Origin of the sequence: Pusillimonas sp. MFBS29, assembly GCF_020687695.1 — a bacterium.
In the GTDB taxonomy this organism is placed as follows: domain Bacteria; phylum Pseudomonadota; class Gammaproteobacteria; order Burkholderiales; family Burkholderiaceae_B; genus Pusillimonas_C.
The window spans coordinates 112336-169505 of the sequence record NZ_JAJEWL010000003.1 but is presented as its reverse complement, the minus strand read 5'-3'; the positions used below and the strand labels follow the sequence as shown (position 1 = coordinate 169505).

The window sequence follows — 57170 nt, the reverse complement described above, 5'->3', positions numbered from 1 at the left end:
CAGGATTCGTCGCCGTTCTGAATATTTTCCGCCGTCAGCGGACCATTTCCTTCCCATGCTCTTTGTGCACTGGCTTTCCTGCCTGCGTGTGCAATCTGCAAGGTGGGAACTGCTCCCTGCGATTTGATAAAGCCGGCTATGGGCTTGAGCGCTTCGGCATGTTCATCAGACCAGATTCCCAGGCAACCGTTCGTGATCCGGCCCACGCGTGTGACAGACGCCTGCTCTACGCACACAATGCCGGCGCCGCCTATCGCAAACTGGGCATAATGATGCGCGTGAAAATCCGTCGGAAATCCGTTTTCAGCACAATACATCGACATGGGGGCAATGACGATCCGGTTGCGTACCGTGGCCCCACGAATGTTCAGTGGCGCAAACAGCAACGGAATGTCTGTCGTAGGATGGCCGTCCATTTATGATTTCCCCATGAACTTCGCGCGGGCTGATGCGCCTTCGGTGCTGTCCCTGCAAACCAGTGCCTGATCTGCGTCCATGTATATGCCCAGTTTATGCAAGGCTGTCGCGTGTGCATTGACCGCTTCCTTGGTCATGCGCAAGATTGCGGCCGGTGTTTCACCGCTGCGCGCGGCCAGTTCCTGCGCAACTTCAACGGCGCCTTCGGGTTCAGCGATCGCGTCGATCAAGCCCCACTCCAGAGCGGTTGCTGCGGGCAGCCGTTCCGCGAGCAGAATGGCGCGTTTGGTACGTGCTGCACCGATCAGGGATGTCATGCGGGGAATGGCACCCCAGCCCATGTTCAGCCCCACCTTCGCCTCGGGAAGGTAGATGAAGCCATTGTTGGCCATCACGCGCCAGTCGCAGGCAAGTGCCAGGGCGGCCGATCCGCCTACCGCAGCGCCTTCGATGGCTGCAATGGTGATCTGCGGAAGTTCTTCCCAGAGGCGGCAAAGCCTGGCTCCGCGCTGGGCCACATTGCGGCGATCCAGAAGGGCGGTTTCCGCCTCTTCCCACTTTTTAGGGTCTTTCAGATCGATACCCGCTGAAAATATGTCCTTGGCCCCGGTCAGCACGACCGTTTGAATATCAAGGGCATCAGCAAGATCATGTGCCACACTGGTCAGGGCAAGAATGGTGTCCTGGTCCAGGGCATTGCGGTTGACCCCGCGATCGAATCGCACCAATGCGTGCTGACCACTCGTTTTTACCGTAACGGCTTTACCATATTTGCGTTTCATTGCTCTACCTTTGAACCGATGATTGTGTTGGAAGGGATTGGGGATCAGGTTGTGGGAAATGAGGTGGCCACATACCTGAAATCGTACGGAGGGTAATAGCTGACGGCTATTTCCATGATCTTGCTCGCTGCATTCCTGAATGTCCTTATCATCAGGAGCGCCGGATCCGACTCTTCGTAGCCCATCAGGCGCGCCACTTTGGTCGGGAAACGTGAGGCGGAAATCTCCATCTCAATACTCTCTACCGCCTCGTCAAAGCATTCAGTCAGCAAGCTGTATACGCCGCCTGATTGTGTGCCTATCTTTTCAACAATGCTTTCGTACTCGTTTCTCAGATAGATATCTGTCCACGAAATGGGGCGCTTGTTGCCGGGCAGGCTGCGGAAGGTTTCTACTTTTATCCAGGCTGCGGGTCCATCGGGCAGCTCCGTTTCGGGTGGCTGGCCAGGCAGATCAGGTGTGACGTGCGTGACATGCAGGTCGGTCAGCTCAAGATAGCGCTGCAACTGATCCGTAGTATTCAGTGCTACACCAAACTTTGCTTGCGGATGCTGGCGGATGATGGTTGTTCCGGCACGACGGCGCCGCTCGATAAGGCCCAGATCGCTCAGCCGGCGCAAGGCCTCGCGAGCAGTATGACGTCCTATCGCATACTGATCACATAATTCCCGCTCGGTTGGAAGCTTGCTGCCGACTGCAAAGTGACCGCTCTGGATCTGACTCAGCAAATGGTCGCTGACGCTTTGATATAACGTAGGGCCGTTATTCGCGTGCTGGCCGCGTCTCATGGTCTTATAGCCCCAGCCGTCTCATGGCGGCCAGCGTTTCAACGTTAAATGTTTCCGGACATTCTGATTGAGGAAAGTGTCCGACGCCTTCCCATTCCAGATACTCGACGGGCACGCTCCTTTGCCTCAACGCAGTCTCAACCGCGCGGGCGGATTCGGGCGGCACAGACCAGTCTTCGCTGCCCTCAACGATAACCACCGGGCAGTCGATGTCGTCAAGAATATGCTCCATGCGGAAACCGCCAAATGCAGAAATGTCGGCAAAGGCAACGGCCGGAATGCAACGGCGGGCGTCCGTCACGACTTCTTCAGCCCGTTCGGGTGAAGTCGTCGTGCCCATCAGGGTACGGAATGTCACCTCAAACCAGTCACCTGGATTGATGCTGGCCATTTCCAGTATCTTCGGGTTATAGCCCGAAGACTTGGTCACATTGACGGAGGCCCCGTCGACCAGAACCAGTCCTTGTACCCTGTCTTTTGCCAGGGTAGCCGCCCGCGCCACGATACCTCCACCCATGGAGTGGCCTATTAATGTGGCGCTTTCCAGTCCCAGGGCGTCGATGACGCTGATCAGGTAGTGCGCATTGGCATCGGAGTTGCGGTTTGGGCCTTGCGCGGGCATGCCGCTTTTGCCATGCCCTGGCAGATCGAGTGCGTAGACGCTGTAATGCTGGGCGAAGAAGTCGATGTTGTATTGCCACGAAAGGCTGTCCTGGCTGGCGCCATGCACCATGATCAAAGCGGGCCCGGATCCACCGAAATCATAATAGGCGCGTATATTGTCAGACGTTGTGATGTAAGGCATGTCAGTGCTCCAGTCCGGCGGCCAAACGGGTGACAGCGTAAATCAGCAGCCAGTTCTGCACGCAGCTGCGCATATCACCTTCAACGACCAGGCGATGCTGGCGTACCAGCCTGTTAAAGGGGAAACCGCGGTGCAGGTCGTTGAATGCGGCGGTGTCGCCCGCAAAGGTGAACGCGATGGCTGTTGTTGTATCGGTTCCCGCAGTCACTCTGCCTTCGTCGAAAGCGATCCAGGCGTTTTCCCCTGTTTCTGTGTTGCGAAAGCCCATATTGAATGTGGCCAGTGCACTGTGCTGCGCCACAAAGCTGTCGTGGTTGGCTGCCGAACCAAGTGCCTGCAACCAGCCTTGATGAAAGAAATTCGATACTTGCGCGGTCATGACGAGAATTCCTCTTTCAGACGAAACTTTTGTACCTTCCCCGATGAAGACTGGGGCAGGCTGTCGACGATAAAGATGCGCTTGGGGACCTTGAACGCTGATAACGCGTTACGACAATGCGCACGAAGATCTTCGACGTCGGGTGATTTCCCGTAAGCGGGCACAACGGCCGCAACCAGTTCCTCACCCCAATATTCGTGTGGCAGACCAAAGGCTGCTGCCTCGCGTACATCGGGATGGCCGGCCAGACAATTTTCCACTTCCAGCGCGGCCACGTTTTCACCACCGGTCTTGATCATGTCTTTGCTGCGGCCTTCAAAATACACAAAGCCATCGTCGTCGATGCGCAGGATGTCGCCGGTACGCAGCCATCCTTCCTTATCGAGAACCTCGGCGGTCAGTTCGGGCTGATTCCAATAGCCTTTGAAGACCGTCGGCCCTTTCACATGTAGTTCGCCGGGGCCGCGTTGGTCGGCCAGTATCTGGCCGGCTTCATCGACCAGGCGGTACTGGACGTGACGCCATATATAACCGATGGAGCCCGGGTGCTCCAGGATCTCGCGCGTATACCGGTTCTTGATGGTAGTGACGCAACTTTCCGTCATGCCGAAGCCCCAGCTGAACTCGGCATTCGGAAATACCTTTCGAATCAGCTGTTGCCGCCATTCTCCCAGCGGTGCTGCTGCGGTCTGCACAAAAGTGACGTAAGGCATGACAAGGTCGGCAAAGCGGGGATGGTCTGTGAGACCGACCCACATCGCCGACAACAGGAACAAATGGGTAGGACGATTGGTGTTCAGCACCTCGATGACTGCATCGGCATCAAAGCGCGGCACGATATGCAGGCTCCCGCCAGCGTACAGGATGGGACCGTTGACAACGCCGAAGCCTCCGATATGAAACAGCGGTGTGGCCAGCAGGGATCGGGCAGTCGAATCAATACCAAGCTCGACAATGTAATTGACGGCATTGGCTGCGAGGTTGCCTTGGGTGAGCATCGCTCCTTTGGGTGACGACGTTGTGCCTGACGTGTACATGATGATTGCCACGTCGTCATCTTCAACGGTGCCAAAGCGCCTTTCAACCGGAGACAGGGTGGATGCTTGCGGAAAATGCTCGGGCAGGGAATCGAGCCAGGTCATGCCAGCTTCATCCGCAATGGATTCTCGTGCCCGTGCAATGTTTTCCTGGAACTCGGCATCGTAAATGACAACTTTGGGACTGGAGTCGCTCAGCAGGAACGCGAGTTCCTTGGCGCCATAGCGTGTGTTGACAGGTACCACACAAAAACCTCCGACTGCCGTTGCGTGCAGAAGGGCGATGTAGTCAATGGAGTTATGCAGCAGCAGGCCGACCCGGTCGCCGCGCTCCACGCCCAAAGAAGAAAGATAGGCGGCAAGCTCTCTTGCTCGCGTGCAAAGCTGGGCGAAGGTCAGCTGGCGCTGTTCATCGGATAGCGCTACTTTGCCGGGGTGGCGTTCCGCGTTGTACATGGCAGCTTGGTAGATATTAGGCATTGTGGGGGTCACCAGTGCTACGTTGATGGAAATTCATAATGATCGAACATAATTCTAATATGTTCGGACAATTAATGCCGAAAGCAGGCTATGGCAGATGGTGTACGGGTGGGGCGACGTTTCCCGCCATGCGTTGACGTCGCCACCCGCTGCACGCTGATCAGCCTATGGACGCAGATTTTCCGAGGTAGGCGTTCTTGATCCGGTCATCATTCAGCAAGGTCTCGCTCGCCCCTTCGTAGACCAGGCGGCCCGTTTCAAGCACATAGCCATAACTGGACAGCCGCAAGGCGAGCCTGGCATTTTGTTCGACGATGATTACAGTGATGCCGGTGCTGTTGATACTGCGAACGATCTTTGCCACATCGACGATGATCTTGGGCGCCAGGCCAAGCGACGGCTCATCAAGCAGCAAAACGCGTGGCCGGCTCATCAGTGCCCGGCCAATCGCGACCATTTGCTGTTCGCCGCCCGACAGGCTGCCGGCAAGCTGGGACCGCCGCTCGTGTACGCGTGGAAAATAACTGTACACACGTTCAAGGTCTTCGGCCATGTCCTGGCGTGAACGCCCGGTATAGGCTCCCAGTCGCAGGTTCTCGTAGACCGTCAGTCCGGGAAACAGCCTGCGTCCTTCGGGAACCAGCGTCAGGCCCCGGCCGACCATGTCATGCGCTGCACTGCGCGTGACGTCCTTGCCATCGAACAGGATTTGCCCGCCATTGGGCGGCACCAGTCCGGCCAGGCATTTGAGCGTTGACGACTTGCCTGCGCCGTTGGCACCAAGTATGCAGGTAATCGCACCCTCTTTGAACGAAGCGTTCAGTTTTTTGACAGCAACGATCGGCCCGTAATGGACCGAGAGGTCTTTTAGTTCAATCAAACTCAAGGTCTACTCCCAGATACGCTTCGATCACCTCGGGATGGCGCTGGATTTCTTCCGGCGTACCAATAGTGATGATTTCTCCTCTGTTAATGACCACGATCCGGTCGCAGATGCTGGTGACCATGGCCATATCGTGCTCCACAAGCACCACGTCGATCTGGCGTTCCAACCGAATTTTCTGGATCAAGTGTCCCATGCTCTCGGTTTCGACGGGATTCAGACCGGCTGCCGGTTCGTCCATCAGCAATTGCTTGGGCTCAGTGGCCAGCGCCATGGCAACGCCCAGAATTTTTTGCGCCCCATAGGGAAGATCGCCGGCGGGTCGATCTGCATAGGCTTCCAGGCCGGCAAAGTCGAGAAGCTCTGTGGCCATGCGTCCTGCATCGCTGCGAAATTCTTTCACCCGCGCCCGATCAAGCAGTTGGAAGGGGCGCCCCAGGCGGTTGAACTGCATGCCTATCCGTAGATTGTCACGCACGGTCTTTTCTTTGAACACCGTGGCCGACTGGAAGGTGCGGATCAGCCCCCGCTGTGCAGCCTGTTCAGGCGTGCAACCAGTGATGTCCTCACCATAGAAGCTGACCCGTCCGGATGAGGGCTTGATGGTGCCGGTGATCAGATTGAACAGGGTGCTTTTGCCAGCGCCGTTTGGACCGATGACGCCGACGATCTCGCCGCGTTCTGTGGTGAAGCTGACATTGTTGGTTGCCAGCAGCCCACCAAAACGTTTGGATAATTCCTTTACCTCGAGAACTGCGCTCATGTTCGCTGCCTCCGTTCGCGATATTGCCGGTACGCGCCGATGAACCCGTTCGGCAGAAACAGCAGGAAGATAATCAGGACGACGCCGTAGGCCAGGTTCTGGTACTCCTTGGCGTCTCTGAGAATTTCAGGCAGAGGCACAATGAGCAGGGCGCCAAGAACAGAGCCTATGGGCAGGGCAATGCCACCCAGCACGTTCATGATGATGGCGTTCACTGCGGTCCAGAACGTGAATCCGTCGGGTGTCACGAATGTATAGTAGCTGGCATAGAATCCACCGGCGATGCCGGCCAGGAAGCCGCTAATCGTGAACACGACCAGACGGTAGCGCAGCGCATTCACGCCCAGCGACCGTGCAAGATCCTCGTCTGTGTCGAGTGCATCGATAACTGCCCCCACTTCACTCTTGTACAGCGCCCGGACCCCCAGATAAGCAAGCGCGGCAAGAACCAGGGCAAACAGATAGTAGGCCCAGCGTTCCTTCAGCGCGATGCCGAAAAACGAGGCGCGCGGTACGCCAAACAGGCCGTTATTTCCGCCGAATAAATCAACCCATTCGATGAAGGTAAGTATTACGATTTCGCCGAAGGCAAAGGTAAGCAGCACAAAATATACGCCCTTGATCTTGAGCATGATGGGCCCGGTGATCAGTGCGAACAGCGCACCAATCAGGCCTGAGGCCGGAAAGGCAAGAACGAAAGGTACATTAAGGCGCATCATCAGGAGTGCTGACCCGTAGGCACCCAGACCCATCAGCGCGCCGTGCGCAAGCGACAGTTGCCCCATCCTGAGCATAAGGTTCATGCTCAGGGCAAGCAGCGTGAACATCCAGAACAATACGCCGATATGAGTCAGAAATGGATTGTTGAGCACGAAAGGCCAGCCAATTGCAATGACGGCGCCGACAAGCAAGGCCAGGCCTTTCAGGGCCGGCGAGCCCTGGCTTCCCGGATTGCCCGACTGTGAGATATTGTGTTTGGTAATCATTGGCTGCGCCCCATAAGACCATTCGGCCTGAATAACAGGATCAGGATGACAAGGCCAAACGCGACCATCGTCGCAATGGTAGAGCTGTAGAACGAGGCGACGGTAGACTCAACCATCCCCAGCAACAGGCCACCAATGACGGCGCCAGGCAAACTGCCCAGGCCTCCCAGAATGACAACGATGAAGGCTTTCATCATCGGCACAGAGCCCATATAGGGGAAAATTGTGTATACAGGTGCCATAAGAGCCCCGGCCAGACCGGCCAGCAGGCTGCCCACACCAAATGCCAGGGCATAGATGAAGCCGGGCCGGATTCCCTGCAATGCAGCTGCGTCTGCGTCTTGCGCAACGGCTCGCATACCCAGGCCATAGCGGGTATAGCGAAGGAATATGTAGAACACGGCAAGTACCAGCAACGCGATTCCGCCGACCACGATGCGGTCGCGGGGCACGATGACGCCACCTATGTTGAAGATGCCGCTGACTGGCCGGGCAACCGATTGTTCCTGGGGACCGAAGAAGATGGCGGCCAGTGCCTGCAGCGTAATCGAGATCGCCAGGGCCATGATCATGCCATTGAGCTCTTTGCCGACAAAACGGCGCAGGAGAGTACGCTCAAGCACGACACCGATAAGTGCTGCGATGAACACCCCGGCCACAACCGCCACGTAATAGTTGATCTCGAAAGTGCCGAAAAGCATCAGAATAACGAATGCGCCGATCATGTACAGCTCACCGTGGGCGAAGTTAACCACCCGCATGATGCCGAAGATCAGCGTGAAACCGAGAGCCATAAGTATGTAGACCAGTCCGGTCATCAGACCGTTGGCTGCTACTTGGCTGAGTAGTTGAAGCATGTTATGCCCTCAGAGCTGGCAAAATTCACATTGAGGAATGTGGCCCGGCGGCGCGGCCGCCGGGCAGCATGGCTTATTTCACGTCGATTTTCTCGACAATGACTTCCTTGCCGTCTTTGATCACACCGACAAAGACGGGTGCCTGGATCTGATGGTTGTTGCCATACAGTTCCTTGCCACCCCACACCAGGGCGCCTTGCATGCCTTCGAAGGGGGTGACCTCGGCCAGTGCGTCACGTACCTTGTCGGTATCGGTGACAGTGCCGGCGTTTTGCATCGCCTTGAACAGCATGCGTGCACCGTCGTAGAAAAAGACGTTGAACGCATTCATGGGAGCAGGATAGAAATTGGTGTACTGCTGCTCCAGCCATTTGTACTTTTCGTTGGACATGTCGGCCGCCACATAGGTGATGGTGCCTTCTGCAAACTCCTTGCCTGCGGCCTTGACGATTTCAGGTACGCCGGGACCGCCAATCTTGGAAAACATGCCCTTGTAGCCGAGTTCACGGGCCTGACGGATGATCAGCCCTGCGGTGCTCGGCGGGGTGGTGTCGAGCTCGATGAGATCCGGCTGCTTGACCATGATGCGTGTGATGAATGACTGGAAGTCACGGGTCGAGCGTTCGAACAGTTCGGTGCCGACAATGTCGTATTCGAACTTCTCGTAGGCGGCAACCTGTGCTTTTTGGCTGTCCCAGCCAGTTTGGTCATTTGGCGAAAGCACGGCGACTTTCTTTATCTCGGGGTTGTGCTGCTTGATCCAGCTGACCATGGGCTCGACAATTTCAGAGGTTGTCGGCAGCACACGGAAGATGTACTCGACATCCTTGAGCATTTGCGGTGTGTAGGTGTTGACCAACCCAATAACTTTGTTCTGTTCATACATGGGCTTGACTGCCAGACCTGATGCTGAACCCAGTGGCCCCAGAATGAACTTCACCTGGTCCTGCTCAATCAGACGCGTAGCGGCGGAAACTCCCTGCGCTGCCTTGTAGGCGTCATCGTATGAAATGACCTCGATCTTGTAGGTTTTGTCACCCACTTTCAGGCCACCTGCGTCGTTGACTTCCTTGGCTGCAATCTTGGTGCCGCCGTCGACCCCGCGGCCCCATTCGGAGCCAGGACCGTCCAGCGCACTGACTACGCCAATTTTAAGTACTTCCTGGGCTGCAGCGCCCGTCATCAGGCCGATCCCGAACATCAGGGCGGCGGCTGTTTTCATTACCATACGCATATCAGTCTCCTGTATTGAAAATTAGTCTATATGTTAAGTAATATTTATAACTGCCTATCTACGCAGGCTGCAAGAGCCCTAGTTCTGCTGCCTTGATTTGCAAGGCAAGGTAGCGCGAGTAGATTCTGCATTGAGAGAATGAGCCGCCGGTAAACCAGAGTCCTGGTTGTCCGGTTGAGCGCCACATATTGCACAATTCCTGCGACTCATCCAAATTCCAGATTTGCCCGACTTTCTTTGCCACAGTGTCGCCAAACAGCGGTGGCACAAGGTGGTCTGGTCCTTTATAACCTGTAGCCAGTATTATCAGCTCGCTATTCACCATGCGCCCGTCCGCCAGCCGGACACCTTCCGGTTCGAAGGCAGCGATATCGTCATACTGTATCAGGTCTATCTTGCCGTCTGCTATCAAATCGGAGCAGCCGACATTGAAATAGTAGCCGCCTCCGCGGGTACGATATTTCAGGGGCCAGCCGGACAGGTCAAGGTTCAGTCGAAAACCTGCCTGCTTGAGCCTGTTGTGCAGCGGGGCATCGTATTCCTGTGCCTTGCGGGTCAGCAGCTTGTACGATTCCTTGACAACGCCCATGGGTATCGATGAGCTGATCAGGTCCCGGTCAGCAAAGGCAGGGCCCTCACCATAAAAAATGCCGTCATACAGCTGGGCGCTGGGCTCAATGTTGACGACTTCGGTGGGGCTGCGTTGCACCATGGTCACGCGGGCGCCATGACCATGCAGGTCCTGGGCAATGTCATGGCCGCTCGTACCCGTACCAAAGACCAGCACCTCTTTATCTTTCCATTGCGCACCGCCCGCATACTGGCTGGAGTGCAGTACAGGCCCCTGGAATTGATCCAGGGTCGGGATCTCCGGCAGATTAGGCGTTCCGCTGATGCTGGTTGCCATCACAATATGACGTGGATGCAGAATTTGCTCCGAGCCGTCTTCCAGTCTGAGTTTGGCGCTCCAGACGCCGGTGCTCTCGTCACGTGTGGCGCCTTCGAACGACGTGCTGGTCCAGAAATTGATTTCCATGGCCTCTACGTAGAACTCCAGCCAGTTGGCAATCTTGTCCTTGGGGATGTAGTTGGGCCAGGTCGAGGGGAACGGCAGGTAAGGAAGGTGATTGCTTGGCGTTTTGTTGTGCAGCTTGAGCGCGTGGTAGCGTTTGCGCCAGTTATCCCCCACGCGCGCCATACGGTCAACAACCAGGGCGTCGACACTCAGGGCGTTAAGCGTTGCGGCGATGCTCAGGCCTGCGTGCCCACCTCCCACGACAAGCACATCGGGGCTGCTGTCCTTGTACAGCTTGTGCTCTTGCCGCTTATCGAGCCAGTTTGGTCCGTGCCAGTCACGCTCGAAGGGATGTTCCTCGCGGCCAAGCCGCATCGTTTCTTCTTCATGGCCTGCCAGGTCTTGCAGGGCGGTCAGCAAGGTCCAGGCTTGAGGGGTGTCAGGATCCAGGTCTTGTTGCCGGAAACGAACCAGGCCGGTGCCAATGCCCGTAGCCGTTTTGAACCGGATGATAGCCTCAATGACCTTTTCACCGGCACGTTCAGCCTGGAATGGTTCGATGCGCTTGGGATCTATCTCGAAATTGCACGCGCCGGATCGCCTTGCGTGCTGCAACAGCTGGCCGGTAACTTCCGGATTGCCTGAAGTCGTGCCAAAGTCCCAGGTGAGGGCCAGCAGGTCACGCCAATGGCAATCGGCGCTGAATAGTGAACCGAGCTGGGCTGGATCTTTGCTGATTATGGCCTTGTTGAACAGTTCAAGCCAGGTCCCGGAAATCGCTGTTGCAGAGACTTCCTGTGCATCCTCAACCAATAATGAATTCACTCTTTTTTCCTTTTGCTCTGATTTAAACTTAAGCGCATCGCATAAAGATGGTTTGTCGCAATGCGGAAAGCCCGTGGGTGCTATAGCACTTCATGAATGTCATAGCCGGGGCCGGACGGGAGCCGCCATCCGTTGCCGATAGCCACTATGGTGTTGAGCCGGGCGTGCTTGATCGAGGCGGTTTCGAAACTGCACGCGACCCGGTAGTAATAGTCATCGGGGTCGACCTCTTCGCCCCGGCCTAGCCGTTCAAGGGTGTCTTTGGTGCCGCTGCGCCAGCCCTGGTAGGCTATCGTCAGGATCTCGCCATCCGACGTTTGCAATGGCAATCGCACGTCTATCCGGAACCAGGTGCCTGCCGGATCCACCGTAATCCAGTCGGTGCCGCCGGGCAGCACTATGCCCGATAGTTCCGGTCCTTCGAATACGCCGCCTGCAACCGGGGCAATGCGTCGGCTGCCGGCCGGTGTCGTGCCAACAACATGGTGTGGACCTACTTCAAGGCTCAGGCGGAACATGAATTTTGTCTGGATTTCGCTCACTTGGTGCTCCTTTGCTTGTGCCAGAGGTCATTGAATTACGATACGCTGCGTATCGTGTAAATAATATTGATATCCTTGACCTATGTCAATATTTACAGATACGATACGAACCGTATTTAATAGAAGCAGAAGTGTTCCCGGTTTCCCGGGTAACGCCACTCTGCGATTACCGAAAATGTCTGCCGCTGATCTGAACAACATCGAGTCAAAACCAGAAGTCCGCAGGCGTGGGCGTCCCCGCGCAGATGACACCCGTATCGCAATTCTTAAAGCCGCCTACGAGTTGCTGGATGAAGGCGGCATATCTTCATTTACGATTGAAGGTGTGGCAGCGCGCGCGGGCTCGGCAAAATCGACCATCTATCGCTGGTGGCCCAGTCGTCAATCTTTGGCGGTTGCGGCGTTTCTGACTGTTGCCTTGCCGAAAATATCGTTCCCGGACTCAGGGTGTGCGGCCAACGACATCAAGGCACAGATGCATAAGGTTGCACGCGTCTACCGGGGCAAGATCGGGCGGGTGGTGCGCGACCTTGTCGCTGCCGGGATCAGTGAGTCCGGCGCGGCAGAGGCATTTGTTGACGGCTATGTCTGGCAGCGCAGGGAAGCGGTCCGGGAAGTGTTAAGGCGTGGTATTCAAAGCGGTGAATTCGACGAAAACCTGGACATTGAATCCGCTATTGATGTGCTGTACGGGCCCATGTTCTACAGGCTGCTGGTTGGCCACGGAGCCATTGATAAAAAGTTTATAGACAGCACGGCGGATATCGTTCTGGCGGGCTTGGCGAAACGCCCCGCAGCGGTATCCAGGCGCGGGGCAGCCGCCTGACAGCAGCATTGCCCGCATATCTATTCAAAGCACGGAGGCAAGCGGCTCATGGCTGCAACTATTAATACCCACGAATGCGATGTCCTGGTAATCGGCTCGGGTGCCGGCGGCTTTGCGGCGGCAATTACGGCACGCAAGGCGGGGCTGGATGTTCTGCTGACCGAGAAAGCCCCTGTTTTCGGCGGCACAACCGCCACGTCAGGTGGATATATCTGGATCCCGTGCAATCACTTGATGGCAAACGAAGGCCTGGCAGACGATATCGACGAAGCGCGGCAGTACCTTCGCGCACATCTTGGTGATGAATACAACGAGAAGTTCATCGAGGCTTACTTGAAGAATGGGCCTGCCATGGTCCGTTTCTTCGTCGAAGACATGGGTGTTGCCTTTAATGTGTCGCACGCCATGCCCGACTATCATCAGGCTATGCCCGGGGCCAGGCTGGGACGCTCTTTGCACGCTGCTCCAACAGATGCAGACATCCTGGGCAAGGAGCTGCATCGCCTCAGGCCATTACCGCGAGAACTGTCGTTGTTTGGCATGGGCGTCAGTTCCGGCTCGGATCTGGGGCATTTTTACCGATTCGGGCGATCCGTGAAGTCCACTTTGCGGGTTTGTGCGCTGCTGGCCAAATACGGATGGGATAAAGCCCGGTACGGGCGGGGGCAGGCGCTGGTCAATGGCAATGCCCTGATCGCCCGGCTGGCACGAACGCTTCTGGATCTGGGTACGCCGATCTGGACGTTCTCACCCGCGGTCGAACTGCTGATCGATGACGGCAAGGTAGTGGGTGCCAGTGTGAATCGTAATGGCCGAGTGGTGCAGGTGCGTGCGCGTCGCGGGGTCATATTGGCCAGCGGTGGTTTTGCACACAACATTGAGCGTCGCTCGGCTATTTACACTCATTCGGCACTTGCCGACGAACACGTATCATTGACCGCGCCAGGCAATGTTGGCGATGGCGCCCGGATGGCTGAGCAGGCCGGTGGGTATGTAGACGCTAAAGTGAGCAATGCCGGCGCGTGGATGCCTATTTCGAAAGTCCCGCGCCCTGATGGCTCGTGGGGAGGCATTATTCATTCGGTGAACCAGGGCAAGCCGGGCATGATCGCGGTGCTGCGCAATGGCCTCCGCTTTGTGGACGAAAGCATCTCCTATCATGATTTTGTCGAGACGCTGATCAAGCATGAAGCTGCGGGCCGTCCGGCTGGCGCTTTCCTGATCTGTGATGCGCAAGCCTTCAGCACGTATGGTCTTGGGTATGCCAAGCCTTTCCTGCCGCTGCGCGATTTGCTGCGAAAAGGTTACTTGCTGCGCGCCGACAGCATTGAGGCACTGGCGGAAAAGATGGGGGCAGATCCTCAGGTGCTGAAGACCACGATATCAAATTACAACGAGCATGCCCGTCGCGGCGAGGATCCCGAGTTCGGCAAGGGCAAGGACGCCTACGGTCATTACCTGGGTGACGCGGGCAATAGCTATAACCCTAATGTGGCCCCGTTGGACAAAGCACCCTACTACGCCGTATGGATGTACGCCGGAGACATCGGCAATTTTGCCGGCATACGCACCGACGAACACGCGCGAGCCTTGCGGCCCGACGGCAGCGTGGTGACCGGGCTTTTTGCGGTAGGCAATGATATGGCCAGTGTATTCCGAGGCCGCTATCCCGGTGGTGGATCATTGATCGGGCCGGCGATGACATTCGGCTATACGGCTGCACGCTGTCTGATCGAGGGCTCAAAAGACTGAGCCCTCGATCATGCTTTATTTCAGTGTGCGCACTTCTTCAAGCACCGGCAACAGATAGCTTAAAAAGCGTTCCGGGTCTTCACTCATTGGAAAATGGCCCATGCCTTTCATGATCTGCCACTTCGAGCCTGGTATCGATTTTCCTAGAAACTCGGTGTCTTCAGGCGTGCACGAGTAATCATATTCTCCCGTCAGCAGCCATAACGGGCATTCCTGCGTATTGATGCGGCTTACGTCTTTTCGAATATCGCCGTCGGCGGTGTAAAAGTGAAGATCACCCTTAAAGACTCCAGGGCCGCCTTGCATGTAATGCCAAAGCGTCTCCCAACGATGCTCTTCTGGGCTTGCAGGGCCTACCAGACCTGACACGATGCCGGCGCATACCTCGCCTCCGTGTACGTCGGGGCGATGTAGCCAGCCCAGATCGTAATAGGGTTCCACATGCGCACCGGACTGCAGGCCGATCAGGCCGCGGAACTGGCTGGCATGATGCAGGGCAAGGTGCAGCACGATTCGTCCTCCGATCGAGCAACCCATGACCACAGGCCGATCAAGCCCCAGCGCTTTGCTGACGTCAAGAATAATATTTGCGTAGTCGGCAGAGGTCAGCTGATAGGTTTGTTCGTGCCAGCCGGCCGGTGGCGAAGATTTTCCATGCCAGGGAAGGTCAAAGCAAATTACCCTGAAATGATCCGTGACGGCAGGATCATTCATCAGGCCGCGATACTGGCGGGTGTCTGAGCCGGCCGTATGCAGGCAAAGTAACGGAATGCCGCTCCCGGCTTCTTCAAAGTAAATCCGGTGCTGCTTGCCCTGCAAGGGCATTCGAAGATAGCGGCCGGTGATGGGTTCAATTTCAACGGGGTTGTTCATCAGTGGGTCTCCCGGCTCCGGGCTGCCGAAAGCAGTTCCTTGAAGTAAAGAAGATTCGACATGAAAGGGTAGATGTTTCCCTGGATCGACAGTCTTTTGGCCTTGGATAAGGCCAGGAGGTCATGAAAGCCCGGCGGCGGCATGGGACGCCAGAATTTTTGCCAGGTGTCCTCATCAGCCTGCATCAGGAAGTCCCACTCACCCATGATGAACGGCCCGGGCTGAACGGCGCTGACCTTGCCGTTCGTAATTTCTATACGAAAGCTGGCAGTACCTGCGATCAGCAAGAATCGGGTATTCAATCGTCTGGCATACTCCACCAACCTGACCCGTTTGTTGAAACGTTCAGGCAACTGTTCAAGCGACTCTTGAACGCTAACCATGTTGCTCTCCTTTCAGGTCGGGTGTTTCATGCAGGCAATAGATGCCCTCATCTTTGCTTCCAAGGTACGGATACTGGTGTGCAACCTGAGGATCATGGCCTGGAATGATGTGTGAGTCCGACTCGACCAATGCTGAAATACGGCGGTAGCCGTCCAGCATCTTGTCAACGTGAACAATAGCTGGAAACGGGTTCTCGTTCTGATAATTGCGGTAGTAATGCATGGCATCCGAGGCCAGTACTATCCATCCGCGCCGGGTCATCACCCTGACAATCTGAAGCCCGGCAGTGTGGCCGCCAATTTTGTACAGCTCGATGCCCGGCGCAATTTGCGCGTCTCCGTCATGGAAGGTGACCTTGTCTTCGTAAACCCGCTTGAGCACTGTTGCGACATCGTCTACCGAGAAAAAGTGACGCAAGGCGCTATAGCACATGTAGCGCCCTGTTGCGTATTGCATCTCGGCATCCTGAATATGCACCTGCGCGTTCGGATAGGCATCTACGTTACCTGCATGGTCGTAGTGCAAATGCGTCAGGATAAGGGTATCGATGTCGCTGGTGCGCTGGCCCAGCTTGGCCAGCGCCGCTTCGGGGCTCTGCAGGAATGACCTGTTCCGCGCTGCTGCGGAACAGGCGCTGAAGCCCGTGTCGACCAGAATGTTCCGGTTTTCTCCCTGGATCAGCCAGAAATAAAAATCAAGATCCATTTGACCGTCATGCAGGTCATGAACCAGGAAGTTATCGGCTGCCCGGCGAGCTACGGATGCGTACTTGATCGCATAAACCTCGTACATGTAAGGTCCCGGTCAGTTTTTCAGCAGGGGGCACTTGCTTTCAGACAGTGGCATGAACCCTTGTTCACCAGGCACCGTCTTGACGATTTTGTAATAGTCCCACGGTTCCTTGGATTCTTCGGGTGACTTGACTGAAACCAGATAAAGGTCGTGCAGCAATTTGCCGTCTTTCCTGAGCTTGGCGTTTCGCGCAAAGGCATCGTGGATAGGCATGTTTTGCAATGTCTCAATGACATCGGTCACATTGTCACTGCCCGATTTCTCGACAGCACGCAGATAGTTCAGTACTGCTGAGTATTGGCCGGCCTGAAGGGCGGTCGGCATCTTGCCGAATTTTTCAAAGAACTTGCGCGAGAACTTCCTGGATTCGTCATCAAGATCCCAGTAGAAGGTTTCGGCAAAGTTCATGTTTTGGGCAGCTTGAAGTCCGACCCCGTGCACGTCGGTGATGCTCATCAGCATGGCAACAATCTTCTGGGTTGCCGTCAGACCGAACTCATTGGCCTGCTTGATTTCGTTCTGAAGGTCGGCGCCGGCGCTTGCCAATGCAACACCCTGGGCACCGCTGGACTGTGCGGAAAGCAGGAATGAGGCAAAGTCTGTGCCGGGGAACGCATACCTGGATGAACCCAGAACTTTTCCACCGGCTTCCTTGATGAAGCGCGATCCGTCATTCTCAAGGGAGTGGCCGAACGAGTAATCGGCCGTAATGAAGTACCAGGTCTTGGTTCCAGACTCAACCAGCGGCATGGTGCCAACCTTTGCCAAAGCATAGGTGTCGTATACCCAGTGCACGTTGGTGGCCTTGCACTCCTCGCTGGTAATGCGGGTTGCGCCTGCACCTGTCACCATGGTCATGCGTTGCTTTTCCTCGGCAATGTTCATGACTGACAGGGCGACCGCGCTATTGCCCAACTCGGTAATTACGTCGACTTTTTCCTGATCCAGCCATTCACGGGCCTTTGCTGCACCGACGTCTGCCTTGTTCAGATGGTCGGCGGTCAGGAGTTCGATGGGTTTGCCAAGCACCTTGCCGCCGAATTCCTCAACGGCCAGTTCAGAGGCCAGTACCGAGCCGGGACCCACGTTGCCGGAATAGGCGCCAGACAGGTCGGTAAGAACACCTATCCTGACCACGTCGTCAGAAATGGCTGCAGTGGCCAGAGTCGGGGCTGCCCATAGTGCCGCCAGCAGGCTGGCGACAGGCAGTAGTTTTTTTGCATGCATGAGTAGTCTCCTCGTTGGAATTGTGCAGCCCCGGTGCGAGGCATGCACTATGTAATAGCCAAGTGCCTTGTTATGGCAATGGTCTTTAGTTAAGCCTGGGCTTGGGGCAGTTATTGAGTTCGGCCCAGAAGTCCGTAATGCTGGAGGTGTCCTGGCCGGCCTTGCCCGACGCCAGAGCAAGCCTGAAGACATTTCTGGTTGTGTCGCAGACCGGTAGGGCAACCTGGCTTGATGCGCCCGCGTTGGACGCCAGGGAAATGTCTTTATAGCCAAGCGCCAGGTCAAAGCCCGGCGACAGATCGCCCTTCAGGACCTTGTTGGGCCATTTCTCTTTTAGCTGGCCGTTGCTGGCGGTCGTGCTGGTCAGCACGTTGAACGTATTGTTCAGATCCAGGCCCAAAGCCTGTGCCAGCACCAGTGCTTCGGAGTTTATCTGGCAGTAGGACAGGACCATCATGTTGTTGATGAGCTTGGTTCGCGTGCCATTGCCGGCCTTGCCGCAGTGGTAAACGGTAGTGCCCATTTTGTACAGAACAGGTTCTACCTTGGCTACGTACTGTTCATCGATACCCAGCATGAACAAAGACTCACCTCTGTCTGCGTGCATAGCCAAGCGGCCTACCGGCGCATCACCGAAAGCAATGCCTTTTTCGGAAAATGCCTGATGCAAGGCGTCTACAGTATCGACATCGATAGTGCTCATGTCGATATAGATGGAGCCGGGACGCAAGTTCTCGATAATGCCGTCTGCGCCAAGCGCTACCGCATTGACCTGTTTGGGGCCAGGCAGCATCGTGAAGACAATATCCGCGTTCCTGCACAGCTCGGCGACGTTCCGGGCGCCTTGCGCGCCTTCAGATTCAAGCGTGCTTACTGCTTCTGCATTCAGGTCGAAAACACAAACCGTTTCGCCCTTGCTGACCAATGAACGAGCCAGAGAAAGTCCCATTCTGCCTAATCCGATAAACCCGATATTCATGCTTTGCTCCTATGAGATAAGAAGAGTGTATCGGCGTTTGACTGGCACAGAGAGAGACATTTCTTCTGCTTGATATTCGTTTTACGCATGTTAGACAGAGAAAAAGTAGTCTCTGGCCGTGGTGTTTGATTGATAGACTGCAGCGGTTCTTTGCCGGAATAAAGCAGTGCGTCCCGGCATGCATATTAAATAATGACTCAGGAGATGTTTATGTCTATCAATCGTCGTTCCATGCTCGGACTTGCCGCAGCATGCATAGGTGCTGCGGCATTGGGTGTTTCGTCGTTCGCGCATGCGGCTGGCTATCCGGACAAGCCCGTGACCGTCTATATCGGTTTCTCGGCGGGTGGTCCTACTGACACGGTTGGTCGCCTGCTGGCAGACAAACTGAGCCAGAAACTCGGACAGACCTTTGTGGTTGAGAACAAAGTAGGTGCCAGTGGTGTCGTTGCGGCCAACCTTGTGCAGAAGGCCAAACCGGATGGCTATACCCTGATGCTCGGCAGCAGCAGCACGCTGTCGATTATTCCGCATGTACAGAAAAATATTCAGTACGATGCCATCAACGATTTCACGCCTGTGGCCCTGGTGGCCAGTTATCCGTACTACCTGGCAGTACCTGCAGATTCGCCATTCAAAACGCTCGACGATCTGATCGCCTATGGCCGCGACAAAAACAACGAGCTGAGCTATGCCTCGGCCGGCACGGGTGCCGTCAATCATCTGGCTGGCGAGTGGCTTAAAGAAGAAACGGGTATCAAAGCGCTGCACGTTCCTTACAAAGGTGACTCGGCCGCTATGCCTGATCTTATTGCAGGGCGCGTAGACTATGCGTTGCTGGCGGGCATTGTTGCGCTTCCACAGGTAGAAGCGGGCAAGCTGCGCGTGCTGGCGTCTGCCAGTTCTTCACCTGACAAGGGTGCGCCAAATATAGAGATCATTGGCCAGAAAACTGCGCCGGGTTTCGATGCTGAACCATGGAATGGCCTGATGGGACCAGCCGGCATGCCCGAAGACGTGGTCAGCACGCTGAATACCGCCGTTAACGAAGTGTTGTCCGATCCAGAAGTAAAAGCCCGGCTGCTGACGCTGGATCAGTATCCGTTCACAAGCACTCCTGCCCAGTTCAAGCAGCATATTAAGGACCAGTCGTCGCGCTGGGCGGGCATTATCAAGAGCGCGAATATCGTGATCGAATAAGGTTGGAGCCAGGAATATGAAGTACTCACAATACATTAATGGAAAGTTCTGCAGCGGCACCGGTGATGTCGAGCTGCCGGTTATTTCACCTGCTACCGGACAAGAGATCGGACGCTACCGAGCTGCTTCGCAGAGCGACGTTGAGCAAGCCATTGAATGCGCGAATCTTGCGTTTGCCTCATGGCGCAAAACCGGCCCGACGGTAAGGTCGGAGTTGCTGCGCAAAGTAGCGCAAGAGATGCGCCTTGATCGGGACCAGTTGGCCAGCCAGATTACCGCCGAGCTTGGCAAGCCTTTGTCTGAAGCCCAAAAAGAGGTTGATGTTGCGGCCGAGATGTTCGAGTGGGCGGCTGAAGAAGCCCGGCGCCTGTATGGTCGCGTTATTCCTGCGCGATCGGCCGGCATACAGCAGCTGGCGCAGCTGGAGCCCTACGGGGTTGTGGGCGGCTTTTCAGGGTGGAATGCGCCTGCCATCACCCCTTCGCGCAAGATCAGTGCCGCCCTTGCCGCGGGTTGCACCATTGTGCTTAAGCCGTCCGAGGAAACTATCGGTGTCGCACTGCTTATTGCCCAGGCGATAGAGCGTGCGGGTCTGCCTCAAGGCACTGTAAATATGGTGTTTGGTGACCCTGCTGCCATTGCAGATCAGCTCTGCACATCACCGCAGGTATCCATGATCACCTTCACGGGTGGAACCGATGTCGGCAAGCAGTTGGGTGCCAAGGCAGCCCTGCACATGAAAAAAGCCACGCTGGAGCTGGGCGGGCACGCACCGGTTGTCGTCTGGAACGATGTCGATATCGATAAGGTAGCGGCGGCATGTGTGGCGACCAAGTATCGCAATGCCGGCCAGGTATGTACATCGCCCACGCGCTTTCTTGTTCATAAAGACATTTTCGAAGCATTTTGTGAGCGGTTTGTGGAGCACGCCAATAATGTGCGCGTCATGGATCCGCTTGATGCAAAGGCCCAGATGGGCCCTCTGAAAAATCAGCGGCGCCTGAACGCAATCGATGGTCTGGTGCGCAATGCCGTTGAGTCGGGAGCCTCCCTGCTTGCAGGTGGCAGTCCAGTCGAAGGGCCGGGCTACTTTTATAAGCCGACCGTACTTGCCCTGCAAGACAAGGCTGCCGATGTTTGCCGTATAGAGCCTTTCGGCCCGGTCGCCTTGATGATACCCATAGAGACCGCTGATGAAGCGGTCTCCGAAGCGAATGCCCTGCCTTTCGGTCTGGCTGCGTATGCCTTCACCAACAATATGAAACTGGCTTACCGATTCGCCAATGAGATCCAGAGCGGCGTCGTTTGCATCAATGAGCTGCAGGCATCGCTGCCGGAAACGCCATTCGGTGGCTACAAGGATAGCGGTCTGGGCTCCGAGGGCGGTGTGGAAGGCCTGCGTGAATTTCTCCGTGTGAAGTGCGTTCGCCAGGGAGGGTTGGTATGAAGCCGACTTTGGGATTTATTGGCCTGGGCGCAATGGGCGCGGGCATGTGCAGGAACCTGGCCACGAAATCAGGCTGTGAGGTTCTGGCAACTGACCTTGACATGAATAATGTGTGCGCGCTGTCTTCCTTTGGTGTGATAGCCAGCAGCGTGTCTGAAATTGCCTTGCGGGCAGAAATCGTGTTCTTGTCACTGCCTTCGATCAACGAGGTGGAGCAGGTGTGTCTGGAACAGGGCTTGCTGGCGCAACCTGGTCCGCTGAAAACCATCGTCGACATGAGCACGAGCGATCTCGAGCGCACGCGCAAGCTTGCCGCCCGGCTTAAGGAGCAAGGAGTTCAGCTCATTGATGCACCGGTGGCCCGCAGCCGGGCCGCTGCCCAGAGCGGAACCTTGCTGATCACCGTCGGTGCCGAGCAGGATCAGTTCGACGGGCTGAAGCCGTATCTGGATTGCATGGGTAGTGATGTTGTGCTTTGTGGCCCGACCGGTGCCGGCCAGGTCGTCAAGTCCATGAACAATATGGTTCTGATCAATACCGTCCATGCGCTGGCCAATGCCTTTGCCATATCGGAAAAGGCGGGTGTCTCGAAAGATCAGCTGGCTTACGTACTGGGATTGGGTTCAGCTGCGTCGTTCGGTCTGAAGCTTACCGGTGCTGACTACCTCGCCAAGGATGTGTTCCCGGAAAAAATGTTTTCTGCCTCTTATGCACTGAAGGATTTGAACCTGGCACTGGCGCTTTCTGCTTCAGTGCGCGTCGACGACGACCTGACTGCAGTGACCGCGAAAAAGTTGAAAAAGGCGGTTGATGCCGGTTATGGCGACAACTACTACCCGGTAATGTACAAGGTGATTGCAAACGCTGTGTAGCAAGCCGATGGTGGCGTTCTGGTCTGGAGCGTCACCGAATCAAGTTTTTAAAAAGAGGAAAGTCATGTACGTTTGTGAAGCCTTTGCCAGTTACGGTGCGGGTTTGGCGCAGAAGAGCCTGCCGGATGAGGTGTTGCACCATGCCAGACGCGCGGTCATTGACTGGTACGCCGCGCTTATTCCTGGCTCGGTCATGCAAGTTACGACCAAGCTGCAGGCAGCGCTTTCCGATGAGCTTGATACGGGAAGCGCGCTGCTGGCCCTGGGGCAAAGTGCAAATGTACGGGCCGCAGCGCTGATCAATGGAACTGCATCGCATGCAGCTGAAGTTGACGATATCTATAAATACGCCATTTATCATCCCGGCGCGCCCACCATATCCGCCGCCCTTGCACTGGCGCAGCATCTGAAGGCCAACGGAGAAGATTTCCTCAGGGCAGTCATTGCGGGCTACGAGATCTCCACTCGCATTGGCAAGGCTTTGGGTCGTGACCACTATAAGTTCTGGCATAACACAGGCACCGTTGGTGTGTTCGGGTCAGCAGCGGCCGGCGCGCTTTTGCTCAAGCTGAATGCAGAAGAATTCGCCCATGCGCTGGCTACTGCGGCAACCTTTGCCGCAGGCCTGCAACAGGCGTTCAAGATGGACTCCATGTCCAAACCATTGCATTCGGGCCGGGCTGCAGAAGCAGGGTTGCTGGCGGCGATGGGTGCGGCACAGGGCATGACCGGCTCGCTTGATGTACTGGAAGGCGAGTTTGGCATGGGGCGGGCCATGAGCAATGACCCCGACTGGCAGGAAGTGCTTGCCGACATTCACGATACGTACAATATTTGCTCGGTCACGTTCAAGAACCATGCGTGCTGCGGCCATACTTTTGCGCCGATCGATGGTGCCATTGTCCTGAGGGGCCAGCACAATATTGAACCCGGGCAGGTACGGCGCGTCGTCGTATCTACGTATGGGCCGGCGCTTGATGTTGCCGGGAATCCTTCGCCGGCCACGGCTGCCGAGGCACGGTTCAGCATTCCTTTTGTCGTGGCCACAGCCTTGACGCATGGCAGTGTCCGGCTGGCTGCGTTCAGCGATGAGCGTCTGGCAGACCCTGGTTTGCGGTCGCTGATGTCCCGAATAGAACTGGCTGTCGATCCGGTATTTGATACCGCATTTCCGGGTCAGCGCGCGGCACGGGTTTTCCTTGAAACCGTTGACGGAAAAACTTTCGAGGCTGTGCAACCTACTCGCAAGGGCGATCCGGATATGCCCTTGTCTGATGCAGAGCTTCAGGAAAAATTCAACGAGCTTGTCGAGCCTGTGCTGGGCAATACCCGGACGGCGTTTGTCAGCCAGAAATTATGGAGCCTGAATCGCAGCGCAAGCCTGGACGACCTGTGCGGCAAGGTTTAGGCACGTGAGCCTGACAAGGTATGCATTTTTATTTCTGATATGTTTTTTTGGCATATTTGGAGCCGTTATTGGCAGAACTACCGGCACCTTACCAAGCCTAAGATAACCATATCAATGAACTAATTCTTTCTAGCGGATCATCATGGATTTCAATCTTTCGGAAGAGTATCAGGCATTTTCTGATAGCGTGGCGCGATTCGCGCAAGACAAGCTGGCCCCCGGCGCACTCGAGCGGGCTCATTCAGGCAGCTACCCATGGGAAACGGCTCAAATGCTGGCCGAGCAGGGCTTGCTGGGCATTGTGTTTCCAGAAGAAGACGGAGGCCAGGGTGGATCCTTGATGCATGCCGTGCTGGCGATACAGCAGATTGCGCTAGCATGCCCAAAGAGCGGCGACATCGTGCAAGCGGGTAACTTCGGGCCTATTCGTACGTTCGTCGAGTATGCCACCAAAGAGCAAAAGGAACGCTTTCTGCCTGATTTGCTGGCGGGCAGAAAACTGATCTCTCTGGGGATGACCGAGCCCGACGCGGGTTCCGCGGTGACCGACCTGAAGACGTCGGCTGTACTGGACGGTGATCATTACATCGTGAATGGCAGCAAGATTTTCTCCACGCACAGCCCCGAAGCTGAGTTATTCCTTATTTATGTCCGGTTCGGCCCGGGCGTAGGAGGCATAGGTTCCATACTGATCGAGCGCGGTACGCCGGGCTTTGAAGTGGGCACGCCGTCGAACTTCATGAACGGCGAACAGTGGTCTCAGCTGTACTTCGATAATTGTCGTGTTCCAAAAGAGAATCTGCTTTTAGGCCCGGGCGGGTTCAAGAAACAGATTTCCGGATTCAACGTCGAACGCCTCGGGAATGCTTCCCGTGCGCTGGCCTTGGGCCGCTACGCCTTCAACGCGGCCAGAGAGCATGCCATGGTCCGCAAGCAGTTTGGTCGTGAGCTTTGCGAGTTCCAGGGCCTGCAATGGAAGTTTGCGGAAATGTGGATGAAGCTCGAGCAGGCACAGTTGCTTTTGTATAAGGCCGCTCTTGAAGGTGAAGAGGGTTTGCCCTCGGCGCAAAGCACGGCCATGGCGAAGCTGGCCTGCAACCTGGCAGGATGGGAAGTTTCGAACGATGCAATGCAGGTCATGGGTGGTATGGGGTTCAGCCAGGAGGCTCTGGTGGAGTACTGTGTACGCCGCACTCGCGGCTGGATGATCGCGGGTGGCTCCATTGAAGTCCTGAAGAACAGAATTGCGGAAGGGGTTTTTGGTCGTTCGTTCTCACAGCGTGCTCCCAAAGCACCTGCGGCATGAGGATGAACATGTCTATCAATGAGCGTTTGGAGCAGGCTCTACTGTATCCACAAAGTATCGCTTTGCTGGGGGTGTCGGATGACCCGGGCAAGACAGGTGGGCGTCCCCTGCAGTTTTTGCGCAATTCGGGCTATGCCGGAAGAATCTATCCCATCAATCCTAACCGTAGCCAGGTGCAAGGCGAAAAAGCCTGGCCTAGCCTGAGCGCTTTACCCGAAGTGCCCGAGCATGTATTCATACTGTCGCCTACCGACACGGTCGTTCCCGCCGTCAGGGAGAGCGCGCAGCTTGGTGTGAAACTCGTCACGATTCTGGCTGCCGGGTTCTCGGAGTCGGGTGAAGAGGGCGTTCAGCGCGAGAATGAGCTTCGCGAGATCGCTGCAGCAACCGGCATACGGATACTGGGCCCTAGCAGCCTTGGTGTGGTGAATCCCGGCAATGGCCTGGTCCTGACCGCCAATGCAGCGTTCGCTGAACCCGGTGTGCCAAAAGGCAAAATCTTCGTTGCGTCGCATAGCGGCAGCATGATTGGGGCATTGGTGTCTCGCGGCAAGGCGCGCGGGGTGGGTTTTGCAGGGCTGGTGTCAGTTGGTAGCGAAGTTGATTTGTGCGTGGGTGATATCTGCATGTCCACGCTCGATGATCCGGCTATCGAGGGTTACGTGCTGTTTCTTGAAAGCTTGCGTCATGGCGACAAGCTCAAGGCGTTTGCGCTCGAGGCCGCGCGTCGGGGCAAGCCGGTTATTGCTTATAAGCTTGGCCGGTCAAGCGCCGCAGCTGAAATGGCTGCCACGCATACGGGCGCCCTGGCTGGTGAAGACGATATCGCCGATGCATTCCTGAAAGACCTGGGTATGGTGCGCGTCGAAATGCTCGAGACGCTGTTCGAGGTCATGCCTCTGGCGCAAGGTGTAGCCAAATCGCGGCCGTCGCAAAAGACTGTTGGCGTGGTGGCAACCACCGGTGGTGGTGCGGCCATGGTTGTCGATCAGCTCGGTATGCGCGATGTAACCGTGCAGTCAGTGTCTGAAGAAACGCAGCGCAAGCTGAAAGAGGCGCAGATTCCTGGATCAGCGGGCCGCATTCTTGACCTGACCCTGGCGGGTACCAAGTACGAGGTCATGAAGAAAGCATTGGAGATAATGCTGGAAGCGCCCGAGTTTGATATGGTTGTTGCCGTTGTGGGGTCGTCGGCACGGCTGCATCCGGAGCTGGCTGTGAAGCCCATCCTGGAGTTTACAAACTCGGCTAAACCGCTCGCAGTCATGCTGGTACCCGATGCGCCTGAAGCGCTGGGCACATTGACTCAGGCAGGCATTCCCTGCTTCCGTACGCCAGAAACCTGCGCGGATGCGATTGCCGCTGTTTGGGCGCGACGTGAACCGTCTGCGTCTGCCGATGCAAAGATTCCCGAAGGTGCCGATGCACATACCTTAAGCGAAGCACAGGCTTATGAAGTGCTGGACAGCTTGCAGGTGCCTCATGCTGATTACGTCACAGTTCCCTTGAGTGCAGATAGCGCGAGCCTGCCGTTCGATTATCCGGTGGTCGCAAAGATCTGCTCGGCCCAGATTCCGCACAAGACCGAGGTTGGCGGCGTTGTGCTGGGCATTAACGATTCAGCGCACTTGTCGCAAGCTTTCGGGACCTTGCGCTCGAACCTGCAGCAGAAAGCGCCCGACGCATTATGTGATCAGATTCTGGTACAACCCATGCTCAAGGGCATGACGGAAGTCCTGGTTGGCTACCGTATCGATCCGGATGCGGGTCCCATCATTATGCTGGCCGCCGGTGGCATCTGGGCGGAAGTCATGCGTGACAGAAGCATTCGCCTGGCACCTGTATCCGTAGAGACGGCCAGGGAAATGATTGCCGAGGTCAAGATGCTGAAAACCGTAACGGGTTTACGAGGCAAGCAGAAGGGAGACCTCGAGGCGCTGGCGCAAGCCATCTCGAATCTTTCGATGCTGGCACTGCGGCCGGAGCTGAAGATACAGGAAGCCGAGGTCAACCCGATGCTGGTGCTGGCAGAGGGTCAGGGCGTACTGGCGGTTGATGCGCTGGTCTTGAAGGCCGGCTGAACGCTGGCCGTGGCAGTCAGCAATCGGGCAAAAGAGGCCGGGTTGCTGCTGCCTGGGCCAGTATCCAGTCGCGAAACAGCACTACCTTCCTTGCTTCGCGACGGACCTTGGGTCGAAGCAGATAAAAAGAAAGGCCTGTTCTCACAGGCTGATTGAACGGGAACACCAGATTCCCTTCCTGGATGTCATCGGTCAGCAGTGCCGCTTGTCCTATGGCCACGCCCAGGCCGTCTGCAGCGGCTTGCCATGTAAGGACCGAGCTGCTGAAATTCATTTGCGGGGTATCGGCGATTTCTGCCAGATAATCGTGTGCCTTGGCCCACATGGCCCATTCGCCTTTGGGCCGATAATGCGAAACCAGTAAGCGCGTGCGCAAAAGTGCCTGGGGATACCGGGTTTCCGGAGCATGTTTCTGCAGAAAGGCCGCGCTGCATACCGGTTCGATGATGTCGTCGAACATCAGGTCTACTTCGGTGTCGGGCTGGTTTCCGCTACCTAACTGTATGCTGAAGTCGATACGGTCTTTTTCAAAGTCTACATGACTGACCGAGTTGATGATCAGTACGGTGAATTCCGGATATTGCTTGTGGAAGGTCTCCAGCCGGGGAATCAGCCATTTGGCAGCAAACGTCGTGTAGGTATGTACACGTATCTTGTTGTCATTCCCGCGTTCGATGATGCTTTGTGTGGCGTCGGCGATCTCGTCGAAGGCCGGCATGATGCGATCACCCAGTTCCTGTCCTATGTCTGTCAGGCTGATGCCTCGTTGTTCACGGCGAAACAGTTTCACTCCCAGGTATTTTTCCAGGACGTCCAGCTGTTTGCTGATTGCAGACTGACCCACATGGAGCTCTTTGGCTGCTTTGGTCAGGCTTTTGGTCCTTGCTACGACGTAGAACGCCCGCAAGGGGTTCATGGGAGGGATTTTTTTTGACATAGAAAAAATACTGCCTTGTTACCACTCATTATAGTCGTGGCAGACATGGTAATTTAGTTTCTTATGAGCACTCACTATCGTTTTTACCGGCCTGTTCGCCGTGCTGCTCGGGCACCGGTCGACAAGCCGCGGCTGCTGATGTTGAACAAGCCGTTCGATGTCCTGACCCAGTTCAGCGATGATCAAGGCCGTGCAACACTCAAAGACTTTGTTGATGTACCTGGCGTCTATCCTGCTGGACGTCTGGATCGAGACAGCGAAGGCCTGCTTTTGCTGTGCAACGACGGCCGCTTGCAGGCACGTATTGCGGATCCCCGGCACAAAATGGCCAAAACCTACTGGGTTCAGGTAGAAGGGGAACCAGGTCCGGACCAACTTCAGCAACTGCGTCAGGGCGTAGTTTTGAAAGACGGGCCGACGCTGCCGGCGCAGGTCGATGTAATGGCCGAGCCGCTGATCTGGCCGCGAATTCCACCCGTTCGATTTCGCAAAAGTGTGCCAACCACGTGGATAGAACTGACGATACAAGAAGGACGAAATCGTCAGGTGCGACGCATGACCGCCGCAGTGGGCCTGCCAACGTTGCGCCTGGTGCGCGTGCGGATAGGCCCATGGAGCCTGGACGGATTGCTGCCAGGCCAATGGCGCGAGCTGGATGCAGCCGCTGTATTTGAATAAGATCAGCGGCTGCCAGCCGGCTACTCTACCTTGCCGATATCCTGTACCGCTTTTCGCAATACGGCATCGTCTGCGTCCCAATATGCCTGGAACTCATCAGCGTCCATGTAGTCGATCGGGCTGCCTGCGGCCAGTACTTTTTTCTGAATCTCAGGATCGTTTGCCACCTTCCTGGCAGCATCGCGCAGGCGTTCTATAACGTCAGCCGGTACATCCTTAGGTGCGAAAATCCCCGACCATTGGACGAACTTCACATCGTAGCCCGCCTCGGACAGGCCGGGCACATCCGGAAGCGCATTCAGGGGTTTGTCACCCCAATGTGCCAGAGGACGGACTGTGCCCGCCTTGATGTGCTGAAGAATGCTGGAAGGACCGGTAGAGATTGCGTCGACCTGGCCGCCAAGCAACGCTGCAACCGCCGGCCCTGCACCGGTATAAGGAACGTGGGTCATCTTGATTTCGGCGTCCTTTTCCAGCATGGCCATGGGGACGTGCATGGATCCATAGATGCCTGAGCTGCCGTAGTTCAACTCACCCGGTGCCTTGCGGGCAGCTTCAACGAACTCATCGACTGTGGACCAGGGAGATTTTGCGGGCACCACCAGGACGGTAGGGTCTGCGGTGATGCGTGCGATGGGCTTGAAATCTGTGGTCTCATACGCTGCCTTGCGACCGAGGATCTTATCGGCTTCGGGCAGGATGGAAATGGATGACAGCATAAGCATGATGGTGTAGCCATCGGGCTTGGCACGGGCTGCCTCGCCGGTACCGATGGCACCGCCCGCACCGGCCTTGTTCTCGACTACCACGGATTGTCCCAGCTCTTTGCCCAGCGCGTCGGCGATGGGGCGCGCCACGGTATCCGTTACACCACCAGGCGGAAACGGAACGATCATGGTGATGGGCCGGTCGGGATACTGTGCCCAGGCGGTCGTGGCAGCCAGCATCGTGATCCCGGCTGCCAGACTCTTTAATGCAGTTGTCTTCATTGTTGTCTTCCTCGCTGAATAATGGGTCGGTGAGCGACCCTTTTCTATCTGACTGAAGGTGCTACATATAATGATTTAGCGAAAGGTGTTCTCAAGCGTGCCGATGCCGTCAATCTCGATTCGGACGCGGTCGCCGGATTTCAGGTAGCACGGCGGATTCAGTCCCATGCCTACGCCAGCAGGCGTGCCTGTGGCGATGATGTCGCCCGGATAAAGCGTGATGCCACGCGAGCAGGTTTCAATCAGGGTGGGTAAGTCAAAAATAAGGTCGGCAGTGTGTCCGTCCTGACGAGGCTCATCGTTGACCCAGCACTGTACTCGTGTGTTGGCACCGTCAAAGTCGTCGGCGGTGACCAGCCACGGCCCCATGGGGCAGAAGGTATCGAATGATTTGCCAAGATCCCATTGCTGGTGACGCATCTGAACGTCGCGTGCCGTTACATCGTTAACGATGGTGTAGCCCCACACGTGGTCCATGGCTTCTGCTTTGCTGATGTTTTTACCGCCTTTCCCTATGACGATGGCCAATTCTGCCTCGTAGTCGATCTGTTCGGTGATGCCGGCGGGAAGTATGACGTCATCGCCATGCGCGATAACCGTTTCGGGAACTTTGGTAAATACGATAGGCCATGCTGCAGGGTCAGCGTTATTGGCTTTGAAGACCGATCCCGACAGCTCCCTGGCATGCGCGTGATAATTGCGGCCAACGCAAAATATATTTCGGCGGGGGCGCGGCACAGGCGCAAGCAATTGCACCGAGCTTACCGGGACCGCGTCGCCCCGGCCCAGCTTGTTCAGCGCCGACGGATCTTCGTGCGCATCAATCAGGCCGAGTACGCCTTGTGCGGCCAATTCCGGTTCGACGTCAAGTGCCTGGACTGTCTGCCCGTCTTCGCTGACAACGCCCACATAGCGTTGATTACCTTGTATGTAGGTTGCAATACGCATATATTTCCTTCGATATTTTTGAACCACTTTAGTACCAATTCTCATTATTGGTATCGAACTGAAAGTATATGGGGGAGGCATCTAAGGTGCAAACACTATTTCAACAGTGAAGCCTTCTTTCTGGAATGTCGCCTGTTTATGACCAATTGGTACAAAAATGCTATCCTTGCGTTTTTACCCGACCCGGCATTCCCGAACCATGATTTCCGACATGCTTGAGCTGCGATTGCGCAGCGCCGGTGCGCAGTCGCTGGCCAACTATCTGCTGACCGAGATGCGCTCCGGGCGTATGCCAGTGGGGGTCAAGCTGCCGGGTGAGCGCGAACTGAGTGAACGTTTCGCCACTTCCCGCGGCTCAGTGCGCAGGGTTCTGGCTGCTTTGCGCAGCGCAGGCTGGATCACCCAGGCGGTTGGTAGCGGAACCTTTGTCGCGCGTCCGATAAACGCAGGTCTGGATAATGACGGACCATCTTCAGATCAGACCAGCCCGGCTGAGCTTATGGAGGCCCGTCTGTTAATCGAGCCTTTAATGCCGGCACTCATTGTGCGCCATGCGACACGGACCGATTTTGCCCGCATGCATGAGTGCCTGATAAAAGGTGAGCAGGCTGAATCGATAGAAGACTTTGAACGATGGGATGGCGAGCTGCACCAGGCGTTGGCACAAGCCACACACAATCATTTCTTTTTACAGGTATTGGCACTGACCAATCGCGTCCGCGAACAAGCGGATTGGGGTCGCTTGAAGCGCAACTCGCTGACACCGGCGCGTCGTGCGGAATACGAGCGCCAGCACCGTTCCATTGTTGCTGCGCTTGAAGATCGTGATGCAGAACAGGCGCGAAACGCGTTAAAGGCCCACCTGTTGCAGATTCAGCGCAACTTGTTCGACCCGCCTGCCGGCTAGCCTCAGTTGTAAAACGCATGACATGTCCGTTCCGTAGACTTGCGGTTTCTTCCGCTGGAGTCGCATGTGCACGGGCTTTCAAATCTCACAGTACGAACAAAAATTACGCTTGGATTTCTTATCGTTGCGACGATAGCCGCTATTATCGGCGCGGTGAGTATCTGGTCCACCCAGCAGGTTCGGCAAATGGCTTTGCTCATGTATCACCAGGAGGTGGCAGGATTGCGCCACGCTGCACAGGCGCAGAATAATGTAGTGGCGGCAGGGCGTGCGTTACGCAGTGCGTTGCTCGCGACGGATAAGGGTCAACGCATTGGCGATGTCTATTTCATGCGTGACTTTATACAGGCAGCGTCTGCTGAAATAGAAAAATTCCGTGTGCTCGTGACAACCGAGCAGGGTAAGGCCTCTGCCGAGGCGGCAGCCTCGGCAGTTGATGCATACGGGCAAGCGATCGAGGGGCTGGCTCAAGAGTTGGAACAGGCTGCAATGGAGACGGTTTCCCCGGCCGTTCTTGTGCGATTGCAGGCAGAAGCCAAGCCTCTGGGGGACACAGCCGAAATGATGCTCAGCTCACTTATGCTGGAAAAGCAGAACAGTTCGGGGGAGCTGGCTGCCCGCACTGACCATATCTACACCGATACATTGCGGCTCATGCTGGTGCTGACCTTGAGTGGTGCCTTGCTTGCCATTGCTTTGGGAATAATGCTTACCAGCGATCTGAGGCGGCAGTTGGGCGGCGAGCCGCGAGAGGTGGCACGCGTGGCCAATACGATCGCGGGCGGCGACCTGACGGCCGATATCAATGTTGATCGAGCCCATCAGCAGAGCGTTATCCGGGCAATGAGTCATATGCAGGACTCCCTCCGAAACATAGTGCAGGCAGTTCGTGAAAACAGCGAGCATGTCGCGGCGGGTTCCCACAATATTGTGGCGGCTAATGCAGACCTGTCTGTTCGTACGGACGAGCAGGCCGCTCAGTTGACCGAAACTGCAGCTGCCATGGAGCAATTGGCTGTAACGGTCAAAAATAATGCGGATGATGCCGTCCGTGCATCAAATCTGGCTCTGGCTGCCAGTGATGCGACCACGCGCGGTGGCGAGGCCGTGCAGCAGGTTGTTGCCACGATGAACGCCATCAATGCCTCGTCAGCGCGGATTAACGACATTACGTCCATCATCGACGGTATCTCATTTCAGACCAATATACTCGCGCTCAATGCCGCAGTTGAAGCTGCCTGCGCCGGGACGCATGGCCGGGGTTTCGCTGTGGTTGCCAGCGAGGTCCGCAGTCTTGCCCAAAAGAGTGCCCAGGCGGCCAAGGATATCAAGGCGCTTATAGAGGACAGTGACGAGACCGTGAAGCTCGGAACCAAGCTCGCCCAGGATACTGGCAGCGCCATGAGCGATATCGTCGCTCAGATCAAGGGCGTTACCGCGCTGATCAATGCAATCAGTGTGGCAACATTGGAGCAGCGGACTGGCATCGAGCAAGTCAACACAGCGGTTATGTCCTTGAGTATGGTTACCGGTGAGAACGCCGCCTCAGTTGATAGCGCGGCGAAAGCGGCGGCACAGTTAAACAGGCAGGCCGATCATCTGGTGGAGCTGGTGGGGGGATTCACGATTGGCGATAAAAATTCTTCTGCAGACATGGCATCAACGGGGGCTCAGCAATTGACGGCGACTGAAATACCTGCAGAGCTTTCGGACGAAATCCGGACTCCACTACTCGGACTGGCCGCTTGACTATCGTGGTTATCAGGTAGGTCAAGCCGAATTTGTGCCGGCTGTGGCCGCCGGGCTCCGCGTGCCTTTTGGTAACATAACAGCACCATAAGAAGTATCTTGTAATTATCTCCGGGTTCTTATAAAGTTCGCGCAGGCGAGGCAGGCAAAGCCAAAATCTCGTGCAACTGAACGCGCAGTAGCGCAATGAACTGGATTCGGGGTGACTCATGAGAAGCAAGTTGCGGATTTGTCTGCTGCCTTTGGTCGTATCGACATTGGCTGCATGTGGTGGTTCGGGTTCTGATGACATCGCCACTTGTACTGAAGTTGGCGAATACGCCTGCCGAACGGGCGAAACCGAGCCTTTGTATACGTTTCAGTGGGCCTTGAATTACGCCTCCAGCTACTTTACGGATTTTCCCGAGACAGCGAGTGGCGGGCTTGATCTGAATATCGAGCCGCTGCATCGTCAAGGTATCAAAGGCCAGGGAGTTAATGTGCTGGTACTTGATTCGGGCACAGACCTGGCTAATGAAGATCTGGCTCCCAATGCCGATCCGTCCATGTCCTGGAATTACCTGACCCAAACCAGCAACCCTTTCCCTGTACATCTTGACCCCAGCAATGCACCTCATGGCACCGTTGTGGCCGGCATCATCGGTGCCGCCCAGAACGGTAAAGGTGTCATGGGAATTGCGCCGCTGGTCAACCTGGGGGCGGCAAACCTTCTGGAAGGACAGCAAGAAGAAAACGTCTATACGCAAGCTTATGGTGGCGCCTCATGGTCAAGCAAGGCCCACGTATTCAATGCGTCGTACGGCGGCGATGACGAAACCCTGCCCTATGAATCTGATGTGGGCGGCGGTGAGCAGATCGCCATCAGGGGACTCAAGAATCTGCGCGATGGCAAGGGAGCCGTCTTCCTGAAGGCCGCAGGTAATTCCTTTGATTCCAACAGCTGCGGCGGGTTGCCGTATTATTTTGATTGCACCAATCCGGCCAATGACCCGGAAGCTTTGGAGCCCAATATCGTCGTGGTTGCGGCCTTGAACGCCAAAGGCAGCGCCAGCAGCTACAGCAGCGCGGGACCGGTTGTCTGGGTTACCGGACTAGGCGGTGAATACGGTAGTTCAGGGAATTACGGTGAAAGTGTCGGCAGCGATGTTGACGGACCCACCATATTCAGTACCGACATACGCGGATGCATAGAAGGTTATAGCCGCACTAATGCAAGAACACCCTTCCTGCGAGGACAAACCGTTCGCGAAGGTGTGCCGGATAACCCCGAATGCGACTATACCTATATGAATGGCACATCGGCGGCGACGCCCACCATTTCGGGCGTCGCCGCTTTGATACTTAGCGCTAATCCTGACCTTACCTGGCGTGACGTACGCGATATTCTGCGACTCTCGGCACGCAAAGTGGATGCTGATTACATTCATAACATACCGCGGGGCGGCGATAAGCGCTTTGGCTCACTGATGAACCTTGCCACCAATCAGCTCATGGACCAGATGGGAAGCGCAGCCGATATCTATGATGGTGCGACGTCTTTTCCCGTGAATCTGGGATGGCAAACCAATGCGGCGGGATACGAACACTCCGACTGGTATGGTTTTGGTGTGCCCGATGCCGTGCGGGCCGTAGAGCTGGCACAGGAATATGCCAGAAATCCGGGTATGAGCCGCGCAGACGATGTGCAGATCCCGGACTTCACGCCAGTGTTGTATTGGTACCAGAGCGAGCCCGATCCGGATTTGGAAAATGCGCCCACTCGCCTGGGTTCGTTTTCATACCAAAGGGTTACAACGCTGGGTACGCTTAAGGCCGATGCACTGGTCGTGGATCAGTTTCAGGTACGCCTGTCGGGCGATAATGTGTGTCTGGGCTCAGTTGGTATAGCAGTCAAATCACCGACCGGCACCGTATCGGTCCTTAAGCACCCGAACGATCATTTCAAAGCCGACGGGCAGGATGAGTTCGAGGATTATGCGCTCGGCAGCTATAGCTTTTATGGCGAACCGGCTCTGGGTGAGTGGGAGATTTTCAGTATCGCCTCGAACCCGTCCGTGCCAGGCAAGGTTATCGAGGTTGTAGACGGCCAGCGGATCCTTCGTGAGTCAGAGCCCTGCGAGATCACAGACGAAGACGGGGATCCCGTTGAGTTTGGTCTATATGTTGAGGCGCGGGTCATCGCGCAATAGCGCTCTCGTTACACTAAAAGGTCTTGTCATGAATAAAAGTTTTCGCGGTTTTCTCGGGCTGCTTGGTGTGTCGATGGCGTTGGCCGCCCAGCCGGTGTTTGCACTGAGTCCAGGGCAGAAACTATCCGATGCTCAAATCGCACAGCTTGGCGAAATGCCGGTCTACAAGATCGGGCGGATCGAGCTAAGGCGTATTCCGTCACAGGGTGCCGATGATGGCGTTACGCTGTTGCTTGATCGGCAAGGTGGCGTCGGCCTGAGCAGGAATGAACTAACTGTTGCCGGCGTCACGGAGTCGGACCTGCAGGCGCGTATTGCGCAGGTGTTCCCGCAACCAAGCGCTGTACAGCATTTTGAATCCACAGGCATTACGGTTGTGCGCTATGCTGACTTCGCGCAGGCGGTTGATGGATTACGCGCATTGAAAAAGGCCCTGCCAGAAGCCACCGTACGCCTGAACGTCCAGTTCAACACGAAGGTGCCTTATTAAGCGACGGGGTCTTGCCGGCAACGCTTACCGGGTGGCGCAGGTCGCTAAAAAGGCCAGAAAACCGGAATGAAGATCACGCCCAGCACCCAGAAGATCAGGTTAAGCGGCAGGCCCACCTTTACGAAGTCACTGAATCGATAGCCGCCGGCGCCATATACCATGGTGTTGGTCTGATAACCCACGGGGGTGGTGAAACTGGTCGAGGCGGCAAAGGTTACCGCTATCAAAAAAGGCGTGGCGTCTACATCCAGCATTCTGGCCGTAGACATGCCGATAGGCGTGAGCAGCACTGCGGCGGCTGCATTGCTCATGAACTCCGTCAGCAGCAAGGCCATGAGGTACAGCACGGCCAGCACGACGCCGGGCCCGAAGGCGCTCACCAGGCCGATGGTGTTCTCGACAAGAAACTGGGCCGCCCCGCTCTGGCTCATGGCAATCCCCAGCGGCAGCAGGCCACCCATCAGGATGATGATGCGCCAGTCTATGGCATCGTAGACATCTTCGGCATCGAGGCAGCCGGCCAGCGTCATGGCAACGGCTCCTGCCAGCGAAGTTACCGCAATAGGCGCCCAACCCACGGCGGACACGCCTATCACCAATGCCATGGTGATCAAGGCAAACGGCGCACGCCAGCCACCGGCTTTATCCGGTTGCCTCTCGGAGATCACAATCACGTTGGTGTCTTTGCGCAGGCCGGCCATACCGGACTCGGGCAGCAGCATCAGCAAGATATCACCGACCTGCAGGCGTACGTTGCGCAGTTCGTCCCGCAGTACCTGGCCGCGGCGGTGTATGCCCAGGGAGGTGGTGTCGTGGTGCCAGCCCGGATCCAGCATGCCCAGGGAACTGCCGATAAGACGCGAACGCGGGGCGATCATGACCTCGGCCAGCACCTGGTCAACATCCTCAAAAGAGCGCTGCTTGAGTTTGAACTCGGCGTTCATTTCCAGGCCGGCATTTTTGCGCAGTTCATCCAGCTGTGACCAGTCGCCACGGGCGAGCAAAATATCGCCTTCTTCCAGTGTTTGAGAGCGGGGTGACCACACTTTTTGATCGCCGCGCAGCAGTTCCAGGACATACACCCCGAACTCTTCTCCCAGCTTGGCTTCGCCGACCGAGGTGCCGATCAGGGAAGATTCAGGCATGACCCGCAGTTCGGTGATGTATTTGCCCAGCTCGTAGTGTTCGACCAGTTCGGGGTTGCGTGCGGAGGGTAGCAGCCAGCGTCCGAGCGTGAGTAAATACAGGCAGCCGGCCACCAGGCAGATCACACCCAGGGACGTGAATTCAAACATGGTGAAGCCGGGATGGCCCAGATCGCGCGCCATGGCATTGACCAGCAAGTTGGTCGAAGTACCAACCAGGGTACACACACCTGCCATCTGCGATACATAGGACAAGGGAATGAGCGCCTTGGAGGCCGACATGCCTATGCTGGCCGTGGCGGCCATGACGATGGGCAGGAAGACGGCGACGACAGCGGTGTTGTTCACAAAAGGCGCGATGGCGGCCAGCACGGCAAACAGCATCAGAAGAAACTGCACGGGAGACTTCGCGCTGCTTAACAGGTTGCCGATTCCGGACAGCGCACCGCTGTTTTGCAGACCGGCTGCCAGCACGAACATGGCCGCAACGGTGATGGTGGCCGGATTGCTGAAGCCGCTCAGGGCTGCTCCGGTGTCTACCAGCCCCGTGAGTGCCAGACTCGTCAGTACCAGCAAGGCCACGGCATCAATGCGCAGCTTCTCGGTTGCAAACAATACGATTGCCACGAGGGCAATAACGAGAACTACGACGATTTCCAGGGTCATGCTTCGTGCTCCGGATTGCCAGAATGATCCCGGCGTACGTTATTAGCTTAGCAAAAGTTCACAACAAAGCGCACATACCGCTCAGAATCTGTACGTCGCACCAAGGCCTGCCGTCCAGTTACGTCCCGGTGCCGGCTCATAGTAGCGGCCGAAGCCGGCATTGACGATGACGGAGCCGGCATAGTGCTTGTCCAGCACGTTATCGACACGGGCGAAGGCGTTAACATCCCAATCGCTGAACTGCCACAGATACCCCGCATGCAGGGAGGCAGTGAAGTAGGCGGGCGCTGCTTCGTCGTTGCTGTCGTTCACATAGAACTTGCTTAGGTAGCGGCCCTCTATGCCTGCGCGCCAGCCCGTGGACGGCGCCCACGCCAGCGATGCAAAGAACGAGTGTTCGGAAATGCCCGGTATCCGGTTACCGGCGGGCACCAGATTGGCGGGATTCGGTTCCCCCGAATAAAAGCTGTCCCGGTAGCGTGCATCCAGCCAGGTGTAGGCGAACTCCGCGCGCCAGTGGCGGGCGATATTGGACGACCAGCCCAATTCGAATCCATTGCGGCGTGTGCGGCCGGCATTGCGATAGGTCGTGCGCCCGCCTACGCCACCTGCAGAGACGATTTCGTCTTCGGTGCGTGTCTGGAACAGGGCGGCGGTCAGCATGCCGCCACCCAGTTTCGCCTTGGCCCCTACTTCGATGCTGGTGTTGACGGACGGCCGAAGTCCGAAATTCAGGCCCGGAAGATCGTTGGGCCGGTAGGATATTTCATTGAAGGTTGGTGTTTCAAAACCACGGCCCACGGTGGCATAAACGCTGAACGTTTCGACAGGCTGATAGCGCAGCGCCGCCATTGGAAGCAGTTCCTCGTACCGCGCCGAGCCACTGCCGTCGCCGTTGCCATGGGTAATGTAGCGGTCATCGGAATTGAAGTGTACGGTGCTGTAGCGCAAGCCTGCATCCAGTGTCCAGCGCGGTGCGAATTGCCATGATGCCTGCAGGTAGGGGTCGATATTCCATAGCTCGTTAACTTCTTTGCGGCGCAGATCACCCTGAACACCTAATCGGCCGTCTGAAAAATTCTCATAGCCCAGCCTGTCTTCGGTCAGCGTATCGTAGGCGATGCCGCCAATCAGGGTAAGGGGGCGGCCTGCCACGGTAAGCCGGGAAGTCCAGCGCAGATCAGCGCCGGCATAGTCTCGTGTAAGGTCGATGACGCCGCCGGCGTGGCCGGGATTCATCTGTGTGGCGACGGGAATCGCCAGATATTGGGTGGTCTTGCGCTGGCCGTAGTAGGCCATCAGCCGCAATTCGTTTTCGGCATTGATGCGGCGCTGATAGGTCAGTCCGCCCTGGGTTTGTTTTACTGTCTTGCGCGTATCGAAACGCAAGGCGTTGGGTGCCGCGCTGCGGGGATCGTTATTGAACTCGTCGTAGGTCAGGCCTTGCGGGTCGTCCGCCTTGAGATCCACGCTGTTCATAACCAGCGTCAGTTGGCTGTTGTCGTCAAGTTGCAGGCCGAGCCTGGCGTTGGCCAGATTCTTGCGCGCTGCGCTGTGGTCGCGGTAGCCATCGGTCGTGTATCGGCTGGTGCTGAGCAGGTAATCCAGCCTGTCTTCCTGTGCAGAGCCGCTTGCCTTCAGTGCGTAGCGACGCTGGTTGTCACTGCCAGCGGTAAAGCTGGAAGTGATCTGCAAAGGGCCGCTTCCATCCTGGGTAAAGACCTGAATCACGCCACCCGAGGAGTTGCCGTACAAGGCCGAAAACGGCCCACGCAGCACCTCGACCCTATCGATGGATGCAATATCAATATTGGAGGTTTGGCCCTGGCCGTCCGGCATCGTGGCCGGAATGCCGTCTACATAGAGCCGAATTCCACGCATGCCGAATGTTGAGCGTGAGCCGAAGCCGCGTATGGAAACTTGCAGGTCTTGCGCGTAGTTCTGCCGGTTCTGAATCACCAGCCCGGGTACAACGCTCAGACTTTCCGAAAGATTGACCTGCATCTGCTGGTCACGCATGAGCTCGCCATCGATCAGGCTTACCGAAGCCGGCACCTCAAAAACGGGACGCTCGACAGTGCCGGTGACGACTATCGGCGCGAGGGTTTGCGCCGAAACCGGCTGCAAGCAGGCCAGTGTCAGAAGGATCAGGCCTGATCCGGCATGCTTGCTTGTGGAGGTGATATTCATCAACGGAGGGCTCTCTGGTAAGCAGCCCAACCATGATAGCACCGCCCTGCAACAGGGGAATTGCGCCCGCCGCTAAAGTTCCAACTTATGATGCCGTTGCTGAGTCCAGGTTATTGGTGCCGACGATGTTCCCGATGTGACCTGGCGTCCCTGGACCCACGGCGTTGCTCGTGTGCGCGAATATGCCCTCGCTGTGCGGCGCGGTGCTTGCGTGTTTCATGAAAGCGACGTCGTTCTGCCTGATGAGCTCGTGACTGTGCCCGGTGACGCCGCAGCTCGGCATGATGGCGTCGCTGGATCTGGCGATGTCTGGCCTGCGCGCGCCAGTCAGGGCGTTTGGGATAGTAGCTGCCTCGATGGTAATTGCGGTCATGACCGCCGTAATAGTGGCTGCTATGGCCGCCTGAGGTCCGGTAGTAGGGTGAATCGTATGCGCAGGCTGAAACAGTAAAAGCCAGGCACAACACGATGGCGCCGCGCAGCCATCGGGACCTGGCGTGGCGGGCAGCCGGTGGCTGCTTGTTGATTGATGTAAAGGACATATGCGTTTCCCATTCTGTTTCACAGACGGTTTAGTCAAAGCCATCCTAATACCGAATGCTTGTGTACTGGTGCGGTTGAAACCGTGCGAAACAGATGGGCGGAAAAACGGGCCGGATGGTAACCCGGTGAAATGAATTGGCTGGCAGAAGGTGCGGGTATGACGCTACTTGGCTTAATGGGATAGCATTGTGTTTTTTGGCACAGATCAGATCGGATATTGTCATGGAAGCTTCAACCCTGACACCCGCGGGCTTTCATTATCGCAATCAGTAACATGTTAATGACCCATACCACTGACAAGAGACGCAGCTTCATCAAGGCGGGCGTCGCCGGAGCTGCCTCACTGGTTGTCCCCGGGCTGCTGCGCGCTCAGCCGGCGCCCGTCAAGGTAGGCATATTGCAGCCGGTTACCGGCGCCTTCTCCATGGATGGTGGCTTTGGTCGAACCGGCGCCGAGATGGGGATTGCCAGGATCAATGCGATGGGCGGCATCAAGGCTTTGGACGGCGCCCGGCTCGAAATGGTCTTCGCCGATGCTCGATCCAGCCCTCAGGTAGCGGCTCAGCAAGTCGAGTGGCTGAATGCTCAAGGCGTCATAGCGATTATTGGCGGATTTTCCAGCTCGTTGTGCATGGCGGCCAGTGAGCAGGCTGCGCGTTATAACCTGCCGTATATTGTGGATGTCGGTGTGGTTGACCTGGTCGTCCAGCGTGGCCTGAAGAATACCTTCCGGTTCAGTCCAGGCTTCTCGATTTGCACCCAGGCAGCCATCAGAGGCCTGCTTACCATCAATGATGCCGCAGGCCAACCCTCCCGGACAGTCGTGTTTGTGCATGAAGACGGCTTGTTTGGATCGGGTCTGGCCGAGATCATAAAGGCGGAACTGCCCAGGCATGGTTTTGATACCCTGGACTTCATTGCGCACCCGACACCGGCGCGCAGTATGTCCGATGTGGTGGAGCGTATCAAATGGCTCAAACCTGATCTGATCATCCCGTCTTCCTATTACGACGAGACCGTACTGCTGATGCGGACTTTGCAGCAGCAGGTTCGCTCAAAAGGGGTTTTCTCGATACTCAATGGCGCAGCCTCGAACCTGCGTTTCGTGAAAGAATTTCCCCTGGCGGCCGAGAACATCATGGACTGCAATCATTGGCATGATCCGCACAATCCCGAGGGGAAGGCGCTGCGCAGGCAGGTCGAGGCGGCCGGCAAGCCCTGGAACTTCAATATTGCCATCAACTATTCGGACGTCCTGCTGCTTGCTGATGCGCTGGAGCGCGCTGCTTCGGTTGAACACGATGCGATTATTAACGCGCTGGCATCTTCGACTTTTGAAGGGCACATAATGCCATATGGTCCGACCAGGTTTGTTGACGGCCAGAACATGGGTGCTGTGCCGGTGCTGACTCAGGTTCAGCGGGGTGATATCAAGGTGATTTTCCCCAACGAGTTCTCCGACGCCAGACCCAACTATCCACTCTCCCTCTGATGTATCGATGTCGAATGTGAACAACTACAAAGCATACGCGTTACTGGCGCTGACAACACTTTTCTGGGCAGGCAATGTGGTTGCAGGCAAACTGGCGGTCGGCCATGCTTCGCCTATGGTTCTGGTTACCATACGCTGGGCAAGCGTGATGGTTGCGCTGTATGTTTTCCAACGAAAACAGATCGTGGACGACTGGCCAGCTATACGACCACGACTGGGTTATCTTTTATTTCTGGGTGCTCTGGGATTCACCGGCTTCAGTGTTGCGCTTTATTACGCGCTGGTCTTCACCACCGCGATAAATAGCAGCATTTTGCAAGGAGGCATGCCGCTGTTTGTGTTCTGCACCAGCTTCATCTTGTTTTCCAGCCGCATTGTGCCAGAGCAGGCCATAGGATTCCTGATCTCTTTCATAGGGGTGATAGTCATAGCCATACGGGGCAACTTTGATAATCTGCTGGCCCTGAACATCAATTTTGGCGATGCATTGATGGTTGTTGCCATCGTTTCCTATGGTTTCTACACAGCTGCGCTGCGCAGCAAACCTCATGTGCACTGGACAACGTCGATGTTTGTTCTCTGTCTGGGCGCCACCCTGGCTTCTTTGCCCATGCTGGCCTTTGAAATGATGCAAGGAGCAACGCAAGTCCCGGCCATGCAGGGGTGGTGGGTCATTCTCTATATAGTGATTTTTCCGTCGCTTCTGGGCCAGGTGTTCTACATTCGTGCGGTCGAACTGATCGGGGCGAATCGTGCCGGCCTGTTCATCAATCTGCTGCCCGTGTGGGGTGCATTGCTGGCGGTGGTCGTTATCGGTGAGGAGTTCCATGGTTATCATGGCGTGGCACTGGTGCTGATCCTGGCCGGAATTGGCCTGGCGGAGTATGGCGGGCGCAAGTTAAGCCAGCAGGCATAGGTGTCTGGTCAGCGACAATTTTGCTTTTAACGTTAACCACCAAAGGTAATGCCATGAATGCAGCCGGGTCCAGCCTGAACGTCGCCTATACCTCCAGCGATTGGCGCGGGGTGGCGCTGTCGAATTTCTCCTTGTCTCCGTTTCTGATGGACGGTCGGTTGATGGCATCGGTTGAAGGCTTCATCCAGGGCCTGAAGTTTCCGGAAGATGATGCGCGCCGCATGCAGGCGTTTCAATCAAATGCCTGGGACGCCAAGAAAATTGGTGCGCAGGCAGATAAAAGCGGGGCCTGGTGGGCTGGCCAACAGCTTGCATTTGGCGGAGCGGAACATCATCGACTTGTCGCCCGCGCAGTGCGGGCGCGTATCGAGCAGTCCGTCGGCCTGTGTCACGTGCTGATGGGCACAGCAGGGTTGACGCTGATCCATGAAACCGGACACGAGCCTGAGCCGGCCATTACCTCTTTGCCGGCAACGGTATTTTGCAGGGTTCTGACTGACTTGCGTGAAGAGTTACTGGCGCGATCGTGACCAGGCGGGCAGACTGGTCCAGGCACCGGTACCAGAGCTATTTTGCCGCTTGTCTGTCGCGCGGCAGCGCGACCAGCACCAGCAAGGTACAAAGGCCCACCAGGCCAAATGCATAATCATAGCGACCACTGAATGCCACAAAGGCAGCGAAGGCAGCCGGCACCAGCATGTTGATCAGATTGATAAGAATGCTGGATCCGGCCGCTGTTTCAGGGATTTGATCGGGTGGTGACCGCCGTGCGATTTCGGCTATTTGAACGCCGTTCCAGCTTGCTGCCGAACTGCCCGCCACAAATGCCAGCGTGACTATGGCCCATAATGGCCATGCAGGCGTGCTGAGCCCCAGCAGTACCGTGGTGACCGCAGAAAGTATTGCCGCAACAGACAGTGACAAGGTGGCTGAATGAACGTAGTCAGAAAACCAGCCCAGCGCAACTCGGCCGATCACGCCGCCGACTTGCATTACGGCAAATACGGCTCCCGCCAATCCCAACGAGAACTCCAGTTTATCGATCAGATAGATCACGGTAAAAGTGAACCAGCAGCTTTGTGTAATCGCAAACAGGCTGCCAACGATAGACATTCTGAACAGGCCTGGATTGTGTCCCAGCGATTGCAAAGGGGCGCGAAAGGCGCGTAGCGAATGCAGTCCGGGCAAGGTGAAATGCCAGGGCTTGACGCCGCGTGTCTCGTCCAGCCTGAGACTCAGGCGCCAGGTCAGCAGCGTGGGCAGCACAATCAGGATGGCACAGGCAAAAAGGGCGGTACGCCATCCTGTCAGCAGAACCAGTGCCGGAATGGCCAGTCCCGCAATGACTCCACCCAGCGGAACGCCGGCTTGCTTGATGGAAAATATCAGATTGCGTTTCTCGGGCGGTGAGAATCGTTGCAGCACTTCGCTGCCGGCTGGATGCGCGGCGCCATTGCTTAAACCCATGATGAAGCAGGCAAGAAGGGCGAGGCCGATGCTTGGTTGCAAAAACAGCGCCATACTTGCAACACCCAGCAGCAGGGTCAGCTGAACGGTGCGTACACCGCCCACTTGTTTGAGCATGGTCGCGCCACCAGCCAGTATTGCGAGTCCGCCCAGGGAATAACTGGCCGTCAGGTAGCCGATCGAGCTGCCGCTCCATCCGAATTCATTGGAGGCCGCAGGAGCAATAATAGGGATGAGCCGTCCGACAAAGGAAGTGGTGGTTTGCAGAACGAAAATTGCCGTTACGGGAATCAGCCAGCCTGGTGCCGCCATGATGATCAAAGACTCGGAGTGTTGTTGGCTTAAGCCCTATGGGGTGGACTGGATATCGCCTGTCAAGCTGTCTAATATATAGGGAGTGATGCCGGATGCCAAGGCCGGCGCGACAACGGGAGCCTGAAAGGCCATGTACTGCATGACCGATCCATGCCTATGAACGCTGAAACATTGTCATTACCTGTGCAACCCTCAGACCATCCCCGGCCTGTGCTGTTGCTGCTCAATATTGGCCATGCACTTGATCACCTGTTTTTATTGATCTTTGCCACGGCAGTGGGCGCTATTTCGGCTGAATTTGGATTTGCACGCTGGGAAGACCTGATGCCTTACAGCGTGGGCGCTTTCTTTTTGTTCGGAATCGGCTCGGTTCCTGCCGGCCGCCTCGGAGACTTTTGGGGGCGTCGACAGATGATGCTGGTGTTCTTCTTTGGGTTGGGGGCTGCTGCGCTGCTGACATCGGCGGCGCAGGGGCCCTGGCAACTGGCTGCCGGTCTGGCCCTGATAGGGGTGTTTGCATCCATATACCATCCGGTCGGCATCCCCATGCTGGTTCAACGCACGAGTCGCCCGGGAGCGGCCATAGGCGTGAACGGCTTGGCCGGTAACCTGGGCGTGGCCGGAGCGGCACTGCTCACGGGGTTTCTGGTGCAGTATTGGGGCTGGCGCGCAGCCTTTTTTGTGCCTGGTCTGGTTTCGATCATCTGCGGGCTGGCATTTTTATTTTTGTGTGAACCCCAGGGTGCGGCTCCCGGACGAAGTCGCAAGCCTCCCACCGTGGTCCTGCCTGCGCGGCAATTGGCCAGGGCACTTGTTGTCATGACGGTTGCGGCGATTACCGGCAGCCTGCTTTTTAACTTCACCACCAACGGCAATACACAGTTTCTGACTGAGCGGTTCGACGGTCTGATCAATAATCCGGCCTTGATTGGCCTGTTGCTTGCGCTGGTCTATGCACTGGCCTCATTAACACAGGTAGTTGTCGGGCATCTTATTGACAAGGTGTCGCTCAAGCGGCTGTATTTGTGCATGGTGCTGGCACAGATACCCTGGCTGATATTGGCGGCAGCCGCCAGCGGCTGGTGGGTATTTGTTGCCTTGCTCGGTGTTATGGTGTGCATTTTCGGTGCCATCCCGTTTACCGATGCGATGATAGTCCGGTACGTTGATGACAGCATGCGTTCGCGTGTAGCGGGCATGCGCCTGGCAGTTTCCTTTGGCGTCAGCTCGCTGGCGGTATGGTTGCTCGGCCCTATTGTGAAGTCTTCGAGCTTTTCCAGCTTGTTTCTGATCATGGCGGCAATCTCGGTCTGTACGGCTGCCATCATTATGTTATTGCCTTCAGAGCCCGCTGCTGCTTAGACAACAGGTTCACGGCTCCACAATATGTCGCTCTGGCCAGCTGCGCGATTCAGTGCCCGGGACAGTACGAAGCACAGATCCGACAGACGGTTCAGGTACTGCATGACGGGTGCATTAATGGTTTCGTCGGCATGCAGCGCAACTACAGAGCGTTCCGTGCGACGGCAGACGGTACGCGCAAGATGGGCCAGTGCAGCAGACCGGCTCCCCCCGGGAAGAATGAATTCCTGCAGCTTTCCAAGGTCGGCATTGTAGTGATCCAGGCTGGTGTCCAGGAAAGTGACATGAGCCTCGGTGATGGCTGCATGCCCCGGAATGCAAAGCTCGGCACCCAGGTCGAACAGATCGTTCTGTACCCGGGCAAGCAGCTTATCGATCCCGGTCGGCAGGGCTTCAGTGCGCAGCAGGCCGATGACGCTGTTCAGCTCGTCGACATTGCCCATGGCTTCTATACGGGGTGCGTTTTTCGGGACCCGGCTGCCATCGCCAAGCCCGGTGGTGCCCGCGTCGCCGGTACGGGTTGCAATGACGGAAAGGCGGGTTGCCATGGTGATGCTCCTGTGAAATGTAAGTGATCAAATGGGCATGAGTGTACTGTGGCGCGCTGCCGGTGCCGGTGCCGGCTATCTGTTTTTGGAAAGAATATGGTCAGCGACGTTCCAGTGATCTTCATGCGTCCAGGTCTCGATCAGGTGCTGTTGTTCCGCCTCGCGTCGTTCTGCGTAGCTGTAGCCCTGGCGTGCCGCGACCGTCTGGCGCTTCAGGCAGCGCATGATTGTGCCCGAGCGTTGCTGCAGTGGTGCGAGGAAGTCCTGCATGTCCTGGCCGTCAATACCGTCATTCAGAACGGCATCCGCCAGCCCCCACTGCAGGGCAAGATCTGCAGGAATCATTTCGCCGCGGGTCATCATGCGCAAGGCGCGGGCGGAGCCGATCAGATTGCATAAGTCGGTGCCGCCGCCCCATGCGGGTGTAATCGCAAGTCTGGCATGGATATAGCCTATGCGAGCGGTGGATGTCATGACCCGCATATCGCAGGCCAGAGACAATTCAGCGCCTCCGCCTATGGCGTCGCCGTTCAGGCAGGCAATGACCGGCACTTCACAGTTGCGTATGGTGTCCAGGGCGGCCCTGGCTTCGTCACTCATTAGTTTGGTGGCTTCAGGGCTGCGTACCGATGACAGGTCAACCAGATCGCCACCCGCGGCAAAGTAGCGATTGCCTGCACCTTGTATGACTACAAACAGGGTCTGGGGATATTGCGCCTGAGCGGTGACGGCCTGCGCCAGATCTGCCAGGACGCAGCGGGATAAGGCGTTGTGCTTGTCAGCGCGATTGATGGTCAGATCGATGCGTCCATTGCCGTGATTCTTGATTAGTATATTTTCGCTGGTAGTCATGATGGCCATGATGGAGAGTTGGTTTGCCGTCTGGTGCGCGTACGACGGATTATTCTCAAAAATTGATCATAAGCGCTGACAACATGATTTTGACCAAAAGCGGGGAATGTCGTGCGAAAAGCGGTTTGTAATTTGTTACCAACCCCGTATTTCATGTAATTGCAACCATCTGGCATTACTGGCAACATAAATGCATGGATACCAAAAATCGTGAGTCGGTCGCCGCCTCTGATGCTGGTTCAGTATTCAAGGGGCCTGATGCCGATCCGGAAATGCTGCAGTTCGGCTCGCCGAAGATACGCCACAAGGTGTGGCTTGCCCATTTTACGAACTGGACGCGCGCCAGGGCGCAGCGCAGTCTGGGCTTGCCTGTAGGCAACATGCTTCTGATGCGCTGGCTGCAAGGCAAGCCCGGTGCGCAGTACATCGAGCGGGCGGGTCTGCCGCGACATAACCTGGAAGCGTTCCTGGGTGAACGTCCCCTCACACTGCATATCGATCCGCGTACCCTGATACGCAATGTCGACTTCATGCCGCAAAAGCGGCAAAAACGGCCTTCGTCCCTTGCCTTCATATGGGATGGCTCATGGGATTTGCGGCGCGATGACCTGCGGGTGGGTACGCGCTACCGTTTCATCACAGACATCGATAAAAATCGTCATCAGCTTGAACGTGCCGAGCATTTTCAGACACTGATGGCCTGTATAGAGCGTGGCCAGCCATGGTCTTCTCCAAGGCAGGGCATACTGCTCGATGCGCCGGAAAAAATCAAGGCGTACCTCGACGTGTATGTTGGCTACCTGGATGATATGGCGTCGCGCGGATATGTCGCATCCCGCACACGCGACGATGTTGGTGTGGCCATTTCCCGTGAAGGTCGCATTCTCAAGATCAATCGTGGTTTGCATCGACTGGCGATGGCGCAGTACGTGGGCTTGGGCCAGCTTCCCGTACGAGTGCGCGCCGTGCACCGTATATGGTGGGATGAGGTCACCCAAGGCGCGTCCGGACTGGCCGCCCTGGAGCGCATGTGTGTAGCTTTGCGTGAGTGCGTTGCCGAGCAACTACCCGGGCCGCTGGATGTCGAGGCCGATGTTGCATTGCCCCACGATTTCTGGCCGCCGGCGCGTATGGCCTATAGCCGATGCTCAAGCAGGGCCTGATACGATTTGCGCCATGCCAGGCCGGTGCTGGTGTCGGCTTCCGGATGGTATTCACAACCGACCCATCCCTGGTAGCCGGCAGACTGCAAGCTGCGCAGGGCCGCGCAGACAGCAGGATCGGTCAGGTCAGGCTCGCGCCGCTGTACCACAGATGCGAATTGCACGTGATGTATCAGTGGCAAGGCGTTGCACAGTTCCTGGTTTAGATCCAGGTGCTCGCGTTGGCAATGATAGAAATCGAGTTGCAGGCGAATGGTGGGTGATCCGACCTCAGCGATGATGTCTGCTACCTGTGCGGGCAAATAATAGAAATACCCGGGCATGTCGTCGCGATTAAGTGCTTCAAGAGTCAGAGTAATGCCCGCGCTGCTTGCCAGGGCTGCAGCCTTGCGCAGATTGCTGATAAGCGTGCTGCGACAAACGGATGGATGCGCGTCGGCGGGAGGCATGCCGGCCATTACATGGATGTTGCGGCAAGCTGTAACCTGGCAGACATCCAGTGCCTGTTTCAACCCGACAAGAAATTGCGTTTCCGCGCCCGGAAGGCAGGCCAGGCCTTTTTCACCGTTAGCTCCTGGCGGGGTATTAATCAATGCCAGCTTAAGCTGGTGGGCCTGCAGATGTCGGGCAAGCTCCTTGGCTGGCATATCGTAAGGAAAGAGGATCTCGACACCCGTGAAGCCGTCTTGTGCTGCGCTGCGGATGCGTTCGGGCAGCGTCAGGCCAGGGTAAAGCAGGGTGAGATTGGCAGCCAGTTTCATGTGCTTGTGCTGGTGATTTGCCCGGGTAACAGGCAGTTGCTTATGCCGAGCTGGCGCTCGAGTTCGCTTAAGGGCAGCGGCCTGGAGAAAAGGTAACCCTGGAACTGGTCGCAGCCGTTTTCGAGCAGGAACTGATACTGCTCTATGGTTTCAACACCCTCTGCAACGACTTGAAGCTGCAAGTGATGGGCGAGATCAATCATGGTCTTGATGATGACGGCGGCGTCATTGCTTGCTGTGGTCATGCCTTGCGCAAAGGATTTGTCTATCTTGACCTTATCTATGGGTAATGCCTTCAGATAGCCCAGGCTGGAGTAGCCGGTGCCGAAATCGTCTATGGATGAATGTACGCCCAGTTCTTTCAGGGTCTGGAGTCTGCCGGCTGTATGGGTCTGGTCATTCAGCATGGTGCCTTCGGTGATTTCCAGCTGAAGTCGTCGGGCGGGCAGGTTGTGGCGCGACAAGGTGGAGGTGATCAAGGCAATGAAGTCATGCCGGTCGAATACCTGGGGCGAGATATTCACGGCGACGTGGCAGTCGGTCAGTTTGCGCTGGTGCAGGTCGCTGATGGTCTGACAGGCGCGGTCAATTACCCATGCTGTCAGTTGCGTGATTTGTCCGGTGCTTTCTGCGATTGGAATGAATTTGTCGGGCGGGATATTTCCCATGGTGGCATGGCGCCAGCGCACCAGTGCTTCGATACCGACAATTTTCCCGGTGTGGCCGGCAACCAGGGGCTGATAATGCAGATCGAGGTCATTGTTATCGAGCGCCTGCTGAAGTTCGTTGCGCAGGGTCAGGCGTTCAGCAACTTCCACACCCAGTTCTGCAGTGTATTCGTGCCAGAAGCTGGGCGCCACCCGCTTGGCAAAGCCCAACGCAAGATCGGCCTCCCCCAGAAGATCCATGGGGGTGTCGGTAAATACATGGCGACTGGTAATGCCTGCACTTGCTGTCAGGCGCAGTTCCATGTTCTCGAATTCGCAGGGCGATGCACAAGCGGCAAGGATGCGATTGGTCAGATTCAGCGCCTCTCCGCGCGATGCATTGCGCATTAACACGACAAATTCATTGCTTTCGATCTGGGCGACGAAGTGCGCCTGGCCTGCTTCATTCGCTATGCGTCGCGCAGCCTGCTGCGCAACCTGGTCGCCTACGGTGTGACCTAACGTGTCGTTGATGAGCTTGATTCCATCAAGCTCGAAGCTAATGAGTCTTATCGGATAATTGTCTGGTGCGCTGCAGGTTTCGGAGAGTTCGATTTCCAGGTGCGTCCTGTTGGGCAGGCCGGTAAGGAGTTTGTGTAGCGCGTTGTACCGCAACTGTTCCGAGCGATTGAGTAGCTGCAGCGCCTGCTTGCGCAGAATGATCATGCCGTCTGTAAAGGCCAGGCAAATGAGCAGGATGAGGTCAGGCAGCAGGGTTTGGGTCGTGGCCCAGCGCTGCACGTACCACGATGACATGTCCCAGGAAATGTTGCCGGGCAGCAATACGGGCGAGTCGCTGATACGGAACAGTTGTCCTTCGTTGCTGACAACGTCATACAGTGTATGGCCATTGGTAGTGATGAGGAACTGAATATTCCCAGGGCTGGGACCCACTACTTTGGCGACCAGCATCTCCAGGTTCTGAACAGCCAGGATGGTCCAGCCTTTCATGGCTGTGCTGGTGATCGGACCGGCAATGAGCGAGCGTGGGCTGACTGCCGTGACGCCTTCCATAGCCCTGATATTGGCTTGTCCGTACAGATGCAGGTTGTCCAGCCAGGCGGCCACCTCGGGATCACGCAGATAATCGCTCAGCCAGTCGGGAACCTGATTTTGTGTTGCCGGTGCCCATCGAACTTGCTTGTTTGGGTCAATCACGAATACATGCTCAAGCATTTCGTAATCATCCAGATAGCTGAAAAGCTCTTCGTTGATCACGGTTTCCGACGGTATTGTGTCTAGTATGCTCCAGCGGTGTGCCATGCGGTCTATCAGGGCGATCTGATCGCTGACCTCGCGATGCAGGTTCTCCTGGATGCGGTTGGCGACATTGTGTGAATACTGATAGTTGGTGATGTTGTTCTGGCCCGAAAGGGCATACCACGAGAACACCGCTACAAAGGCGCCCACAACGCTGATCATCGACAGATTGCGATACGCAAAAATGCGCGGCGCCACGGGATGCATGCTGGCGGCGAAGGTTGCGCAGCCGGACAATATGCCAAGCAGGGCGCCCAGGTTGCCCGTATTATTGGTGTGCTCGTAGGTGGTTGTTGTGGCGCCTGTCAGTCGAAAGAAAAGATAATGAAGGCAGAACAGAATGATCAGTACGGATACGGCACGCGCCACGCGCCTGCCCAGGCTTCCCAGAGAGCTGCAGAAAATGGCTGCCGCCAGCATCGCAGGGATCAAAAAATCCTTGGTTTTTATACGGGCGCTTTCCTCGTACCAGGAAGGCAACCAGCCGCTACCTGGTGGTGCAAGGAACTCTTGCGCCATCGTCAGGGATGCGATCAGGGCAATGACGGCCAGCCCGCGGGAGATGCGTGGCCGGCTGCGGGCAGTCAGCAATGCACCGCCGCATAAAAGGCTGAGCATTGCGTTATGTGGAGTAATCAGCCCGAACGAGAGTGTCTGGGTGGCCAGCCAGTAGTTTCCAAGTGGTGTCAGTACGCCTACCCAAATCAACGTAAACGATATGAGAATGACGGGAAAGCGATGTAGATGCTGTTCGCTGTCTGCTGTTACAAGAGGGGATTCAGGAGCATCCAGCATGTCTTGGTTCGTGAAATGCAATCAAATATTCGCAGTGTATGGTCGCAAGTGGCCCATGCCACTTGAGCGGTAACCTTGCATGGGTAATGGTTATTGATTAATGTTATGAGCGATTTTGTATTACATTATGTCTTTAAGTAAAAACAATATTCAAGACAGTTATTTGCGTTGATGCTTTTCTACTATTAGGTATTTGTGCTGCAGTATACCGATAGAAGCGACTATAGCGCGGGCGCAATCGGAATTGTCCTGAACCACCGGTTGCCAACCTATCATGTCTGCTGATCATTTCGGTGATTCTCAGGAATCAAACGATGTTGCTGGTTTATTCGATGTGGCGCCTACCGCGCTATGGCTGGAAGACTATAGCCGTCTTCATGAGCTTTTCGAGCGCTGGCGTGCCCAGGGTGTAACCGATCTGCGTGAGTTCGTCATGCAGGATCCCGCACACCTTACAAGCTGTTCCAACAGCATACGTCTGGTGCGCGTCAATCAAAGCACCCTGAAGCTGTATGCTGCCGCGACGTTCGACGAGCTGGCCGGACGTCTGGGTGACGTGCTGCGCGACGACACATACGACGCCTTTCTCGACGAGCTCGAGCAGCTGTGGAACGGCCAGACAACATTCCAAAGTAAAACAGTCAATTATTCCCTCGAGGGCAGGCGGCTCGATATCCTGCTCAAGGGTGTGATTCTGCCCGGTCACGAATCAGACTGGAAGCGTGTTCTGATCTCGATAGACGACATCACCGACCTCGAGAGCGCCCGTCGCCGCCTGATGACCAGTGAACAGTATGCCCGGGGTGTGTTCACCCAGGCACCGGTGTCGTTGTGGGTCGAAGACTTCAGCAGCATCAAGCGGCTGCTCGACGACATACGCAAGCAAGGCATCTTTGACTTTCGAACTTTCGTTGATGTCCATCCGGAATTCGTCGATCGTTGCATGGCCGAAATCCGTGTGCTGGATGTGAATCGCTACACCCTGTTCTTATATGGTGCAGGCGATAAAAATGAATTGCTCAAGCGCCTGCCCGAGATCTTTCGCGACGACATGCGCCAGTCTTTCCAGCAGCAACTGATAGATCTGTGGGAAGGCCGCTTATTCCAGCAGGGCGAAGTCGTGAACTATTCGCTGGATGGCAAGAAGCTGCACGTGCTCCTGCAGTTCTCGATGTTTCCTGGCCATGAGCATGACTGGAGCATGGTGTTGCTTGCCTTCACTGATATCACCGCACGCAAGAAGGCAGAGTCCTACCTCGAGTATCTGGGCAAGCACGATGTCCTGACCGGCCTGAAGAATCGCTCATTCTATGTCGACGAGATCAGTCGCATGGAGCGCAAGGGGCTGTTCCCGGCCACGGTCATTATCCTTGACCTGAACAACCTGAAAACCGTTAACGATGAGTTCGGCCATATTGTCGGCGACTCTTTGCTGCGGCGTGCCGGCGAGGTGCTGTCCAAGGTTCTGGGTAAAAACTGCCAGGCGGCGCGTATCGGAGGCGACGAGTTCGTTGTCTTGATGTCGGGGGCCGATACCAAGGCAGGCGAAGAAATGCAGGCAAACATTCATAAGCTCATAGAGCTGAACAACCAGTTCTACACCGGGCCGGCGCTGAGTATGTCAATGGGCATGACGACATGCAGCAAGGGCGAGCACCTGGAAGATACCCTGCGTCAGGCGGATCTTGCCATGTACGAGAACAAGCGCAACTTTTATCTGAACACCAGCGCCGATCGCAGGCGCGCCTGACGATGCTGGCCGTCGCGGACGGCCAGAAAAACCTGCCCCTGGTTTCAGGCGTAGGTTATCAATCCGGGGTGATCGGCATTTTCAAAAATCTGCCTGACGCGCTCTTGCCAGTCTTGAGCGAAGCGTGCCCGCTCGGCAAGGCTTGTCTGACCCTTCAGTATGCCTTGCAAGGCGGGTATAAGGGTCGCCGTGGGCGGTACGGCACTGGCATGAAAATCAACCGTGACGCTTGCCCGGGTGTCGAGCCGCTGAAACCGAATTTCGCCGGCTATGGGTGCATTGAAGGCCATGAGCTGACGACGGTCGTACTTGCCTGCCAGCCCTTTGAAGCCCGTATCGACCGTGGCACCAGTGATAAAACCGACAACATTGGCAATCACACCCGTGACGCCATCAATTGCATCGTCGCGAAATTCGACCCTGATGCCGCCGCGCTGCGGCAGGTCGTCGCCATATAGCTTGCGCAGGGCGTTGCGGGTCATGAGATAGGCGCCGGCCACGGTGGGGCATGAATGCCCCGCCAGTTTTACGGCGTCGCTGTATGAGTACTCGAGAATGCCTTCGTCTGCCGCGCCGAGCAGCGCAGCCAGCGGGTCTTGCATGGTGATTTTGGGCGCAAGGTCAAAAAAGGCGGGATAGGTCATCAGGGAAACTCCATGCACAACAAAAAGACCGGCCGTACCAGACGGCATCAATAAGGGATGTTAAGCAAGTAATATAGCTTCGATGCTTTGGAAAAATTGCATAACCCTGCCTGGTAGTATGGGTTATTGCGCTTGCAATTTCGTGTGACGAAGCTTGCCCCACATCCTGTCATGCAGAGGCAAAAGCAAGACGTTGCAGATGGGTTCGAGGATCGCGGCCAGTCCGCCGGTCGCCAGCGAACCGGTGAATGCGTAAGTTATGCCAAAGGCAACCGACATATGTAAACCGACCTGACTGGTTTTCTGGGCAAGCAACAACATGATGTTTTCCTGAAGGTGATATATCTAAATGATAATCAGTCTCATTTGAAAAGAAAAGTTGTTTATTCTGATCAATGAGATAGCCTGAGCCTATGGCTCAGGGCATCAATGTCAGTGCGCTCCGTATTCAGGCCGGCTCTGTTTCCAGCAAGGCAAGCTTGTCCTTGACGGCGGCCCAGTGCGCGTGGTCGGGCATAGGGGGCTGGACCTTGCTGATGCGTTTCCACGACGGGTGTTGCGAAAGCCGGCGATTGATGTCTATGAAGTGCCGCTGGTCATCGGAAATTTCATGATCGCTTACGATGGCACCCAAGGGGCACTCGGCGACGCAGATCGAGCAATCTATGCATTCATCGGGATTGATGACCAGGAAGTTGGGGCCTTCCATAAAGCAGTCCATGGGACAGACCGTGACGCAGTCGGTGTATTTACACTGTATGCAGGCCTCGGTTACGACGTAGGTCATGGTAGTTCCAGTTAAGGGTAATCCCTTAGTTTAACCGATGCCTGCGAGGGATTTATGACGCATATATGACTCATGGGGTGGTCCGGGCTGATATTTATATACAGGCCCGATCATGCTAAGGTGGGTAGATTCGCCCCGATCCGGGGCTAGCTGCTACAGGAGATCAGTATCATGGCCAGTATCGATTCCTTTAATGCCAAAAGCTCACTGCAGGTAGGGGGGAAATCCTACGATATCTATCGACTCGACGCGCTGGCAAAGGCCGGGCTCGATGTGGCCAGCCTGCCGTACAGCCTGAAGATACTGCTGGAAAATCTGCTGCGCACTGAAAATGGCAGCGACATCACCGCTGACGACATCAAGGCGCTGGCAAACTGGAACCCCGATGCCCAGCCCGATCGCGAGATCGCGTTTACACCGGCGCGGGTTGTGCTGCAGGATTTCACTGGCGTGCCGGCCGTGGTCGATCTGGCTGCCATGCGTGAAGCCATGCAGACGCTTGGCGGCGATGCCGGCAAAATCAACCCGCTGGCGCCGGTAGAGCTGGTTATTGATCACTCTGTCATTGTCGATGCCTTCGGTACAAACGATGCCTTTGAGCGCAATGTAGACATTGAGTACGGGCGCAACCTCGAGCGTTACCAGTTCCTGCGCTGGGGCCAGAATGCCTTCGACGACTTTAAGGTCGTTCCTCCCGGAACCGGCATTGTTCACCAGGTCAATCTCGAGCATTTGTCGCGCGTGGTGTTCGTGAACGAAAAAGATGGCGTTGCAACGGCCTACCCCGACACCTGTGTGGGTACAGACTCGCATACCCCCATGGTCAACGGTCTGGGCGTAGTGGCCTGGGGTGTAGGTGGTATTGAAGCCGAAGCCGCCATGCTGGGCCAGCCGATATCCATGCTGATTCCACGCGTCGTGGGTTTCAAACTGACCGGGTTCCTGCCCGAAGGCTCCACAGCCACTGACCTGGTGCTGACCATCACCGAGATGCTGCGCAAGCATGGCGCGGTCGGCAAGTTTGTCGAGTTTTATGGTCCGGGCGTCTCGGCTGTGCCGTTGGCCAACCGTGCCACCATCGGCAACATGAGCCCTGAGTACGGCTCCACTATTTCCATATTTCCGATAGACGAGGTCACGCTAAGTTATCTGGAACTCACCGGACGTTCGCCCGAGCAGATCGCGCTGGTCGAGGCTTATGCCAAGGCACAAGGCTTGTGGCACGATACGCAGTCCGAACCGCGTTTTTCCGAGCGCCTCGAGCTCGATCTGTCGACGGTCGTACCGTCTATTGCCGGACCAAAACGGCCTCAGGATCGCATCGAACTCACCGATGCGCAGCAGTCCTTCCGGGGAGCTCTGTCCACTATGCTGGAAGCAACCCTGCAGGGCTACGACAAGGAAGTCGAGCAAACCTTTCCCGCATCCGATCCTCCGTCTCATGACGACACCAAAAAGGAATCGGCTGCGCCCACCGATCATACGGAAGACGCGCCGGCTGCTTCATCGTCTGTTCCGCGCAAGGCTGTTTCCATCACCCTTGCTGATGGCGGCCAATGCCAGATTGACCATGGCGCCGTTGTCATTGCTGCCATTACCTCGTGCACCAATACCTCCAACCCTACGGTCATGATGGCCGCCGGCCTGCTTGCAAAGAAAGCAGTCGAGCTGGGTATTAAGCGTAAGCCCTGGGTCAAGACCAGTCTGGCTCCGGGATCCCGGGTGGTCACTGATTACTACGATCGCGCCGGACTCACGCCCTATCTCGAGGCCCTTGGGTTCAACCTGGTGGGTTATGGCTGTACCACCTGCATAGGCAATTCGGGGCCGCTGATTCCCGAAGTCAGCCAGGCGGTTACCAGCCAGGATCTGACAGCCGTGTCCGTGCTGTCGGGCAATCGCAACTTCGAAGGCCGCATCCATCCCGAAGTCAAGATGAACTACCTGATGTCTCCGCCTTTGGTCGTGGCCTACGCCCTG

The 57170-nt window shown here is 56.4% G+C and carries 52 protein-coding genes (2 of these 52 only partly in view); 20 read left to right on the top strand and 32 right to left on the bottom strand.

All coding sequences use genetic code 11. The features are described from left to right. From LKR43_RS05845 to LKR43_RS05785, 13 genes are all read right to left on the bottom strand, one after another. On the bottom strand, nt 1–416 hold the 5' end (the start) of the coding sequence (locus LKR43_RS05845) for an NADH:flavin oxidoreductase/NADH oxidase (RefSeq protein WP_227683034.1). 757 nt of this gene lie to the left of the window's left edge; only the first 416 of its 1173 coding nucleotides appear in the window; the start codon lies at nt 414–416; the stop codon falls past the left edge of the window. Then, on the bottom strand, nt 417–1199 hold the full coding sequence (locus tag LKR43_RS05840) for an enoyl-CoA hydratase/isomerase family protein (RefSeq protein ID WP_227683032.1): 783 nt from the start codon (nt 1197–1199) through the stop codon (nt 417–419). Nucleotides 1200–1243: 44 nt separating this feature from the next. Further along, complete coding sequence (locus LKR43_RS05835; RefSeq protein ID WP_227683031.1) at nt 1244–1987, bottom strand: GntR family transcriptional regulator; 744 nt, start codon at nt 1985–1987, stop codon at nt 1244–1246. 4 nt (nt 1988–1991) lie between these two features. After that, entirely contained in the window at nt 1992–2792 is an 801-nt protein-coding gene (locus tag LKR43_RS05830) for an alpha/beta fold hydrolase (protein WP_227683029.1), read from the bottom strand. Between the two features lies 1 nt (nt 2793). After that, entirely contained in the window at nt 2794–3171 is a 378-nt protein-coding gene (locus LKR43_RS05825) for a hypothetical protein (protein ID WP_227683028.1), read from the bottom strand. Continuing rightward, nucleotides 3168–4688, bottom strand: a complete 1521-nt coding sequence (locus tag LKR43_RS05820) for a class I adenylate-forming enzyme family protein (protein WP_227683027.1) — start codon at nt 4686–4688, stop codon at nt 3168–3170. The genes LKR43_RS05825 and LKR43_RS05820 overlap by 4 nt, the downstream gene beginning before the upstream one ends. Nucleotides 4689–4848: 160 nt before the next feature. Further along, the gene (locus tag LKR43_RS05815) at nt 4849–5574 is read right to left on the bottom strand and encodes an ABC transporter ATP-binding protein (RefSeq protein WP_227683026.1); all 726 of its coding nucleotides are present in this window, start codon (nt 5572–5574) and stop codon (nt 4849–4851) included. After that, complete coding sequence (locus LKR43_RS05810) at nt 5561–6334, bottom strand: ABC transporter ATP-binding protein (RefSeq protein ID WP_227683025.1); 774 nt, start codon at nt 6332–6334, stop codon at nt 5561–5563. Before LKR43_RS05810 ends, LKR43_RS05815 begins: the two co-directional genes overlap by 14 nt. Continuing rightward, entirely contained in the window at nt 6331–7320 is a 990-nt protein-coding gene (locus LKR43_RS05805) for a branched-chain amino acid ABC transporter permease (protein ID WP_227683024.1), read from the bottom strand. Before LKR43_RS05805 ends, LKR43_RS05810 begins: the two co-directional genes overlap by 4 nt. Continuing rightward, complete coding sequence (locus LKR43_RS05800) at nt 7317–8177, bottom strand: branched-chain amino acid ABC transporter permease (protein WP_227683023.1); 861 nt, start codon at nt 8175–8177, stop codon at nt 7317–7319. Before LKR43_RS05800 ends, LKR43_RS05805 begins: the two co-directional genes overlap by 4 nt. A gap of 73 nt (nt 8178–8250) precedes the next feature. Further along, nucleotides 8251–9411, bottom strand: a complete 1161-nt coding sequence (locus tag LKR43_RS05795; protein WP_227683021.1) for an ABC transporter substrate-binding protein — start codon at nt 9409–9411, stop codon at nt 8251–8253. A gap of 58 nt (nt 9412–9469) precedes the next feature. Then, entirely contained in the window at nt 9470–11251 is a 1782-nt protein-coding gene (locus tag LKR43_RS05790; RefSeq protein ID WP_227683020.1) for an NAD(P)/FAD-dependent oxidoreductase, read from the bottom strand. Between the two features lie 80 nt (nt 11252–11331). Next, nucleotides 11332–11793 (bottom strand): DUF3237 domain-containing protein, encoded by a 462-nt coding sequence (locus LKR43_RS05785; protein WP_227683019.1) that lies wholly within the window; start codon nt 11791–11793, stop codon nt 11332–11334. A gap of 175 nt (nt 11794–11968) precedes the next feature. Between LKR43_RS05785 and LKR43_RS05780 the strand changes: the two genes are divergently transcribed. Both LKR43_RS05780 and LKR43_RS05775 read left to right on the top strand, forming a co-directional pair. Next, nucleotides 11969–12619: a TetR/AcrR family transcriptional regulator gene (locus LKR43_RS05780; protein ID WP_227683018.1), complete on the top strand. Its 651-nt coding sequence runs from the start codon at nt 11969–11971 to the stop codon at nt 12617–12619. Between the two features lie 48 nt (nt 12620–12667). After that, a complete protein-coding gene (locus LKR43_RS05775; protein ID WP_227683017.1) occupies nt 12668–14371 on the top strand; it encodes an FAD-dependent oxidoreductase in 1704 nt (567 codons plus the stop codon). 15 nt (nt 14372–14386) lie between these two features. On the opposite strand, the gene LKR43_RS05770 is transcribed toward LKR43_RS05775, so the two are convergent. The 5 genes from LKR43_RS05770 to LKR43_RS05750 all read right to left on the bottom strand — a co-directional run bounded on the left by LKR43_RS05770 (nt 14387) and on the right by LKR43_RS05750 (nt 18626). Next, the gene (locus LKR43_RS05770; RefSeq protein ID WP_227683016.1) at nt 14387–15244 is read right to left on the bottom strand and encodes an alpha/beta fold hydrolase; all 858 of its coding nucleotides are present in this window, start codon (nt 15242–15244) and stop codon (nt 14387–14389) included. Next, complete coding sequence (locus tag LKR43_RS05765) at nt 15244–15627, bottom strand: hypothetical protein (RefSeq protein ID WP_227683015.1); 384 nt, start codon at nt 15625–15627, stop codon at nt 15244–15246. Before LKR43_RS05765 ends, LKR43_RS05770 begins: the two co-directional genes overlap by 1 nt. Next, nucleotides 15620–16420, bottom strand: coding sequence for an N-acyl homoserine lactonase family protein (locus LKR43_RS05760; RefSeq protein ID WP_227683013.1), 801 nt, complete (start codon nt 16418–16420; stop codon nt 15620–15622). Before LKR43_RS05760 ends, LKR43_RS05765 begins: the two co-directional genes overlap by 8 nt. A gap of 12 nt (nt 16421–16432) precedes the next feature. Beyond that, nucleotides 16433–17647: an ABC transporter substrate-binding protein gene (locus tag LKR43_RS05755; protein WP_227683012.1), complete on the bottom strand. Its 1215-nt coding sequence runs from the start codon at nt 17645–17647 to the stop codon at nt 16433–16435. 85 nt (nt 17648–17732) lie between these two features. Further along, the gene (locus tag LKR43_RS05750; protein WP_227683010.1) at nt 17733–18626 is read right to left on the bottom strand and encodes an NAD(P)-dependent oxidoreductase; all 894 of its coding nucleotides are present in this window, start codon (nt 18624–18626) and stop codon (nt 17733–17735) included. Nucleotides 18627–18836: 210 nt separating this feature from the next. Here LKR43_RS05750 and LKR43_RS05745 point away from each other — a divergent pair, with 210 nt between their 5' ends. The 6 genes from LKR43_RS05745 (at nt 18837) to LKR43_RS05720 (ending at nt 26940) form a co-directional block, all read left to right on the top strand. Beyond that, nucleotides 18837–19826, top strand: coding sequence for a tripartite tricarboxylate transporter substrate binding protein (locus LKR43_RS05745; RefSeq protein ID WP_227683009.1), 990 nt, complete (start codon nt 18837–18839; stop codon nt 19824–19826). A 16-nt stretch (nt 19827–19842) separates the two neighbouring features. Beyond that, nucleotides 19843–21273 (top strand): NAD-dependent succinate-semialdehyde dehydrogenase, encoded by a 1431-nt coding sequence (locus LKR43_RS05740; RefSeq protein ID WP_227683007.1) that lies wholly within the window; start codon nt 19843–19845, stop codon nt 21271–21273. Next, a complete protein-coding gene (locus tag LKR43_RS05735; protein ID WP_227683004.1) occupies nt 21270–22145 on the top strand; it encodes an NAD(P)-dependent oxidoreductase in 876 nt (291 codons plus the stop codon). The genes LKR43_RS05740 and LKR43_RS05735 overlap by 4 nt, the downstream gene beginning before the upstream one ends. Nucleotides 22146–22209: 64 nt before the next feature. Continuing rightward, a complete protein-coding gene (locus tag LKR43_RS05730; protein ID WP_227683003.1) occupies nt 22210–23553 on the top strand; it encodes an MmgE/PrpD family protein in 1344 nt (447 codons plus the stop codon). 142 nt (nt 23554–23695) lie between these two features. Beyond that, complete coding sequence (locus LKR43_RS05725) at nt 23696–24859, top strand: acyl-CoA dehydrogenase family protein (protein ID WP_227683001.1); 1164 nt, start codon at nt 23696–23698, stop codon at nt 24857–24859. A 2-nt stretch (nt 24860–24861) separates the two neighbouring features. After that, nucleotides 24862–26940, top strand: coding sequence for an acetate--CoA ligase family protein (locus LKR43_RS05720; protein WP_370632070.1), 2079 nt, complete (start codon nt 24862–24864; stop codon nt 26938–26940). A 16-nt stretch (nt 26941–26956) separates the two neighbouring features. Here the strand turns inward: LKR43_RS05720 and LKR43_RS05715 are convergent, their stop codons facing one another. After that, nucleotides 26957–27877: a LysR substrate-binding domain-containing protein gene (locus LKR43_RS05715; protein ID WP_227682998.1), complete on the bottom strand. Its 921-nt coding sequence runs from the start codon at nt 27875–27877 to the stop codon at nt 26957–26959. Between the two features lie 135 nt (nt 27878–28012). Here LKR43_RS05715 and LKR43_RS05710 point away from each other — a divergent pair, with 135 nt between their 5' ends. Beyond that, entirely contained in the window at nt 28013–28555 is a 543-nt protein-coding gene (locus tag LKR43_RS05710) for a pseudouridine synthase (RefSeq protein ID WP_370632078.1), read from the top strand. Between the two features lie 20 nt (nt 28556–28575). On the opposite strand, the gene LKR43_RS05705 is transcribed toward LKR43_RS05710, so the two are convergent. Both LKR43_RS05705 and LKR43_RS05700 read right to left on the bottom strand, forming a co-directional pair. Continuing rightward, on the bottom strand, nt 28576–29544 hold the full coding sequence (locus LKR43_RS05705; RefSeq protein ID WP_227682997.1) for a tripartite tricarboxylate transporter substrate binding protein: 969 nt from the start codon (nt 29542–29544) through the stop codon (nt 28576–28578). A 75-nt stretch (nt 29545–29619) separates the two neighbouring features. Beyond that, the gene (locus tag LKR43_RS05700; protein WP_227682996.1) at nt 29620–30492 is read right to left on the bottom strand and encodes a fumarylacetoacetate hydrolase family protein; all 873 of its coding nucleotides are present in this window, start codon (nt 30490–30492) and stop codon (nt 29620–29622) included. Nucleotides 30493–30691: 199 nt separating this feature from the next. On the opposite strand from LKR43_RS05700, the gene LKR43_RS05695 reads away from it, so the two are divergent. From LKR43_RS05695 to LKR43_RS05680, 4 genes are all read left to right on the top strand, one after another. Then, a complete protein-coding gene (locus LKR43_RS05695) occupies nt 30692–31399 on the top strand; it encodes a FadR/GntR family transcriptional regulator (protein WP_227683318.1) in 708 nt (235 codons plus the stop codon). A 66-nt stretch (nt 31400–31465) separates the two neighbouring features. Beyond that, nucleotides 31466–33148, top strand: coding sequence for a methyl-accepting chemotaxis protein (locus tag LKR43_RS05690; RefSeq protein ID WP_227682995.1), 1683 nt, complete (start codon nt 31466–31468; stop codon nt 33146–33148). A gap of 209 nt (nt 33149–33357) precedes the next feature. Then, nucleotides 33358–35337 (top strand): S8 family serine peptidase, encoded by a 1980-nt coding sequence (locus LKR43_RS05685; protein WP_227682994.1) that lies wholly within the window; start codon nt 33358–33360, stop codon nt 35335–35337. 28 nt (nt 35338–35365) lie between these two features. Next, a complete protein-coding gene (locus LKR43_RS05680) occupies nt 35366–35827 on the top strand; it encodes a hypothetical protein (protein ID WP_227682993.1) in 462 nt (153 codons plus the stop codon). A 44-nt stretch (nt 35828–35871) separates the two neighbouring features. Here LKR43_RS05680 and LKR43_RS05675 read toward each other — a convergent pair whose 3' ends face one another. The 3 genes from LKR43_RS05675 to LKR43_RS05665 form a co-directional block, all read right to left on the bottom strand. Further along, nucleotides 35872–37638: an SLC13 family permease gene (locus LKR43_RS05675; protein WP_227682991.1), complete on the bottom strand. Its 1767-nt coding sequence runs from the start codon at nt 37636–37638 to the stop codon at nt 35872–35874. A gap of 81 nt (nt 37639–37719) precedes the next feature. Beyond that, entirely contained in the window at nt 37720–39828 is a 2109-nt protein-coding gene (locus tag LKR43_RS05670) for a TonB-dependent receptor (RefSeq protein ID WP_227682990.1), read from the bottom strand. Nucleotides 39829–39938: 110 nt separating this feature from the next. Beyond that, complete coding sequence (locus tag LKR43_RS05665; protein ID WP_227682989.1) at nt 39939–40370, bottom strand: hypothetical protein; 432 nt, start codon at nt 40368–40370, stop codon at nt 39939–39941. A gap of 281 nt (nt 40371–40651) precedes the next feature. Between LKR43_RS05665 and LKR43_RS05660 the strand changes: the two genes are divergently transcribed. Genes LKR43_RS05660 through LKR43_RS05650 form a run of 3 tightly spaced genes read left to right on the top strand, consistent with a single transcriptional unit; the run spans nt 40652 to nt 43309 of the window. Continuing rightward, nucleotides 40652–41863 (top strand): ABC transporter substrate-binding protein, encoded by a 1212-nt coding sequence (locus LKR43_RS05660; RefSeq protein ID WP_227682988.1) that lies wholly within the window; start codon nt 40652–40654, stop codon nt 41861–41863. A gap of 7 nt (nt 41864–41870) precedes the next feature. After that, complete coding sequence (locus tag LKR43_RS05655) at nt 41871–42779, top strand: DMT family transporter (protein ID WP_227682987.1); 909 nt, start codon at nt 41871–41873, stop codon at nt 42777–42779. Nucleotides 42780–42832: 53 nt separating this feature from the next. Continuing rightward, entirely contained in the window at nt 42833–43309 is a 477-nt protein-coding gene (locus tag LKR43_RS05650) for a hypothetical protein (protein WP_227682986.1), read from the top strand. Nucleotides 43310–43346: 37 nt separating this feature from the next. On the opposite strand, the gene LKR43_RS05645 is transcribed toward LKR43_RS05650, so the two are convergent. Then, the gene (locus LKR43_RS05645; protein WP_227682985.1) at nt 43347–44558 is read right to left on the bottom strand and encodes an MFS transporter; all 1212 of its coding nucleotides are present in this window, start codon (nt 44556–44558) and stop codon (nt 43347–43349) included. Between the two features lie 153 nt (nt 44559–44711). Here LKR43_RS05645 and LKR43_RS05640 point away from each other — a divergent pair, with 153 nt between their 5' ends. Then, nucleotides 44712–45923 (top strand): MFS transporter, encoded by a 1212-nt coding sequence (locus tag LKR43_RS05640; RefSeq protein ID WP_227682983.1) that lies wholly within the window; start codon nt 44712–44714, stop codon nt 45921–45923. On the opposite strand, the gene LKR43_RS05635 is transcribed toward LKR43_RS05640, so the two are convergent. Next, nucleotides 45920–46471: a cob(I)yrinic acid a,c-diamide adenosyltransferase gene (locus LKR43_RS05635; protein WP_227682982.1), complete on the bottom strand. Its 552-nt coding sequence runs from the start codon at nt 46469–46471 to the stop codon at nt 45920–45922. The genes LKR43_RS05640 and LKR43_RS05635 overlap by 4 nt on opposite strands. A 75-nt stretch (nt 46472–46546) precedes the next feature. After that, nucleotides 46547–47323 (bottom strand): enoyl-CoA hydratase/isomerase family protein, encoded by a 777-nt coding sequence (locus LKR43_RS05630; RefSeq protein WP_227682981.1) that lies wholly within the window; start codon nt 47321–47323, stop codon nt 46547–46549. A gap of 194 nt (nt 47324–47517) precedes the next feature. On the opposite strand from LKR43_RS05630, the gene LKR43_RS05625 reads away from it, so the two are divergent. Then, nucleotides 47518–48486 (top strand): hypothetical protein, encoded by a 969-nt coding sequence (locus LKR43_RS05625; protein ID WP_227682980.1) that lies wholly within the window; start codon nt 47518–47520, stop codon nt 48484–48486. On the opposite strand, the gene LKR43_RS05620 is transcribed toward LKR43_RS05625, so the two are convergent. Next, nucleotides 48459–49247: a hydroxypyruvate isomerase family protein gene (locus LKR43_RS05620; RefSeq protein WP_227682979.1), complete on the bottom strand. Its 789-nt coding sequence runs from the start codon at nt 49245–49247 to the stop codon at nt 48459–48461. The genes LKR43_RS05625 and LKR43_RS05620 overlap by 28 nt on opposite strands. Then, the gene (locus tag LKR43_RS05615; protein ID WP_227682978.1) at nt 49244–52009 is read right to left on the bottom strand and encodes a bifunctional diguanylate cyclase/phosphodiesterase; all 2766 of its coding nucleotides are present in this window, start codon (nt 52007–52009) and stop codon (nt 49244–49246) included. Before LKR43_RS05615 ends, LKR43_RS05620 begins: the two co-directional genes overlap by 4 nt. 274 nt (nt 52010–52283) lie before the next feature. On the opposite strand from LKR43_RS05615, the gene LKR43_RS05610 reads away from it, so the two are divergent. Next, the gene (locus LKR43_RS05610) at nt 52284–53759 is read left to right on the top strand and encodes a sensor domain-containing diguanylate cyclase (RefSeq protein ID WP_227682977.1); all 1476 of its coding nucleotides are present in this window, start codon (nt 52284–52286) and stop codon (nt 53757–53759) included. A gap of 44 nt (nt 53760–53803) precedes the next feature. Here the strand turns inward: LKR43_RS05610 and LKR43_RS05605 are convergent, their stop codons facing one another. From LKR43_RS05605 to fdxA, 3 genes are all read right to left on the bottom strand, one after another. Next, a complete protein-coding gene (locus LKR43_RS05605; protein ID WP_227682976.1) occupies nt 53804–54403 on the bottom strand; it encodes a hypothetical protein in 600 nt (199 codons plus the stop codon). Between the two features lie 123 nt (nt 54404–54526). Further along, nucleotides 54527–54724 carry a DUF2061 domain-containing protein gene (locus LKR43_RS05600; protein ID WP_227682974.1) on the bottom strand — a complete coding sequence of 66 codons (198 nt, stop codon included), beginning with the start codon at nt 54722–54724 and terminating at the stop codon, nt 54527–54529. A 127-nt stretch (nt 54725–54851) separates the two neighbouring features. After that, complete coding sequence (fdxA, locus tag LKR43_RS05595; protein ID WP_227682973.1) at nt 54852–55190, bottom strand: ferredoxin FdxA; 339 nt, start codon at nt 55188–55190, stop codon at nt 54852–54854. Between the two features lie 171 nt (nt 55191–55361). Here fdxA and acnA point away from each other — a divergent pair, with 171 nt between their 5' ends. Next, on the top strand, nt 55362–57170 hold the 5' portion of the coding sequence (gene acnA, locus LKR43_RS05590; protein ID WP_227682972.1) for an aconitate hydratase AcnA. Its footprint extends 999 nt past the window's final position; the window shows 1809 of its 2808 coding nt (coding positions 1–1809); the start codon lies at nt 55362–55364; its stop codon lies off the right edge, out of view.

What these genes read in the sequence shown, in the direction of transcription:
- LKR43_RS05840 (WP_227683032.1), bottom strand. Translation starts at nt 1,199, where the DNA reads ATGAAACGCAAATATGGTAAAGCCGTTACGGTAAAAACGAGTGGTCAG.
- LKR43_RS05835 (WP_227683031.1), bottom strand. Translation starts at nt 1,987, where the DNA reads ATGAGACGCGGCCAGCACGCGAATAACGGCCCTACGTTATATCAAAGC.
- LKR43_RS05830 (WP_227683029.1), bottom strand. Translation starts at nt 2,792, where the DNA reads ATGCCTTACATCACAACGTCTGACAATATACGCGCCTATTATGATTTC.
- LKR43_RS05825 (WP_227683028.1), bottom strand. Translation starts at nt 3,171, where the DNA reads ATGACCGCGCAAGTATCGAATTTCTTTCATCAAGGCTGGTTGCAGGCA.
- LKR43_RS05820 (WP_227683027.1), bottom strand. Translation starts at nt 4,688, where the DNA reads ATGCCTAATATCTACCAAGCTGCCATGTACAACGCGGAACGCCACCCC.
- LKR43_RS05810 (WP_227683025.1), bottom strand. Translation starts at nt 6,334, where the DNA reads ATGAGCGCAGTTCTCGAGGTAAAGGAATTATCCAAACGTTTTGGTGGG.
- LKR43_RS05805 (WP_227683024.1), bottom strand. Translation starts at nt 7,320, where the DNA reads ATGATTACCAAACACAATATCTCACAGTCGGGCAATCCGGGAAGCCAG.
- LKR43_RS05800 (WP_227683023.1), bottom strand. Translation starts at nt 8,177, where the DNA reads ATGCTTCAACTACTCAGCCAAGTAGCAGCCAACGGTCTGATGACCGGA.
- LKR43_RS05795 (WP_227683021.1), bottom strand. Translation starts at nt 9,411, where the DNA reads ATGCGTATGGTAATGAAAACAGCCGCCGCCCTGATGTTCGGGATCGGC.
- LKR43_RS05780 (WP_227683018.1), top strand. Translation starts at nt 11,969, where the DNA reads ATGTCTGCCGCTGATCTGAACAACATCGAGTCAAAACCAGAAGTCCGC.
- LKR43_RS05775 (WP_227683017.1), top strand. Translation starts at nt 12,668, where the DNA reads ATGGCTGCAACTATTAATACCCACGAATGCGATGTCCTGGTAATCGGC.
- LKR43_RS05770 (WP_227683016.1), bottom strand. Translation starts at nt 15,244, where the DNA reads ATGAACAACCCCGTTGAAATTGAACCCATCACCGGCCGCTATCTTCGA.
- LKR43_RS05765 (WP_227683015.1), bottom strand. Translation starts at nt 15,627, where the DNA reads ATGGTTAGCGTTCAAGAGTCGCTTGAACAGTTGCCTGAACGTTTCAAC.
- LKR43_RS05760 (WP_227683013.1), bottom strand. Translation starts at nt 16,420, where the DNA reads ATGTACGAGGTTTATGCGATCAAGTACGCATCCGTAGCTCGCCGGGCA.
- LKR43_RS05755 (WP_227683012.1), bottom strand. Translation starts at nt 17,647, where the DNA reads ATGCATGCAAAAAAACTACTGCCTGTCGCCAGCCTGCTGGCGGCACTA.
- LKR43_RS05750 (WP_227683010.1), bottom strand. Translation starts at nt 18,626, where the DNA reads ATGAATATCGGGTTTATCGGATTAGGCAGAATGGGACTTTCTCTGGCT.
- LKR43_RS05745 (WP_227683009.1), top strand. Translation starts at nt 18,837, where the DNA reads ATGTCTATCAATCGTCGTTCCATGCTCGGACTTGCCGCAGCATGCATA.
- LKR43_RS05740 (WP_227683007.1), top strand. Translation starts at nt 19,843, where the DNA reads ATGAAGTACTCACAATACATTAATGGAAAGTTCTGCAGCGGCACCGGT.
- LKR43_RS05735 (WP_227683004.1), top strand. Translation starts at nt 21,270, where the DNA reads ATGAAGCCGACTTTGGGATTTATTGGCCTGGGCGCAATGGGCGCGGGC.
- LKR43_RS05730 (WP_227683003.1), top strand. Translation starts at nt 22,210, where the DNA reads ATGTACGTTTGTGAAGCCTTTGCCAGTTACGGTGCGGGTTTGGCGCAG.
- LKR43_RS05725 (WP_227683001.1), top strand. Translation starts at nt 23,696, where the DNA reads ATGGATTTCAATCTTTCGGAAGAGTATCAGGCATTTTCTGATAGCGTG.
- LKR43_RS05720 (WP_370632070.1), top strand. Translation starts at nt 24,862, where the DNA reads ATGAACATGTCTATCAATGAGCGTTTGGAGCAGGCTCTACTGTATCCA.
- LKR43_RS05715 (WP_227682998.1), bottom strand. Translation starts at nt 27,877, where the DNA reads ATGTCAAAAAAAATCCCTCCCATGAACCCCTTGCGGGCGTTCTACGTC.
- LKR43_RS05705 (WP_227682997.1), bottom strand. Translation starts at nt 29,544, where the DNA reads ATGAAGACAACTGCATTAAAGAGTCTGGCAGCCGGGATCACGATGCTG.
- LKR43_RS05700 (WP_227682996.1), bottom strand. Translation starts at nt 30,492, where the DNA reads ATGCGTATTGCAACCTACATACAAGGTAATCAACGCTATGTGGGCGTT.
- LKR43_RS05695 (WP_227683318.1), top strand. Translation starts at nt 30,692, where the DNA reads ATGATTTCCGACATGCTTGAGCTGCGATTGCGCAGCGCCGGTGCGCAG.
- LKR43_RS05685 (WP_227682994.1), top strand. Translation starts at nt 33,358, where the DNA reads ATGAGAAGCAAGTTGCGGATTTGTCTGCTGCCTTTGGTCGTATCGACA.
- LKR43_RS05680 (WP_227682993.1), top strand. Translation starts at nt 35,366, where the DNA reads ATGAATAAAAGTTTTCGCGGTTTTCTCGGGCTGCTTGGTGTGTCGATG.
- LKR43_RS05675 (WP_227682991.1), bottom strand. Translation starts at nt 37,638, where the DNA reads ATGACCCTGGAAATCGTCGTAGTTCTCGTTATTGCCCTCGTGGCAATC.
- LKR43_RS05670 (WP_227682990.1), bottom strand. Translation starts at nt 39,828, where the DNA reads ATGAATATCACCTCCACAAGCAAGCATGCCGGATCAGGCCTGATCCTT.
- LKR43_RS05665 (WP_227682989.1), bottom strand. Translation starts at nt 40,370, where the DNA reads ATGTCCTTTACATCAATCAACAAGCAGCCACCGGCTGCCCGCCACGCC.
- LKR43_RS05660 (WP_227682988.1), top strand. Translation starts at nt 40,652, where the DNA reads ATGACCCATACCACTGACAAGAGACGCAGCTTCATCAAGGCGGGCGTC.
- LKR43_RS05655 (WP_227682987.1), top strand. Translation starts at nt 41,871, where the DNA reads ATGTCGAATGTGAACAACTACAAAGCATACGCGTTACTGGCGCTGACA.
- LKR43_RS05650 (WP_227682986.1), top strand. Translation starts at nt 42,833, where the DNA reads ATGAATGCAGCCGGGTCCAGCCTGAACGTCGCCTATACCTCCAGCGAT.
- LKR43_RS05645 (WP_227682985.1), bottom strand. Translation starts at nt 44,558, where the DNA reads ATGGCGGCACCAGGCTGGCTGATTCCCGTAACGGCAATTTTCGTTCTG.
- LKR43_RS05640 (WP_227682983.1), top strand. Translation starts at nt 44,712, where the DNA reads ATGCCTATGAACGCTGAAACATTGTCATTACCTGTGCAACCCTCAGAC.
- LKR43_RS05635 (WP_227682982.1), bottom strand. Translation starts at nt 46,471, where the DNA reads ATGGCAACCCGCCTTTCCGTCATTGCAACCCGTACCGGCGACGCGGGC.
- LKR43_RS05630 (WP_227682981.1), bottom strand. Translation starts at nt 47,323, where the DNA reads ATGACTACCAGCGAAAATATACTAATCAAGAATCACGGCAATGGACGC.
- LKR43_RS05625 (WP_227682980.1), top strand. Translation starts at nt 47,518, where the DNA reads ATGGATACCAAAAATCGTGAGTCGGTCGCCGCCTCTGATGCTGGTTCA.
- LKR43_RS05620 (WP_227682979.1), bottom strand. Translation starts at nt 49,247, where the DNA reads ATGAAACTGGCTGCCAATCTCACCCTGCTTTACCCTGGCCTGACGCTG.
- LKR43_RS05615 (WP_227682978.1), bottom strand. Translation starts at nt 52,009, where the DNA reads ATGCTGGATGCTCCTGAATCCCCTCTTGTAACAGCAGACAGCGAACAG.
- LKR43_RS05610 (WP_227682977.1), top strand. Translation starts at nt 52,284, where the DNA reads ATGTCTGCTGATCATTTCGGTGATTCTCAGGAATCAAACGATGTTGCT.
- LKR43_RS05605 (WP_227682976.1), bottom strand. Translation starts at nt 54,403, where the DNA reads ATGACCTATCCCGCCTTTTTTGACCTTGCGCCCAAAATCACCATGCAA.
- LKR43_RS05600 (WP_227682974.1), bottom strand. Translation starts at nt 54,724, where the DNA reads ATGTTGTTGCTTGCCCAGAAAACCAGTCAGGTCGGTTTACATATGTCG.
- fdxA (WP_227682973.1), bottom strand. Translation starts at nt 55,190, where the DNA reads ATGACCTACGTCGTAACCGAGGCCTGCATACAGTGTAAATACACCGAC.